Below are 56,877 nucleotides of genomic sequence, written 5' to 3'. Positions count from 1 at the left end.
GCTCGGTGAATCCGTCCATGGTGATGGTCCAGGCCCGCTCCGGGTCGGCGGCCCCGAGCCGGTACCCCGTCACGCTGGCGCGGGAGTCGGAGCCGCTGCCGAGCCGGTGGGCCACGACGAAGTAGTCGCCCCAGGCGTACAGGAGCGCCTCGCGGCGGCTGGTGCTCGTGCCGACCAGGACCGGGTCGTCCAGGCTCCAGGCCTCCTGCCAGGAGCCCGCGTACGCGGGCCGATCGGACGGGGTGGGCGACGGCGACGGCGTGCGCCGGGCCGCGATGGTGCGGGCCGGGAAGGTCGGGCCGACGGCGACCCGGGGGCGCGACAGGTCCTCGACGAGGTCGGGCAGCGCTGCGACCAGCACCGCGACGATCAGGACCAGGACGACCACGGCGACGCCCGAGCCGCGCGATCCGCGGGGCGTGCGGGGCGTGCGGGACGCGCGGGGGCGGCGCTGGCCGGGAGTTCTGCTGCGGTCGGAGCGCCGTACGCGCCCCGGCCGAGGCGGACTCGTGTAGGAGCCCTGCTTCGGCGGGCGGATGGAGGTCGACGTCGGCGGGCGGATGGAGGTCGGCGCGCCGGGGGGACGGATGCCGGGGAAGAGACGCTTCACACTCCTAGCCTCCGCCCGACCCGCCCGCCGCGTCCAGACCCGTTCCGGCGCCGACCCCGGATCATTCGCATCCGCAGCGCTTCCCGCCGGTCCCGCGCGACTTCTCCGCCGACCTCGGCGAGGGGAGGGCGGGGCGGGGCTGTGGGCGATCTCGCAGCGCCGCGGCGCCGCAGCGCCCCGTCAACGCTGGCGGGCCCGCACGGGGCTCTGGCACAATGACCGGCTGTACTCAGGCGGCGGCAGGCCCCTCTCCCTCCTCCGCCCGCGTCTCGGCTCACGCCGGAAACCGCTGCTTCGCCCCTCACCGGGGGCCGGCGCGCGCCAAACCATCCAGAACCAGGAGTTCAACCAAGTGGCAGTCAAGATTCGCCTCAAGCGCATGGGCAAGAAGTTCGCGCCCTTCTACCGCGTCGTCGTCGTCGACGGGCGCAAGAAGCGCGACGGCCGTGTCATCGAGGAGATCGGCGTGTACGACCCGATGCAGGAGCCCTCGCTCATCCGCATCGACTCCGAGCGCGCGCAGTACTGGCTCGGAGTCGGCGCCCAGCCCTCCAACACCGTGTTCAACCTGCTCAAGATCACCGGCGACTACCACGCCTTCAAGGGGCTGCCGATCCCGGAGGGCAAGCTGAAGGTCAAGGACGAGCAGGCCGCCGCGGCGCTCAAGGAGGCCGCCGTCAGGGCCGCCGCCGACGACGCCGAGAAGCACAAGGCCGCCGCCGCCAAGGCCGCGGCGGACAAGGAGGCCGCCGAGGCCGCCGAGGCCCCGGCCGCCGAGGGCGGCGAGGCCCCCGCCGAGGAGGCCTGACATGCTGGCCGACGCGCTCGAGCACCTCGTGCGGGGCATCGTCGACCACCCCGACGACGTCACCGTCACCTCCCGGTCGCTGCGCCGCGGCGACCTGCTGGAGGTGCGGGTCAACCCCGAGGACCTGGGCCGCGTCATCGGCCGCTCGGGCCGCACCGCCCGCGCCCTGCGCACGGTCGTCGGGGCCCTGGCCGACGCGCCGGTGCGCGTCGACGTCGTCGACACCGACCGGCGCTGACGCGCCCCGCCGACGAACCCGTACCGGACCGCGCCGCCCGGCCCCTCCCGGGGTCGGGCGGCGCCGCGTCCGAGGAGGACCGGCCCGGGTGGGGCAGCGCACGCGTCCCGGGCCCGGCGACGGCGCGACCACGCGGTAGGTTTGGGCCCGTGCTCCTGACCGTCGCCGTCATCGGCTCCGCCCGCGCCCTCAAGGGCGAGGTCCGCCTCGATATCCGCACCGACGACCCCGAGGGCCGTCTGGCCCCGGGCACCGCCCTGCCCACCGCTCCGGCCGACGCCGGGCCCCTGACCGTGACCCGCCTGCGCTTCGACGGCTCCCGCTGGTTCGCCGTCTTCGCCGAGGCCGGCGACCGCACCGCCGCCGAGGCCCTGCGCGGGGTTCGCCTGCTGGTGGAGACCGACGACGAGGACGCCGAGGACGACGCCTGGTACGCCCATGAGCTCATCGGCCTGCGGGCCGTGCGGCGGCTGCCCGACGGCGCCGCCGAGACCCTCGGCGAGGTGGTCGACCTGGAGCGGGGGGTCGCCCAGGACCGCATCGTCGTGCGCACCGGCTCCGGCCGGGACGTGGCCGTGCCCTTCGTCGCCGCCCTCGTCCCCGAGGTCGACGTCGAGGCCGGCACCGTCACCCTCGATCCGCCCGGCGGGCTCTTCCCGGGGCTCGGCGCGGCCGAGGGGGCCCTGCCGTGAGCGCCGCCGCCCCCGACGCCGTCGGCGCGCCCCTGCGGCTGGACGTGATCACCATCTTCCCCGACTACCTGCGGGCCCTGGACCTGTCCCTCATCGGCCGGGCGGCGGGGGAGGGGCTCATCGACCTGCGCGTGCACGACCTGCGCGGCTGGACCCGCGACCGCCACCGCACCGTCGACGACACCCCGCTGGGCGGGGGCGCCGGCATGGTGATGAAGCCGGACGTGTGGGGCGAGGCGCTCGACGAGGTTCTCTCCCTGCCCGCCGACGCGGCCGCCGCCCGCGAATCCGCCGCGGCCCGCGGACGCCGGGTCCTGGTCGTGCCCACGCCCTCCGGCGGGGTCTTCACCCAGCGCACCGCCGAGGACCTGGCCCGCGCCGACCACATCGTCTTCGCCTGCGGGCGCTACGAGGGCATCGACGCCCGGGTCGCCGAGCACTACCGGGCCGCCGGCGTGGAGGTGGCCGAGCTGTCCATAGGCGACTACGTCCTCAGCGGCGGCGAGGCCGCCGCCCTGGTCATGATCGAGGCGATCGCGCGCCTGCGCCCGGGCGTGCTGGGCAACCCCGACTCCGTCGTCGAGGAGTCCCACGGCGCGTCCGGCCTGCTGGAGCAGGAGGTCTACACGCGCCCCGTCGCCTGGCGCGGCCTGGACGTGTCCCGCGCCCGGCCGGAGCTGCTCAGCGGCGACCACGCCCGCATCGCCCGCCTGCGCCGCGACCGGGCCATCGCCCGCACCATCGCGCGCCGCCCCGACATGATCGCGCGCCTGCGCCCCGACGACCTCGACGCCGCCGACCGGGCCGCCCTGGCCCGGGGCGGGTGGGCCGTGCCCGCCGGCGCCGCGGGCCCCGTCGAGCTGGTGGTCCGCCCCGCCGCCGCGGCCGACCTGGCGGAGCTGGCGGACCTGGCCGCGCGCACCTTCCCGGACGCCTGCCCGCCCCTCCTCACGGCCGAGCAGATCGCCGAGCACGTGGCCGCCCACCTGACCCCCGCGCGCTTCGCCGACTGGCTGGCCGACCCCCGCGTCGTCCTGACGGTCGCCGCGCTCGGCCGGGACACCGCGACCCGGGGCGGACGGGTCGCATCCGGCGAGCTCATCGGCTACAGCGCCGTGCTCATCGAGCCCGGCGACGGCGGTGCGCCGCCCCCCGGCCTGGATCCCCGCCCCGACGGCGTGAGGGTCCCGGCCGCCCCCGACGGCGGGGCCGGACTGGCCGCCGAACTGTCCAAGGTCTACGTCGACGCGCGCCTGCGCGGCTCCGGCACGGCCGCCGCCCTGCTGGCCGAGGCCGTGCGCGACGCCGCCGCCCGGGGCGTGACCGCCCTGTGGCTGGGCACGAACGACGCCAACCGCCGCGCCCGGAGGGCCTACCGGCGCTCCGGCTTCGCCGGGGCGGGATCGCGCACCTACGACGTCGGCGGGCGCACCTGCCGCGATATCGTCATGGTCCTCAACCCCCAGGAGGCCGCCGGTGAGCACTGAGTCCCCCACGGACGCCCGCAGGAGCACCGCCGCGAGACACCGGGCGGACAACGGCGCCGTCCCGCCCCCCGAGCCCGCCGAGGGCGCGACCGGCGACGCCGCGGAGCCCGCTCGCCGCCGGCGCCTGCACCCGCTGATCGGCAACCTCGGCGCCTTCCTCCTGGTCCTGGTCATCGTCATCGTCATACGCAGCACGGTCGTCCAGACCTTCGTCATCCCGTCGAGCTCGATGGAGGACACCCTCGCCGAGGGCGACCGCGTGGCCGTGACCATGTACGACGTCGACGAGATCAGGCGCGGGGACATCGTCGTCTTCAACGACCCGGACAACTGGCTGACCGTCACCGAGCCGACCGGCCTGCACAAGATCATCCAGGACGCCCTGGTCGCCCTGAGGATCCTGCCCGCCAACCCCGGCCACCACCTCATCAAGCGGGTCATCGGCGTGGCCGGGGACCACATCGTCGCCGACGGCCGGGGCTCCCTCACCGTCAACGGGGTCCCCGTGAACGAGACGTATCTCAAACCGGGCCGCTCCGCCTCCGAGATGGCCTTCGACGTCGTCGTGCCCCGGGGCTTCGTCTGGGTCATGGGGGACAACCGCTCCAACTCCTCCGACTCGCGCTACCACCAGGACGACGCCCACGGCGGCTTCGTGCCCATCGATGACGTCATCGGGGTCGCCAAGCAGATCGTGTGGCCACTGTCCCGGTGGAGCGGACTGAGCGAGGGGCGCGAGGCCTTCGCGGCGGTTCCCGACCCGGCGTGAGGTCGCGCACGTCCCACATCGCCGTCTCGCAAGCCGGGCGGGGGCTGTGGCAGACTGGGCCCGCTCTCGGGCCTCGGGACGCCTCTGCCACTGGGGGGGCGCTCCACGCGCAGGACCCGCGGGCGACCGAACCCGGTGTCCCCGCGCGGGTCCAAATCCCGCCCGCGGCGCCGCCTACCCAGCGCCCCTGACCAGTGGCACGAGCGTGGAGACAACTCATGAGCAACCTGATCGACGAGATCAACGCCGCGTCGCTGCGCGACGACATCCCGGCCTTCCGCCCCGGCGACACCCTCAAGGTGCACGTCAAGGTCGTCGAGGGCACCCGCTCCCGCATCCAGGTCTTCCAGGGCGTCGTCATCGCCCGCCAGGGCGGCGGCGTCTCGGAGACCTTCACCGTCCGCAAGATCTCCTTCGGCATCGGCGTCGAGCGCACCTTCCCGGTCCACACGCCCTCCATCGACAGGATCGAGGTCGTCACCCGCGGCGACGTGCGCCGCGCCAAGCTGTACTACCTGCGCAACCTGCACGGCAAGGCCGCCAAGATCAAGGAGCTCCGCGAGGACTGAGCGTCCCCGCCGCCCGTTCCTTCCAGCTCATCGGCGTCGCCCGAGGCCCACTCCGGGCTCCGGGCGGCGTCTCATAACCACCGCCCCTCCGCCGGGGCGCCGCTTCCGGGATACCGCTGAGAGGTAGCAACCATGGAGCCCACCAGGGATGAGGCCGGGACCGACCGCGATCGCCTCGCCGCCGTCACCGAGAAGAAGGGCGGGCCCGGGGTCCCGGAGCCCGGGAGGGCCGACGAGGAGGCGCCCCCGGCCGTCGAGGAGGGGCCTTTAAAGGCCGGCGGGAGGACCGGGGAGGAACCGGAGCCGGACACGGCCGGGCAGGATCCCCCGCGATCCGCCGGCAGGACCGCGGTCTTCCCGGAGATCGCCGCCGGATGGGCCCGGACCCTGGGCGCCATCACCGAGGAGATCCCGATCGTGGTGATCGAGGATGACGGCGAGGAGCTGGCCCCGCGGGCCGACGACGAGCCCGCGGAGGATCCGGAGGCCGTCGAGGGCTCGGGGGCCGCTGAGGAGGGTCCGGAGGCTGCGGAGGACTCGGAGGCCGCTGAGGGCTCGGGGGCCGCTGAGGAGGATCCGCGCGACGCCGGCGGGGGCGCGGAGGATCCGGAGCCCGGCGGGGACGCCGTCGAGGGGCCGTTCGACGGTCCCCAGGAGGCCGTTCGGGAGGAGCCCGCGCAGGAGATGCCGGAGGCCGCCGACGAGACGCGGGTCGTCGAGGAGTCCGCGGAGATCCCGCAGGCCGCTGACGAGCCCGCGCAGGAGGCGCCGGAGGCCGGGGCGGTCGGGGTCGTTCCCGACAGGACCGAGGAGTTCCCGGTCGTCGAGGCGGCCTCCCCTCCGGAGGTCTCGGAGCCCGCGGAGCCGCCGGAGGGTCTCGAGGAGGCCGACGGCGAGGATGTCCCGCGGGCCGTCGAGGAGCCCGCGGAGGCGCCGGACGCCGAGGAGAACGCCGTCGAGGAGCCTGTGGAGGCGCCGGACGCCGCCGTGGAGGCGCCGGACGCCGCCGTGGAGGCGCCGGAGGCCGACGAGGGCTCGTCGGAGGGCCTCGAGGCCGACGAGGGGGAGCCGCACGATGCCGGGTCGGGGGACTCGCGGGGCGCCGTGTCCGCGCCGGAGGCCGGGGCGGTCGGGGTCGTTCCCGACAGGACCGAGGAGTTCCCGGTCGTCGTCGAGGCTGCCTCCCCTCCGGAGGCCCCGGAGGCCGAAGAGCGGCCGTCTGATGGTCTCGAGGAGTCCGTTGAAGAGGAGCCCGCGGCGGACCCGCGGGACGCCGCCGAGGATGCCGTTGAGGGCTCGCCGGAGGGTCTCGGGGAGTCCGGCGAGGAGGTCCCGCGGGCCGTCGAGGGGCCCTCGGCGGCCCCATGGGACACCGCCTCGCCCGCGGCGGCCCCGCGCGTCGCGGACGTGTCCGGGGCGTCGGAGGCCGATGGACGGGACTCGCGGGGCGCCGGACCCGCGCAGGAGATACCGGAGACCGGCGGGGAGGCCGGGGAGCCCGGGGATGTCGGGGAGGCCGAGGAGGCCGCCGAGGCCGGGCAGGCCCCGGACGTCACGACCCTGCGGGCGGCGGAGACGCCCGACGCCGCCCCGGTCGACCTGCCCGCCGCCAAGGCCGACCTCCCCCCCTCCTACCCGCCGCCGCGCCGCTCACGACGGGCGAGGGCGAGGTCCGGATCATCGCCCCGTCGTCGCCGCCGGTGGATCCCGCACCGCTCGACGATTCTCGTCGTCGTCATCGTCGTCGCGCTCACGGCCCTGTTCAAGACCTTCGTCATCCAGTGGTTCGAGATCCCCTCCGGCTCCATGGAGAACACCCTGGAGGTCGGCGACGAGGTGGCCGTGACCATGTACGACGCCCAGGACCTCGAACGCGGCGACGTCGTCGTCTTCACCGACCCCGACCACTGGCTCGACGTCGAGGACCCCACCGGCCTGCGCGGCGTCATCCGCGACACCCTCATCCTCATCCACCTCCTGCCCGAGAACACCGGCCACTACCTCATCAAGCGGGTCATCGGCGTGGCCGGGGACCACATCGTCGCCGACGGCCGGGGCTCCCTCACCGTCAACGGCGCGCCCCTGGACGAGACCTACCTCAAGAACGGGACCTCCCCCTCCGAAGTGGCCTTCGACGTCGTCGTGCCCGAGGGCTTCGTCTGGGTCATGGGGGACAACCGCTCCAACTCGGCCGACTCGCGCTACCACCAGGACGACGCCCACGGCGGCTTCGTGCCCATCGACGACGTCGCCGGCGTCGCCAAGGTCGTGGTGTGGCCCATCGGCCACTGGCGCGGCCTGGGCGACGGCCACGAGGCCTTCAAGGACGTCCCCGAGCCCGGCCGGGCCCCCGCGCCGGCCGCCCCCGCCCCGGAGGACGGCGCGTGAGCCCGGCCCGGCGCCCGCGCACGCGCCTCCGGCCCGACCGGCGGACCGAGGCCGAGCTCCTGGCCTCCCACGCCCTGGTCGGCGGCATGGACGAGGTGGGGCGCGGCGCCCTGGCCGGGCCCGTGAGCGTGGGCCTGGCCATCGTCGGCGCTGCCACCCCCGACGCCTTCCCCCGGGGGCTGGCCGACTCCAAGCAGCTGTCCCCCGCCCGCCGCGAGGCGCTCGTCGAACCCTGCCGCGCCTGGCTGGTCGACAGCGTCGTCGCCCACGCCCAGCCGGCGGAGATCGACGCCCTGGGCATCGTCGGCGCCCTGCGCCTGGCGGGCGCGCGGGCGCTGGCCCGGGTCGGCGAGCGCGGGCACGCCCCCGGGATCGTCATCCTCGACGGATCCGCCGACTGGCTCAGCCGCCCCGATGAGGATCTGCTCACGGCGCTCGGGCCGGCGGGCTCCGGGCCGAGCGCCCCGCGGCAGGCCCTGCCGGAGATCCCGCCGGTGCGCACGCAGGTTGGGGCGGACGCCCGCTGCGCCGTCGTCGCGGCGGCCTCCGTGCTGGCCAAGGTCGAGCGCGACGCCCTCATGGCGGGCCTGGAGGATCCCGGCTACGACTGGGCCTCCAACAAGGGGTACGCCACCCCCGCCCATGTGGCGGGGCTCAGACGCCTGGGCGCCGGCGACCAGCACCGCCGCTCCTGGCGCCTGCCCGGTCTCGGGGCCTTCGCCACGGGCTGAGGCGCCGACGCGCCCCGCGCACCTGGATGCGCGGCCCACCGGCGCCGGGGCATGATGTGCCGGTGAGTGCTGAAGACATTGAGGCCTACGAGAACGATCTGGAGCTCGACCTGTACCGCGAGTACCGCGACGTCGTCTCCCTCTTCTCCTACGTCGTCGAGACCGAACGGCGCTTCTACCTCGCCAACGCCGTCGACGTCCAGGTGCGCACCAACGGCGGCGAGGTCTTCTTCGAACTCACCCTTGAGGACGCCTGGGTCTGGGACATCTACCGCTCCTCCCGCTTCGTCAAATCCGTCCACGTGGTCACCTTCAAGGACGTCAACGTCGAGGAGCTGACCAAGCCCGAGATGGACATCCCCTCCTGAGCGCCCCTCCCGCGCCGCGGCGCCCGCCGGCGCGGGACCCCCGGCCGGCGCCGGGACGGCCGCCCGGCGGCCGGGGCGGGTCCACCAGGGTGGTTCCCCGGTCCCGCGCGCCCCGCCGGGCACCACAGGCCGCCCCCGTGAGGGGGTGATCCACAGCCCTCGACGGCGCCCCTTGGCCGCGAGCGCCCCGAGGCGCAGCCTGGTGGCGGAGGTGATCGCCATGAGCCCAGCACGCCCGGCGCGGGGGCGCTCGGCCGGGGCCGCGGCTCCCGCCGGCGCGGGGAGGCCGCCCGGCGGCCGGGGCGAGTCCGCCGCGCAGCACCGGCGGGAGACGGGGCGCCTGGGCGAGCGGATCGCCGCGCGCTACCTCGCCGACTGCGGCTGGCGGGTGCTCGAGCGCAACTGGAGGCCGGGCGCGGGACTGCGCGGCGAGCTCGACCTGGTCGCCCTCGACCCGACGACCGGCGCGCCCGGCCCCGCCCTCGTGTGCGTCGAGGTCAAGACCCGCGCGTCCCGGCCCGCCGCACCGCCCGCCGCCCCGCCCGCGGCGGCCGTCACCGCCGCCAAGCTCGCCCGGCTGCGCGCCCTGACCTGCGCCTGGGCCGCCTCGCACGAGGTCGCCCACTGCGGGCTGCGCATCGACGTCGTGTCCATCGTGCTGCGCCCCGGCCTGCCCGCCGTGCTGCGCCACCACCGGGGGGTGGGACTGTGAGCGGGCTGGCGCGCACCCTCGCCGTCACCCTCACCGGCCTGACGGGGCACATCGTCGAGGTCGAGGCCCACTGCGCCCCGGGCCTGCCGGCCTTCACGCTCGTTGGCCTGCCCGACGCCGCCGTGAGGGAGTCGCGCGAGCGGGTGCGGGCCGCCCTGTCGACCTGCGGCGTCACCTGGGGGGAGAGGCGCCTGACCGTCAACCTCTCCCCGGCGGACCTGCCCAAGACGGGCACCGGCTTCGACGTGAGTATGGCGCTCGCGGTCCTGGCCGCCCGCGGGGAGCTGCCGCGGCGCGCCCTGGCGTCCCTGGCGGGCACCGTCTTCATCGGCGAACTCGGCCTGGACGCCTCCGTCCGGCCGGTGCGCGGCGTCCTGCCCGCCGTCCACGCCGCGGCGCGCGCCGGCGTCGAGCGGGTCGTCGTCCCCGCCGACGCGCAGGCCGAGGCCCGGCTCGTGCCCGGCATGCGGATCCTGGCCGTCAGCCACCTGGGCGAGCTCATCGCCGCCCTGGGGGGCGAGGTCCCCGCCGCCGTCACCGGTCTCGTGGAGGGGGCCCGGGGCCGGCGCCGTCACGAGCCGGCCGGGTCGGCCGACCGCGCGCCGGCGCCCGACCTGGCCGACGTCGTCGGTCAGGCCGGGGCCCGACACGCCCTCGAGGTCGCCGCCGCCGGGGGCCACCACATCCTGCTCGTCGGCCCGCCCGGGGCCGGCAAGACCATGCTCGCCGAGCGCCTGCCCTCGATCCTGCCGCCGCTGGGCCCCGCCGACGCCGTGACGGTCACCTCCATCCACTCGGTGGCCGGCCTCCTCGACGCCGAGCGGGGCCTGGTGACCACTCCGCCGCTGCGCAGCCCCCACCACACGGCCACGCGGGCCGCCGTCATCGGCGGGGGCAGCGGAATGCCCCGCCCCGGCGACGTGTCCCTGGCCCACCGCGGCGTGCTCCTGCTCGACGAGGCCCCCGAGTTCCCCTCCGGCGTCCTGGACTGCCTGCGCCAGCCACTGGAGTCCGGCGAGGTGACCATCGACCGGGCCGGCGGGCGGGCGACCTACCCGGCTGCCTTCCAGCTCGTCCTGGCCGCCAACCCCTGCCCCTGCGGGAGGGCCACGGGGCACGGCAAGGGATGCACCTGCACCTCCCTGCAGCGGCGCCGCTACTTCTCCCGGCTGTCGGGCCCGCTCCTGGACCGGGTCGACATCCAGGTCGAGGTCGGGGCCGTCAGCGCCGTCGAGCTGTCCCGCGCCGTCCCGGGGGAGAGCAGCCGGACGGTCGCCGCCCGGGTGGCGTCCGCCCGCCGCCGCGCCGCCAGGCGCCTGGAGTCCACCCCGTGGAGTCTCATGAGCCAGGTGCCCGGCTCGTGGATCCGCTCCGAGGCCTCGGGCACCGACCCCGCCCTGGTGCGCCGCCTCATGGGGGCGCTCGACCGGGGCGATCTGAGCCTGCGCGGCGTGGACCGGGTCCTGCGCCTGGCGTGGACCCTGGCGGATCTGGCCGGAGCCGCCGCCCCCGACCCGACCCACCTGGGCACCGCCCTGGCCCTGCGCACGAGAGGAGCCCGCCCATGACCGCCACTGCCGCCACTGCCGACGCCGCCGGCCCGGCCGCCGACCCCATTGCGACCGCCGTCGACCCCGACCCCGCCTCGCGGCCCGGGGGAGCGGGCGGAGCGGACCCGCGCCCGGCGCCGGGCGCCCTCCCCTACGACCACCGCGACCCGGTCATGGCCCGCGTCACCTGGTCGCGGCTCGCCGAGCCCGCCGACAAGGCCGCCGCCGCCCTCGTGGCGGGACTCGGTCCGGTCGCCGCGCTCGACTGGGTCCTGGAGCAGGCGCGCAGGGCCGACGGCGCGCCCCCGGCCGCGCTCGACCCGCCCCTGCCCACCGGACACGACCCCGCCCGGGCCGCAGCGGCCTGGGCGGGCGCCGTCGCCCGGTGGACGCCGCGCCTGGAGGGCCTCGACCTGCGCCGCGAGCTCGAGACCCTCGAGCGCCTGGGCGGGAGCCTCGTCATCCCCGGGGACCCGTGGTGGCCCCCGGGCCTGGACGAGCTCGAGCAGCCGCCCTTCTGCCTGTGGGTGCGCGGCGACCCCGCGCTGCTGGCCCTCCGCGGCGAGCCGGAGCCCGGGGGAGGCCGGCCCCCGCCCGGCCGCCAGGACCGCGTCCCCGCCGGACCCGGCGCCGGCCTGGCGGTCGCGCTCGTGGGCTCGCGGGCCTCGACCGCCTACGGGGAGGGCGTCGCCCGGGACCTGGGGCGCGAGCTCGCCGCCCGCGGCGTCCTCATCGTGTCGGGGGGCGCCTACGGCATCGACGCCGCCGCCCACCGCGGCGCCCAGCAGGGCGGCAGGACCCTGTCGGTGTCCGCCGGGGGCGTCGACCGCCTCTACCCGGCGGGCAACGCCGGGGTCCTGGAGGAGATCGTGACCACCGGGGCCCTCGTCGCCGAGGTCCCCCCGGGCTGCCAGCCCGGGCGCCACCGCTTCCTGTCGCGCAACCGGCTCATCGCCGCCATGACCGGGGGGACCGTCGTCGTCGAGGCCGCCTGGCGCTCCGGGGCCCTGTCCACCGCCCGCCACGCCCGCGACCTGGGACGGGAGCTGGGCGCGGTGCCCGGCCCGGTGACCTCCATGGCCTCGGCCGGATGCCACCGGCTCCTGCGCGAGGGCGCCGTGTGCGTCACCGACGCCGACGAGGTCCTGGAGCTCATCGGGCCCCTGGGCGCCAGCGACCCCGACGCCCTCAAGGCCCGCCGGGCCGAGGAGCGCGGCGGCGGACTGCTCGACGGGCTGGACGAGCTGCCCGCGGCGGTCCTGGACGCCATGCCCGCGCGCGGCGCCACCGGCGCCGCCGCCCTGGCCCGGGTCGCCGGACTGAGCGAGCGGGAGGTCGTCTCCGCCCTCGGCCTGCTCGAGCTGGCCGGGCGGGTCGGGCGCGAGGGCGAGTCCTGGCGCCGCGCGCGGGCATCGGACCGCCGGGCGTCTAACCTGGATGCGTGAACCAGGACCGGCCCGAGACCCGAGGCGAGCTCCTCGACGCCTGGACGAGGCACCTGAGCCTCCGGCGGGGCCTGTCCGAGCACACGGTGCGCGCCTACGCCGGGGACCTGGAGGATCTGCTCGGCTTCCTGGGCGTCGACCCGGACGAGTCGGCGCCCGTGGGGCCCGTCCTGCGCGGCCTGACCCTGGCCGACCTGCGCGCCTGGCTCGCCGCCCTGGCCGCCTCCGGGCACGCCCGCGCCACCCTGGCCCGGCGCAGCGCCGCCATGCGCACCTTCTCCACATGGGCCTTCCGCTCCGGGCTGCTCAGGCGCGACGTCGCCCTGCGCCTGTACTCCCCGCGCGTGGACAACCGCCTGCCCGCCGTCCTGACCGTCGAGCAGGCCCGCGACCTGCTGGCCGCCGCCGCGCAGCGCGCCGAGCAGGCCGAGCGGGCCGACCGCGCGGCGCCGCCCCCGACCCGGCGCGCCGCGAGGCCCGGCGCGGCCGGCGCCCTCGCCCGCCGCGACCTGGCGATCCTGGAGATGCTCTACGCCACGGGCGCGCGCGTGGCGGAGCTGTGCGGCCTGGACCTGGGCGACGTCGACGCCTCCCAGCGCACGGTGCGCGTCATCGGCAAGGGCGACAAGGAACGCATGGTGCCCTACGGGGCGCCCGCGGCCCGGGCGCTGGACGGGTGGCTGGCCGTGCGCCCCCGCCTGACCTCGGGCGCCTCGGCGGACGCCCTCTTCCTCGGGGCTCGCGGCGGGCGCATCGACCCGCGCATCGTGAGGGGCGTCGTCCACCGGGCCGCGGCGGACGCGGGCGTGCCCGACCTCGGCCCGCACGGGCTGCGCCACTCGGCGGCCACCCACGTCCTGAGCGGCGGGGCGGACCTGCGCGTCATCCAGGAGCTGCTGGGCCACGCCTCGCTGGCCACCACCCAGCGCTACACCCACGTCTCCACCGACCGCCTGCGCGCCGTTTACGCCCGGGCCTTCCCCCGGGCCTGAGCGCCGAGCCCCGGCGGGCCCGTCCGCCCCGCCGTGGGCGCGGGCGGCCCGGCGGACGCCGTCGCGCGCGAGGTTGTCGTCACACCCGTCCCGTTCGCCCCATCCATCCCGCCGTGGGTGCGGGCCGGCCGGTGACGGGCGGCCCGGCGGTTCAAAAAGGTGGCCAGCGCATATCTTTCGCCCTCGGTCCCACACTCCTCCCGTCCCGAAGTGGCGCAATGACGCCATTGCTCGGACGCGCAGGAGCCGCCGCGCACCCGAAAGTCACGCGCCGGCCACCTTTTTCCGCCCCGCCGACGCCCCGGACCACGACGGCGAGGGTGCTGGAGGCCCCGACCGCGCTCGAACCTTCATCGACCGGGCCCGGACCGCGGCAGGGGCACCGGACGGTCGGGGCGGCGCCCCGCCCGGCCCTACTGAACCGGCTTGAGGCGGATGATCGGGGGATCGAGCAGCCGCAGGGGATTGATGTAGGTCTTCGGGCCCGTGCGCGCCCCCCAGTGCAGGGCGTCCACGCCGTCGGAGCGGTGCCCCGCCACCAGCGTGCCGATGACCTGGCCGCGCCCGACCGCCTCCCCGGCGCTCACGACCGCCTCGACCGGCTCGTAGGTGGTGCGGATCCCGCCGGCGTGGTCGATCGAGACCACGGGCCGACCCGCCACCATCCCGGCGAAGACCACCGTGCCGTCGCCGGCGGCCAGGACGGGCGAGCCCGCCGCCAGGGCCAGGTCGACGCCCCGGTGGCCGGAGCCCCACACCACGGCCGGCGGGTCGAAGCCCTCCAGGACCGCGGCGGGCCCGCCCGTGGGCCAGGTGTAGGCCGAGCGCGGCGCGCGCCGGTCGGCGGCGGGCGCCGCGGACGGGGCCTCGACCGCGCCCGGCGATCCCGCGGCGCCGAGGGCGCTCGCGGGGGCCGTCGCCGGGAGGCGGGCGCACAGCGCCAGGGCGGCCGCGACCGCGACGAGTCGGCGCGGGGCGCCCCGCGCCGTGCGCCGGGATGCGCGCGGGACGGGGGAGCGCGGTGCGCGCCGGGACCCGTTCGGGACGGGGGAGGGGGAGGCTGCGCTCATGACTCCAGGCTGGGGCGGGGCGGCGGGCCGCGCACCCCGGTCGCGCGAGCCCTGTGGACGGCCCCGTCGCCGCCGTCGGCTGTGGAGCCCGGGGCGCCGCCCCGCGCCGCGCGCCCGCCGCGCACGGGCCGGGACCGGGAAGGTTGTTCAGGGGTGGTTTTGAAGGCGTGGGGCGTGAGGGTCGGCCGTGACGGCCCGCTCGGGTCGCCTCCGGGCGCGTCGGGGGGTCGGGTAGGGCCGTCTGCGTGGCTGTGAGGGCGTCTGGTCACCCCCGGGCGCGTCGGGGGGTCGGGCGCGGCGGAATCGGCCGGTGCGGTCGTCGGGGACGGCCCAGGCGGGGGCGGCCCGAGCGTGGGCGGCCCGGGCGGCGGCGGGGCGATTCCGGCGCCCCGTCCCCGCTTCGCCCCGATAGTGCATCTCGCATGGTGGGACGGCGTCTCGCATGTCGTGACGCGGCCGGCCCGCGAGATCGTCACTTAACCCGCGAGCACGTCACTCTGGCAGACGTGCTCGCGGGTTAAGTGACGATCTCGGCGGTTACCCGACGTTCTCGCGGGTTACCCGACGATCTCGCGGACCGCGGCGCCCGCCGCCGCGCCCCGGACGCCGAGACGTGCACTTCGCACTCGAGCGGGCAGTTTCAACCGCACGCAAGTGGTCCAAGAAGAGCAACGCCATGAGCCCACTGAATAACCTTCCGGGGCCGGGGAGGCGGGGGGAGCGGCGGAGGGAGGCGGGGTGATGCGCGCGACACGGCCCCGGACCCCGGATTCCCCCGCCGGGACGCCGGAAGATCCGTCCCGTGTGATACCGTCGCGCACGCAGTCGCCTGTGGGTCGAGCCGGTTGTCCCGGGTCGGCGGTCGGCGGCTGACTTCGCGTGTCCGCACCCGCGGCCCGGGCGGGGCCCTCCGCCACGGGGCGCCGGGCCGTCCTTTCGGGCGCCACGGCCGAGGTCCCTCCCGCCCCAGCGGGCGGAGGGCGGTCGGGCGTCGCGGGCACCAGGCCCCACCCGCCTTCCGCGAGGCGGAGCCGCCGCCCGGCCGGGTCGGCGGCAGGGGAGGAACCACCCTTCGGGGCGGCGTCGGACCCGGCGCCCGCCCCCCGAGAGAAGCGCGCGTGAGGCGACCTCCGCACGCGCACGGAAGGACCGTCATGGCCACTGTCACCATGCGTCAGCTCCTGGAGTCCGGCGTTCACTTCGGCCACCAGACCCGCCGCTGGAACCCGAAGATGAAGCGATTCATCCTCACCGAGCGCAATGGCATCTACGTCATCGACCTCAACCAGACCGTCTCCGGCATCAACACCGCCTACGACTTCGTCAAGGAGACCGTCGCCCGCGGCGGCAACATCCTGTTCGTCGGCACCAAGAAGCAGGCCCAGGCCGCCGTGGCCGAGCAGGCCCAGCGCGTGGGCATGCCCTACGTCAGCCAGCGCTGGCTGGGCGGCATGCTCACCAACTTCTCCACCGTGCACGCCCGTCTGGACCGCATGAAGGAGCTCGAGCAGATCGACTTCGACGACGTGGCCGGCTCCGGGCGCACCAAGAAGGAGCTGCTCATGATGCGCCGCGAGAAGGACAAGCTGGTCAAGACCCTCGGCGGCATCCGCGACATGTCCAAGCTGCCCGCGGCCCTGTGGGTCGTGGACACGAAGAAGGAGCACCTGGCGGTCTCCGAGGCCCAGAAGCTGGGCATCCCGGTCATTGCGATCCTGGACACCAACTGCGACCCCGATGAGGTCACCTACGGCGTGCCCGGCAACGACGACGCCATCCGCGCCGTGACGCTGCTGACCCGCGTCGTGGCCGACGCCGTCGCCGACGGACTCGTGGCCCGCTCCGCTGGCCTGCGCCGCACGGGCGAGGAGGCCGAGGCGGGCACCGCCGACGCCGAGCCGCTGCCCGAGTGGGAGGCCGCCCTCCTCGCCGGCGCCGAGGAGGCCGCTTCGACCCAGGCCGCCCCGGCCGAGGCCGCCGAGCGGGCCTGAGCCGCCCGCCAACCGCACGCCCACGTTCAACACAGCTTTCAAGGGAGGACATCCATGGCGAACTACACCACCGCCGACATCAAGGCGCTGCGCGAGAAGACCGGCGCCGGCATGCTCGACGTCAAGAAGGCCCTCGACGAGGCCGACGGCGACGTCGAGAAGGCCACTGAGATCATCCGCGTCAAGGGCCTGAAGGGCATCGCCAAGCGCGAGGGGCGCAGCGCCTCCGCCGGCCTCGTCGCCGCCAGGGTCGTCGACGCCGCCGACGGCCAGGTCGGCGTCGTGGTCGAGATCAACGCCGAGACCGACTTCGTGGCCAAGAACGAGAAGTTCCTCGACTTCGCCGACCGGGTCCTGGCCGCCGCCGTCGCCTCCGGGGCCGAGACCGTCGAGGCCCTCGCCGAGGCCGACGTCGACGGCACCACCGTCAAGGACCTGACCGACTCCATGCAGGCCGTCATCGGCGAGAAGATCGTCGTGCGCCGCGTCGGCCGCCTGGCCGCCCCGAAGGTCGAGATCTACCTGCACCGCACCAGCCCTGACCTGCCGGCGCAGGTCGCGGTCCTCATCGGCACCGACGCCGCCGGCGCCGGGGTCGCCCACGACATCGCCATGCACACCGCGGCCTACTCCCCGCTCTACCTCAGCCGCGAGGACGTCCCCGCCGAGACGATCGCCAAGGAGCGCTCCATCGCCGAGGAGACCACGCGCGCCGAGGGCAAGCCCGAGAAGGCCATCCCCAGGATCGTCGAGGGCCGCCTGAACGGCTTCTTCAAGGAGAACTGCCTGGTCGACCAGCCCTACGCCAAGGACCCGAAGACCACCGTCGGCAAGGTCATCAAGGCCGCTGGCGGCACGATCACCGGCTTCCTGCGCTTCCGCGTCGGCGCCTGAGCCGCCGTCCGGGACCGCCGCCGGTCCGGCCCACGCGCCGGCCCCGGTCCGCGAGATCGCCGCTTGACCCGCGAGCACGTCACTTGACCCGCGAGCACGTCTGCTAGAGGTACGTTCTCGCGGGTCAAGTGACGTTCTCGCGCGTCGGGCCGCGTCCACGGGCGGTCCGTGCCGCGCGGACGGGGCCGGGCCGCCCCCCGGTCCCGTGCTGTACCCTCTGCCAAGGCGCGCGCCGGCGCGCCGGCAGCCGACGCGCGCCGACGAGCGAGGAGAGCCTTGTATGACCGCACAGCCGCAGGACACCGCCACCCCCTCGGGACGCCCCCGTCGCATTCTGCTCAAGCTCTCCGGCGAGGTGTTCGGCGGCGGCGCCGTCGGCCTGGCCCCCGACGTCGTGGCCGACGCCGCCCGCCAGATCGCCCGGGCCGTCCGCCAGGGCGTGCAGGTGGCGGTCGTCGTGGGCGGCGGCAACTTCTTCCGCGGCGCCGAGCTGTCCGAGCGCGGCCTGGACCGGGCCCGCGCCGACTACATGGGCATGCTCGGCACCGTCATGAACGCCCTGGCCCTGCAGGACTTCATCGAGAAGGCCGGGGTGCCCGCGCGCGTCCAGTCCGCCATCGCCATGACGCAGGTCGCCGAGCCCTACGTGCCGCTGCGCGCCATCCGGCACCTGGAGAAGGGCCGCGTGGTCATCTTCGGCGCCGGCGCGGGCCTGCCCTACTTCTCCACCGACACGGTCTCGGCCCAGCGGGCGCTGGAGACGCACTGCGACGAGCTCCTCGTGGGCAAGAACGGCGTCGACGGCGTCTACACCGCCGACCCGCGCACCGACCCCGAGGCCGAACGGCTGGACCACCTGACCTACGCCCGGGCCCTGGCCGAGGGGCTCAAGGTCGTCGACGCCTCCGCCTTCGCCCTGTGCCGCGACAACGGTCTGACAATGCGCGTGTTCGGCATGGGCGAGCCCGGTAACATCACCCGTGCCCTCCTCGGTGAGAAGATTGGCACTCTGGTCACCGCCGTCTGAGCGCATCCGCCACCACACCGCACCATCAAGGCAAGGAGCCGAACCACTATGATCGACGACGTCATGCTCGAGGCCGAGGAGAAGATGGAGCAGGCCCTGGAGGCCTCCAAGCGCGAGCTCGCCTCCATCCGCACCGGCCGCGCCAACCCCTCCATGTTCAACCCGATCCTTGTCGACTACTACGGCGCCCCCACGCCCCTCCAGCAGCTGGCGGGCATCACCATCCCCGAGGCCCGCACCGTCATCGTCAGCCCCTACGACCGCAGCGCCATGAAGGCCATCACCACCGCCATCCGCGAGTCCGACCTGGGCGTCAACCCCACCGACGACGGCACGATCATCCGGGTGACCCTGCCCGCCCTGACCGAGGAGCGCCGTCGCGACTACGTCAAGCTCGCCAGGTCGCGCGCCGAGGAGTCCCGCGTGCAGGTGCGCGGCATCCGCGGCAGGTCCAAGAAGGAGCTCGAGGCCATCAAGAGGGCGGGCGAGGCCGGCGAGGACGACGTCAAGCGCGCCGAGACCGAGCTCGACGCCCTCACCAGGCGCTTCGTCGAGGCCATCGACACCGCCCTGTCCGCCAAGGAGTCGGAGCTGATGGAGGTCTGAGGCCCTCCCGGCCCGCCCTCCGCCGCACCGCCGCCCGCCCACCCGCTGAAAGACCCGTGAGCCCGTTCACCGCGCTGCTGTCCCCGCCGCCCACCCGCAACCACGCCCCCCTGCCCGCCACCGGGCGCGCGGGGCGCAACCTGCCCGCCGCGATCGGGGTCGCCGTGATCCTCGTGGGGGCCATCCTGGCCTCCCTCATGTTCAACAAGGTCGCCTTCGTCGGCGTGGTGGTCGTGGCCGTGTGGGGGGCCCTGTGGGAGCTGGCCGGCGCCTTCGCCCGCAAGGGCATCCGCCTGCCGCTGGCGCCCCTGTGGCTGGGCGCGCTCGGCATCGCCGTGTCCGCCTGGACGGTGGGCGCGGAGTCCGCCTTCGGCGCCTACATCGCCACCGCGGGGGCCTGCGCGCTGTGGAGCTTCATGGACCAGGCCGAGGCGGAGACCGGCACCGCGCTGGAGTCCGCCGAGCACGACGACGTCCCGCGGACCAATATCCACGACGAGGTGCGCCGCTCCCGCTCCGTCACCGCCTCGGCGGCCGTCTTCGCCGCCACCTACCTGCCCTTCCTCGCCGGCTTCGCGGTGCTGCTCGTGGCGCAGGACCACGGGGTCGGCAAGGTCGTCATGCTCATCGCCCTGCCCGTGGCCAATGACACGGGCGGCTGGCTCGCGGGCATCATCTTCGGCAAGCACCCCATGGCGCCGAGCGTGTCCCCGAAGAAGTCCTGGGAGGGATTCGCCGGCTCCATGGTGGCGGCCATTCTCACCGGCGCGGGCTGCGTGTGGGCGCTCGGCGGGCGGACGGCGGCGTGCATACCGGCCGGGGCGCTGCTGGGAATCGTCGTCGTCATCGTGTCCACCCTGGGGGATCTGGGTGAATCGTTGCTCAAACGCGACCTCGGCCTGAAGGACATGGGCACGCTCCTGCCGGGCCACGGCGGCCTCATGGACCGCCTCGACTCCATTCTCGTGGCCGCGCCCGTCGTCTACGTTTTCAGCCTCATTATGCTGTAAAAGGGCGGTGGGGCCGGGGCCGCCCACTCGCGCGGGGCGCGGGCCGGCGTCCCGCATCCCGCCCGCGGGCGGAAGAACCCGCCAGGGCCGCCTGCTGCGGCGCCGATCCGCTCCGGGCGGTACTCTCGGTGAATGCGCATCGCCGCGCGTCCCGTGAGACCCGTGAGAGGAAGGAGACGCACCCACGTGAGCCCCGCACCCGAGCAGACCCGTCGCCGCCCGGCGCGAGCCGCGCCCGTGGCGATCCGGCGCCCCGCGCCCGGCCCCGCAGGTCCCGTCCCCGGTGAGGTCCAGGTGCTGCCCACCGACCAGCCGCCGGAGGGCGCCGCCAGTCCCGACGCGCGCCCCCGACTGTCCTTCGCGGCGCCGCCGGCCTGGGGCAGGGCGCCGCGTCACCTGGCCGACCTCGACCTGGCCGGGCGCAGGGCGGTCCTCGCCGAGGCCGGGCTGCCGGCCTTCCGGGCCGACCAGATCTCCCGCCACTACTTCACCCGCTTCACCCGCGACGCCGCCGATATGACCGACCTGCCCGCCGGCGGGCGCGACCGGCTCGTCGCCGAGCTCCTGCCCGAGCTCGCCGCCGTCGTGCGCACCCTGCGGGCCGACGGCGGACGGACCGTCAAGCACCTGTGGGAGCTGCACGACGGCGTGCGCGTGGAGTCCGTCCTCATGCGCTACCGGGACCGCACCACCCTGTGCGTGTCCTCCCAGGCCGGCTGCGGCATGGCCTGCCCCTTCTGCGCCACCGGCCAGATGGGTCTGACCCGGAACCTGTCCACCGGCGAGATCATCGAGCAGGTCCGCCGCGCCGCCCGGGCCTGCCGGGAGGGCGAGCTGGGCGGCGATCCGGTCCGCCTGAGCAATGTCGTGTTCATGGGCATGGGCGAGCCCATGATCAACTACAAGAACGTCGTCGCCGCCCTCCACCGCCTCATCGACCCCGCCCCGGAGGGGTTCGGCCTGTCCGCCCGCGCCATCACCGTCTCCACCGTGGGCCTGGTGCCGCTCATCCGCAAGCTGGCGGGGGAGGGGATGGCGGTCACGCTCGCCGTCTCCCTCCACGCCCCCGACGACGCTCTGCGCGACGAGCTCATTCCCATTAACTCCAGGTGGAAGGTCGGCGAGCTCCTCGACGCCGCCCACGACTACTTCCGCGTTACCGGCCGGCGCGTGTCCATCGAGTACGCTCTCATCAAGGATATGAACGATCACGCCTGGCGCGCCCAGCGCCTGGCCGACGAGCTCAACGCCCGCGGCCGCGGCTGGGCCCATGTCAACCCCATTCCGCTCAATCCCACGCCGGGCTCCATCTGGACCTGCTCGGAACCCGACGTGCAGGACCGCTTCGTGGATACACTGCGGCGCGCGGGCATCACCACCACCGTGCGCGATACGCGCGGCAGCGATATCGACGGCGCCTGCGGTCAGCTGGCCGCCGAGGTGCTCAATCAGGAAACGGCGAGGAGGATCCGATGAGCGAACTGTTCCCCAGAGTCGGAGCCCTGCAGCAGGGCTACCGCGTCGAGCAGGTCGACCGCTACTTCGAGATCGCCCACGAGATCTACGACGCCGGCGAGCTGGAGGAGATGGACTCCGAGGGCGTGCGCACCGTCGCCTTCGACGTCGTGCGCGGCGGCTACCAGCCCGACGCCGTCGACTCCGCGCTCGACCGCCTCGAGGCCGCCTTCCTCCAGCGCCGCCGGGCCGAGTTCGTGGCTGCCAACGGCCGCCAGGCCTGGATGGATCAGGTCGCCGAGCTCGCCACCAGCCTCTACCCGCGCCTGCTGCGCCCCGCGGGCGAGCGCTTCGCCCCGGCGCCCAAGGTCGGCTACTCCAAGCAGGACGTCGACGCCCTCATGGACCGCATCGCCGCCTACTTCGACTCCGACGGCGCCATCACCTCCGACGAGGTCCGCTCGGCGACCTTCGGGTCGGCCAAGCGGGACAGGGCCTACGAGGAGACCAGCGTCGACCGCTATCTGGCCCGCGTCGTCGAGGTCCTCCTGTCCGTCGAGTGAGCCCCGCCCCGCCGACCGCCCGCCCCCGCCTTCCGAATCCCGCCGCCGAGGAGACCAGGCGATCACAATGACGCAGTCGAATCCCCCCATCCCCGCCGTCCCGACCGACTCGGCCGCTCCCGCCGTTCCCGCTCCGAGCGATCCCCCCGCCCCGGCCGGTCCGATCCCCCCCGTCCCGCCCGACCCCGCCCCGGCCTCCGCGGACCCGCGCCTGGTCCTGCTCGGCTCCACCGGCTCCATCGGAGTTCAGACCCTCGACGTCGTCGAGCGCCTGGCCGCCGGCCGGCCCGAGGGCGTGAGCGCCCCGCGCGTCGCGGCCCTGGCCGCCGGCGGCTCCAGGCCCGCAGAGCTCGCCGAGCAGGCCGTGCGCCACGAGGTGCCGCTGCTGGCCGTCAGCGCCGGCGCCGACGCCGTCCCCCGCCTGCGCGCCCACCTGGCCGAGGCGGCCGAGCGCCTCGGGCGCCCCGACCCCGTCCGGCGGATCCTCACCGGACCCGACGCGGCCGCCGACGTCGTCGAGGCCGCCGCAGTGGGACCGGGCGACACGGTCCTCAACGGCATCACCGGCTCCGTGGGGCTGCGGCCCACCCTGGCCGCCCTCGCCGGCGGCGCCACCCTCGCCCTGGCCAACAAGGAGTCCCTCGTGGTGGGCGGGGCCCTGGTCAGGCGGGCCCTGGTGCGCCCCGGGCAGGTCGTGCCCGTGGACTCCGAGCACTCGGCCATCGCCCAGGCGCTGCGCTCGGGCGTCCACGAGAAGGGGCTGACCAGTCCCGTTCAGACCGGCCGCACCGAGGTGCGCCGCCTCATCCTCACCGCCTCGGGCGGGCCCTTCCGCGGCCGCAGCCGGGCCGAGCTGACCGGCGTGACCGCCGAGCAGGCCCTGGCCCACCCCACCTGGGCCATGGGCCCGGTCGTCACGGTCAACTCCTCGACCCTGATCAACAAGGGGCTGGAGCTCATCGAGGCGCACCTGCTGTTCGACATCGACCCGGCCGATATCGTCGTCGTCGTCCACCCGCAGTCCGTCATCCACTCCATGGTCGAGTTCATCGACGGCGCCACACTGGCCCAGGCCTCCCCGCCCGATATGCGCCTGCCCATCGCCCTGGGCCTGACCTGGCCCGCCCGGGCGGACCTGTCCGGGCTCGTGGCCCCCAACGCCTGGGAGGAGCCCGTCTCCTGGGACTTCGAGCCCCTGGACGCGCAGACCTTCCCCGCGGTCGACCTGGCCCGCTCGGCCGTGGCCGCCTCCGCCACCCACCCGGCCGTCCTCAACGCCGCCAACGAGCAGGCCGTCGGCGCCTTCCTGACCGGCCGCCTCGACTGGGCGGGCATCGTCGAGGTCGACGCCGCCGTCGTCGCCGAGCACACCGCGCGGGCCGACGATCCGCCCCCCGGTCTCGACGACGTTCTGGCCGCCGAGGCCTGGGCCCGCGCCCGCGCCGATGAGATCATCGCCGCTGCCTCCGGAGGCCCGCGGTAGGGCACACTGGTCCCCTGCGCCGATCCTCCGCGCCGACCGCCGGCGCGCACACAACCCCAGGGAGGCCGCTCCGTGAGTCAGACCGTCGCCTACGTCCTCGGCATCGTCGTTCTCATCATCGGGATCGGCCTGTCGGTCGCCCTCCACGAGCTGGGGCACATGATCCCGGCCAAGCGCTTCGGGGTGAAGGTCCCGGAGTACTTCATCGGCTTCGGGCCCAGGCTCTGGTCCTTCAAGCGCGGCGAGACCGAGTACGGCGTCAAGGCGATCTGGTTGGGCGGCTACGTCAAGCTCCTGGGCATGGTGCCCCCGGCCAAGCCCGGGCGCGCCGACAAGCCCGACTCCATGGTGGCCGACGCCCGGGCCGAGTCCCTGGCCGAGCTCGGTCCCGACGAGCAGCACCGCGCCTTCTACCGGCTGAGCGTGCCCAAGAAGCTGATCGTCATGGCCGGGGGGATCCTGACCAATCTGGCGCTGGGCGTCATCCTGCTCGCCCTCGCCCTGGGCGTCGTCGGGCAGAGCGCCTACACCTCCACGCTGGCCTCCGTGTCCGCCTGCGTGCCCGCCGACGTCGACGCCGCCGGCGCCTGCGCCGATGCCGACGCCCCCTCGCCGGCCGCCGCCGCGGGCCTGAGGGTCGGCGACGAGATCCGCTCCTGGAACGGGGCCCCCACCACCACGTGGGCGCAGGTCCAGCAGGCCATCCGCGCCTCGGGGACCGCCCCGGCCGCCGTCGTCGTCGAGCGCGACGGGCAGGAGCTGACCCTGACGGTCACCGCCGTCGAGGTGCCCCGCACCGTCTACGCCGCCGACGGCAGCGTCGTCACCGGCGCCGACGGCGAGCCGGTCACCGAGCAGCGCCCCTACGTCGGCATCGGGCCCGCCCTGGGCACCCAGCGCACTCCTCCGAGCCAGATCCCCGCGGTCGTGGGCACCGCCGTCGGGCAGACCCTCAGGGCCATCGTGACCCTGCCCGTCGGGCTCTACCACGCCGTCGCCGCCGGGCTGGGAGCGGAGAAGCGCAGCCCGGAGGGGCTCGTCAGCCTGGTCGGCGTGGGCAGGATCGCGGGCGAGGTCTCCAGCGCGGGCGCGGGGTCGGGCACCGTGCCCTTCGCGGTGCGCCTGTTCTCCATGCTCAGCCTCCTGGGCTCGCTCAACCTGGCGCTGTTCGCCTTCAACCTCATCCCCCTGCTGCCCCTGGACGGCGGGCACGTCGCCGGGGCCCTGTGGGAGGGGGCCCGACGGCGGATCGCGCGCCGGCGCGGGCGCCCCGACCCCGGTTACGTCGACACCGCGCGCATGCTGCCGGTGGGTCAGGCCGTCTTCGTCCTGCTCATCGTCATGACCCTGGTGCTCGTGTGGGTCGACGTCGTGGCGCCGCTGTGAGCGCCGGGGCGCCGCGCCGCGCGAGCGCGCACCCGGCGGTCCGGCGAGGCGCCGCCGTGAGCGCCGGACGGGAGCCCTCCCGGTCATGACCAAGGACATATAGTGCGCCCGGCGGGATTGGCATAGCATCACCGATCGTGCGCGATATTCCCGAATCCGATTCCGAGGGCACGGGGCGTCAGAATATCGAGGTCTGGAATGACCTCGTCTCGCCCCGGGACCTGGTGATCTGCCTGCTGGTATCGGTGGCCTGCGCCGCCGCGGCGGTCCTGATATCCCCGCGGTCCGGCGGGCAGACGCTTTTCTGGGGACTGGGGGCGTCGGTCGCCGGTTTCATTGTGAATTGTCTTCTCGTGACCCCCAAGCGGGAGGTCGTCATAGTCGATGACGCGGATGGCATCGACGTTGCCGATGGCGTCGACGGCGCGGATCTCGTCGGCGCCGGCGGAGGCGGTGACGACGAATGACCGCGGAACTCGTTCCCATGATGCTGGCGGCGGTGCTCGGCGCCGTCGTCCTCTACACCTTCATCGGCTTCATCCCCGGCACCGACGAGACGAGCGTGCTCGCGCCCGTCACCCTGGCCGTCGTGCTGGCCGGCGCCCCGCCGCAGGTGGTGCTCGCCTTCTTCGTCTCGGCGGTCGTCACCCTCAACCTCATGAACGGCATACCCACGGCGCTGGTGGGCCTGCCGGGCGGGGTGATGTCGGCCCCGCTCATGGACCACTCCGTGCTCCTGCGCCGCAGGGGACTCGCCTCGAGCACGATCCGGAAGATGGCGGTCGGCTCCGCCGTGGGAACCCTGGTCTCCATCCCCCTCAGCTTCGCCCTGGCGGGGCTGCTCGCCCCCTTCGCCGAGCCGATCAAGGCCCAGACCCCCGTCATCCTGGCGGCGGGGGCGGTGCTCCTGGCGCTGCTGGGCAAGAACCGGATCCTCTCGCTGGCGGCGATCATCCCCCTGGCGCTCATGTTCCAGGCACTGCCCGCGCTCTACCGCTCGACCGGCGTCATCTCCAAGGACGACAGCGTGAACATCTCCTTCTTCCTGGGGATCACGGTGGGTCCCATGCTCATCACCCTGCTGGAGCTGCTCAACGCCGGGCGCCGCGCGGCCCTCCCGCACGGCAGCCGCACGAGGGCGACGCTCCTGCGCTCCGGATTCGACTCGCAGGAGCTGGTGCCCGCCCGCCTGGTCTCCGGCTCCGAGGGTCTGTGGAGCGCCGCCATGGCGGCCGTCTCGACGCCCCTGTTCGTCCTGAGCCCCGTCGGTTTGACCTTCCTGCTGGGGGAGGCGTCCGCGGCCCGCCAGAAGAGGGATCCCGTGCTGCGAGCGCAGCGCGCCGTGACCGTGATGAGCGCGCTGACGCACTCGACGTACCTCGCCGGAGTCATCATCCCGCTCGTGGCGCTGGGCATTCCCGTCTCGGGGGTCTCCGCGGGGCCCGCGGGTCCGCTGTTCAAGGCGCCGCCCGTCTACGACCTGGACAATAATCTGCACCACCAGCTGCAGATGGTCGATTTCATTGGAGTCGTCACCCTGGGCGCGCTGATCTCCGTCGCCATCACCTACGTCATCGCCGTGCGCTGGTCGTCGCAGATCACCTACTTCGTCATGCGCCGCATTCCGCATGAGGCGGTGCTCGCCCTGTTCGTGGCGTTCATCCTGCTGCTCGCCTACATCGACGCGGGCGTCCCGAACATGTTCGGGGTGCTTCTCATCGGCGTGGTGTGCGGGGCGTTCAACCGACTCGGAGTCTCCTACGGCGTGCAATTCATGACGCTCTACGCCGCGCCCGGAATCGTCACGGCCCTGGCCGCCCTGGCCTGAAGCCGCCCCGGGCCGGCTCGGGACTGCCGTAGCCTGCCGGGATCGGCCAGGACCGGTCAGGGTCAACCGGGACCGTCCCGGGTCGGCCAGGGACCTGGCCGGAGCGCCCGGCGCCAACCGGATCGCCCGATCCCGGCCTCTCTGGCCCGACGTTGCCCCGGAACTCGGTCCTGGCCCCGTGGCTTTCCGGTTTATCGGGATAATTCTCGGGCGCGGGCGCGATCCTCATCCTTCCGCGGATTCAGGCCCTCCATCGCGCCCGGGATGATCCGATCCAAGTCGATGGCCCGGACGACGTCGTCCCCCAGATCCTCCCCGGCGATCAGGCGCACATCGACGACGGCGTCGTCGGGCAGATCGGCGGCCAGGATGATGGCGTCAATGATCGCGTGACGCAGCGCGACCAGAGTAGGGGCCCAAGTGCGGGCGGTGGGCTCCTGGTCGCACTGGGCGAGCCATGCGTCCGCTTCGCGGGTGACGGTGTAGGTGCTCATCTCAACCATCCTTTCCCGAGCACGGGGGCCAGGTCACGGGCGATCGCCGCGAGGGTCCCGTCCCGTCGATCGATCCGCATGGCGGGACGGCGTCTCGCATGTCGTGACGCCGCCGACCCGCTTGGACCAACCGAGCTCTTGGGGGACGCGCGTCAATAACGGTGGACCCAAGGAGGCGGCTGGTTCGTCGGTTCGGAATCAGCAGGTGAGATGACCTTATACCCTTCGTCGCGAAGAGCGTCCGCTACGATGTTCGGCATTGATTTTGCAATCGCCTGCACTTGCGTGATGCGCCAGCGGACACGCTGCTCTTCAAGTACTTTGAGTGCGTCATCGGCGTGGTCAACGCCAAGATCGTGTATAAGCATCTCAAGGAGGTCTTCGAGGGCCGGTCGCAGGCGCGGCCCACCGACCGGGATATGGATGTCGGAAAGCTGTGGGACTCGCTTCGTGCTTCCGCGTTGATAAACTTTTTTCCGACTACTGCCGACGCCGTCGCGGCACATAGTGAATGTCCAAGCGTCCCGATGTGCATGCATGTGCATGTGAAAACTGGGAACGCTCGATCTCGGATGCCGCATGTATTCCATTCGCATGAGAGGCTCATTCGCATCCTTCGGAAGGAGAATGAACCGTGATGTCTCGATGAGCATGTGCGAGTGGCGGGGGGATGAGGTGCACTCATAATTGACCAGCAGTTTGAGGATTTGTGCGCCGTTGATCGTCAAGGGTGCAGGTTTATTGTTAGGAGGTGCGATTGTCGCCCTCCAAACATTTCCTTTGGTGCTTTCATCGACTATGCAGTCGGGTGCCGACTCGCACACGGTGCGAATCGTCCGGGTCGTTTGATCTGCGAATTCACGAGCCTCTCGGACCTGCTGCGACAATGTGCTCATCATTTGAAGAGCAGGAAGGTGACGGCGTGGTATTCAGAGAAGAGCATGCTCTCCTCCTCGTCATAGTTCCAATCCTGCTCGCGTTCGAGCGCGCGCTCCAGGCTGCCGAAGCGGCGCTCCAACTTCTTGACGACCTCTGATCTCCGCTCCAGGAGTTCATCCTCGGTGAATGTGCGGACGAGGCCGTCCATCTGCGTCGTCGGCATGTCGTCCTCCCGTCGGACTGCATCTCAATGACATTTTACACTAGTGTGCGACCGACGGTTACGAGCGGGTGCGTGCATCATCGGTGCGGACGTGCGGTGCCGGGCCGGCGGCATCGGATGCACCGGTCGCGCCGAGCGGCATCGAAGCGCGGCGCGCCGAGCGGCGGGCCAGGAGCCCCGGGTCCACGCCGAGCAGACGCGCCTGCTCGGCGGTGCGCCCCGTCACCAGAACGTCCGTGCGGCGCAACTGCTCGACGTCGGCCGCGCCCAGCAGGGTCATGAGCGCGCGCACGTGATCGGTCCACGTGCGCAGCTCCCGCCGCAGCCCGTCGGCGCCGTCGTGGACCAGGGTGCGCAGGAAGTGGCCGGAGGCGCCGACGGCGCTCGCCCCCAGCGCGAGCGCGCGCACGACGTCGAGCGGGTTGCGCACGCCCCCGGAGGCGAGCACCGGCAGGCCGACGGGCTCCTCGCCGCCCAGCGCTTCCAGGAGGCACAGCGCCGTCGACTGGCCCCAGCCGGTCAGGTAGGAGTAGTCCCGGCGGGGGCGCCGCTCGTTCTCAATGGCGACGAAGTCCGTGCCGCCGGCGCCGGCCACGTCGACGGCCCCGACCCCGGTCCCCTCCAGCGCCGTGATCGTGCGGCGCGAGAGCCCGAACCCCACCTCCTTGACCACGACCGGCACGTCCACGGCCGCGGCGATGGCGGCGATCCGCCCGGCCCAGTCGCGGAAGTCCCGGTCCCCCTCGGGCATGACCAGTTCCTGGGCCGCGTTGAGATGGATCTGCAGGGCGTCGGCCTGGAGCATCTCGACGGCGCGCACCGCCTGCTCCGGGGCGAGCGTCGGGCCCACGTTGGCGAGCACGAAGGCGCGGGGGGCCTCGCGGCGGATGACGCGGAAGCCCTCGGCGCGCTCGGGGTCCCTCAGGGCGATGTGCTGGGAGCCGCAGGCGATCGCGACGCCCGCGTCGGCGGCGGCCCCGGCCAGATCGGCGTTGACCGCCGCCGTGGCCCGCGTGCCCCCGGTCATCGCATTGATGTAGAAGGGGACCTGCCAGCGCGCGCCGCACACGGTCGTGCTCGTGTCGACCGCCTCGGTGCCGATGCCCGGCAGGGCGTGGTGGACGAAGGCCAGGTCGTCGAAGGCGCTGGGCCGGTCCGCCCCGTGCAGGCGCACGGCCAGCTCCAGGTGCTCGTCCTTGCGGGCGGCGCGCTCCGACTCCGCGGGGCCGGCGGGTCGGGCCGGGGCGGCGGGGCCGGCGGGCCGGGCCGTCCCCGTGGATCCGGCGGGTCCGGCAGAGCCGGCGGGCCGGTTCATGAGGCGGCCCCGGGGCGCGAGTGGACTGACAGGTCCAGTGGCACGATGCCCGCCGCCTCCCAGGCCGCGCACATGGCGGCCGCGTCCGTGGCCGGCGGGCACAGGGCGATGCCGCAGTCCCCGCCCCCGGCGCCCGAGCTCTTGGCCGCCGCCCCGTGCTCTCGGGCGATGTCCACGAGCCGCTCCAGCAGAGGGGTCTCGATGACGACGCCGCTGGTGCGGCTCAGGCCCAGCAGGAGCCGTCGGCTCTGCTCGATCCGCCGCATGACCCCCCGGGAGTCGCCCTCCTCGAGCGCCCGCACCAGACGGGCCAGGCAGGCCTCGGAATCGCGCAGGAAGACGGCGTAGGCGCCGTCGTCCCCGCGCGCGCCGGCCCGGACGTCCGCCACCAGGCGCGGGGTGGAGGCGGGGTCGCCGGTCCAGCCCGCGCGCAGGCGCAGGTCCGGGGCGGGCAGGCGGCAGATGCTCAGGCGCGGCCAGCGCGCGCGCACCAGCTCGCCCGTGCTCATGCGGGTGCGCGCCCGGCGCAGCCAGGCGCGGTCGGGGGAGGCGTAGGCGACCCAGCCGGTGAAGGCGGCGGCGGCGATATCGCCCCCGGATCCGATGGGCTGGACGGCGTCGGTGGCCAGCAGCGCCAGTTTGTACACGGCCAGGTCGTCCAGGGGCAGGCCGTACAGGCCCGCCACGGCCCGCACCGCGGCCACGGTCACCGCCGCGGAGGAGCCCAGGCCGAGCTTGCGCCCGCCGGCGTCGTCCAGCTCGCTGGAGATGTCCAGGTCGAAGAGGCGCAGCCCGCCGCCCGTCTCGAGCACCATCCGCTCGACGGCGCGGATCGCCGAGATCACGTAGTCGCCCGCCCGGTCCGGGGCCTGCGCCATGGAGTCCCCGGCGCGCCGGCGCCAGGTCAGCGGGCCGTCCTCGTACAGGTCGGAGCTGATGCGGCCGGATCCCTCGGCGGCCGCGGCCCGCACGGTGATGAAGCGGTCGAGGGCGACCAGCACCGCCCGGTGACCGGGCTCGACGACGGCGTACTCGCCGGCGATGTAGAGCTTGCCGGGGGCGCTGCCGGTCGCGCCGCGGGGGACTGCGCTGAAGTCACCGCGGGGGGCGCCGGCCGTCACGGGGCGACCTCCTCGACGCGCACGCCGCCGCCGGGGCGGCGCACCGTCATCGCCGCACCGGGGAGGCGGTCGCGAAGGGCGGCGACGACGGCGCCGGCGTCGGCGCCGCGGGTCAGGACCTTCACGTTCGGGCCGGCGTCGATGGTCGCCCAGGCGGGCAGGCCCTCCTCGCGCACGGCGCGGACCGCGTGCAGCGCCTCGATCGTCCGCGGCAGCCAGTACATGATGGAGGGGCGCGAGGCGATCATGGCGGCGTGCATCCCCAGGGCGTTGGCCTCGACGACCTCACCCAGGCGCTGCAGGTCGCGCTCGCGCACCGCCGCCAGCGCCGCGCGCAGGTCCTCGCGGCCGGCCTCGACCCAGGCGGGGTAGAGCGGGGAGGTGCGAATGGTCGCCCGCATGGCCTCGGTACTGCTGATGGTCTTGCGCTCTTCGGAGAGCACGATCACGACCATGGCCGGGTCCAGGCCGGCACCGCCGGGCTCGTCGGCCCCGTCGACGACGACGGGCTCGGCGTAGGAGGTGGCGTCGTCGACGCCGGCGTTCCACAGCACCAGCCCGCCGAAGACGGAGCGCGCGGCCGAGCCCGAGCCGCGCCGGGCGAGCCGGGACAACGCGCGGTCGTCCAGGTCCATGCCCGCCGCGCGCGAGGCGGCCGCGGCGAGCGCGGCGAAGCCCGCCGCGGAGCTCGCCAGGCCGGCCGCCAGCGGCACCGCGGAGGAGGAGACGACGGTCGCCGCGGCCGTCAGGCCCGCCCGCGCGCGCACGAGGTCGAGGAAGCGGGTCACCCGGGCCCGCGCCGCCCCGCCGGGGGCCGCGCCGTTGATGGTCACGGCGTCGGCGCCGTCGGCGCCGCCGTCGAAGGAGACCGTGGTGGTGGTCCGGGTGGCGCCCAGGGTGAGGGACAGGCTCGAGGCGGTGGGGATCGTCAGCGACTCGTCCGCCTTGCCCCAGTACTTGATGAGGGCGATATTGGTGTTCGCGCTGGCCGTCGCGGCGGGGGTCATCCGTCCGCCTCGCTGACGCGCATGCGGTAGGTCCACGTCGCCGCCGCCCCGGCGCGCTCCAGTTCGGCGCGGATGCGGTCCGCCGTCCGCGGGCCGTCCGCCAGCGCGATCGTGCACCCGCCCAGCCCCCCGCCGGTGAGCTTGGCCCCCAGGGCCCCGGCCCGGCGGGCGGCCCCGGTGAGCCCGTCGAGGATCGGCAGGCTCAGGCCGAGCTCGGCGAGCACCGCGTGCGCCCGGTTCATGGCCGCCCCCAGGGCGGGGGCGTCGCCGTCGTTCAGCGCCGCGATCGCCGTGCGCGTGAGCGCGCCGAGGGAGCCGATGAGCGGGCCGACGGTCCCGGTGTCCTCCTTGTAGCGCCGGCGCAGCGCGCCGACGGCCTCGCGGGTGCTGCCGTGGACGCCCGAGTCGGCGATGACCAGGTGGGCGCGCTCGATGCGCTGGCTGAGGGGGCGCATCTGGCCGCCCTGGAACCGGATGGGGCAGGGGGAGCAGGTCGCGGCCGCGTCCAGCCCGGACGGCCTGCCGTGCGCGACCTTCTCGGCCGTCTGCGTGAGCGCGAACAGCTCGCTGGTGGAGGCGTCGCGCCGGCAGGCGTCCAGGACGGCGCGGATGATCGCGCCCGCGGCGGCGGCCGACGATCCCAGCCCGCGCTCGTGGGGGAAGTCGCTGCGGGTGGTGATCTCGAAGGACAGGTCCAGACGCCCGGAGAACTCGCGGGCCGCCTCGAAGGCCCGGGCGATGCAGGCGAACCGGGGCCCGGCGTGGTCGATGGGGCCGCAGTAGTCGAGGCTGCGCAGCCTCGAGGGGCCGTGGACGGGGGCGGCCGTCGCCCGCATCTGCAGATCGTGCAGCGGCAGGGCCACGGCGGGGTGCCCGTACACGACGGAGTGCTCGCCCAGGAGGATGGCCTTGGCCCAGGTGCGGCCGTGCCCCACGCGGGCGGGGGAGCGCCTTTCCATGTCTTTCCTTGCCTGTGGCCTGAGAGTGCGGGAGGGCCCGGGCCGGGTTGAGGGGTGTGCGATGTGCGCGCGAAGCCGTTGACGTCCCTCGACTTCTCGGGATCGGCGGCGAGCGGGGAAGAGCGTATCGACCCCGTCCGCTCAGCCGCAAGCCTCGTCAGATCGACGGCGCGGGACGGCGCCGCCCGGGCGGCCGCGTGTGTCCGTGGCGGCCGATCTCGGTGCGGACGAGGCCGCCCCGCCGCCCGGGCGCCCGCGGGTGTCGCCTTTCACGAGTGAGAGGGTTCTCGCCGGGCCGCGGCCCCGGATCCAGGTGCCATACTGGGCGTCGTGACTCAAGCGATCGCCCTTGGCATCCCTACCATTCGCGAGGAGCGTCCCGTTCTGGCGCCGCGCAGGCCCACCCGCAGGATCAGGGTGGGGGACCGGTACGTGGGCGGCGATGCACCGATCACGGTCCAGTCCATGACGACCACCAAGACCCACGACATCGGCGCCACCCTCCAGCAGATCGCCGAATTGACGGCAGCCGGCTGCGACATCGTGCGCGTGGCCTGCCCCACGGACAAGGACGCCGCCGCCCTGCCCGTCATCGCCAAGCAGTCCCGCATCCCGGTCATCGCCGACATCCACTTCAATCCCAAGTACGTCTTCGCGGCCATCGAGGCCGGCTGCGGGGCGGTGCGCGTCAATCCGGGCAATATCCGCAAATTCGACGATCAGGTCGCCGAGATCTGCAAGGCGGCCTCCGACCACAACGTCTCCCTGCGCATCGGCGTCAACGCCGGCAGCCTCGACAAGCGCCTGCTCAAGAAGTACGGCCGGGCCACGCCCGAGGCGCTGGTCGAGTCGGCCGTGTGGGAGGCGGGCCTGTTCGAGGAGTGCGGCTTCCACGACTTCAAGATCTCCGTCAAGCACCACGACGTGGTCACCATGGTCCAGGCCTACCAGCTGCTGTCCGAGAGGGGCGACTGGCCCCTGCACCTGGGGGTGACCGAGGCCGGCCCCGCCTTCCAGGGCACCATCAAGTCCTGCGCCGCCTTCGGCACGCTGCTCGCCCAGGGCATCGGCGACACGATCCGGGTCTCCCTGTCCGCCCCGCCGGTGGAGGAGGTCAAGGTCGGCACCAAGCTGCTGGAGTTCATGGGCCTGCGCGAGCGCAAGCTCGAGATCGTCTCCTGTCCGTCGTGCGGGCGCGCCCAGGTGGACGTGTGGACCCTGGCCGAGGAGGTCGAGGCGGGGCTCAAGGACGTCAAGGCGCCCCTGCGCGTGGCCGTCATGGGGTGCGTCGTCAACGGGCCCGGCGAGGCGCGCGAGGCCGACCTGGGCTGCGCCTCGGGCAACGGCAAGGGCCAGATCTTCGTGCACGGCAGGGTCGTCGAGACCGTCCCCGAGGCCCGGGTGGTCGAGACCCTTCTGCGCCACGCCCAGGACATGGCCGACACCCTCACGGCCGAGCTCGGCGAGGAGGCCCTGGCCGGCACCCGCCCCGCCGTCGTCGCGGGCGTGTAGGCCCGGTGCGCCAGTGAGGGCCGCGCGTCCCGACCGTCCCGCGTCACCATGAGGATCCCGGCCCGGCACCTGACCTGCGTCGCCCCCGCGCGCACCGAGGGTCTGCTGGCGCTGTGCGCCCTCGACCCGGTCGGCGGCGTGTGCCTGGCCCAGCAGGTGGGGCGCTGGCGATCCTGGAACGACGGCGACGTCGTCGCGCTGGGCCGGTCCGCGCGCCCGGCCGGCGCCGCCTGGGCCACCGGCTCGCTCCTGCCCTTCGGCCTGGCGCCCCGGCCCGGGCTCGGTCACGACGGCGCCACCCGCCGGCAGGTGCGGGCTCTGGCCGAGCACGCCGGGGCGCGCCTGACCCGCAACGGATCGGTCTACGGGCCCGCCGCGGACGTGGCCGCGGTGTGGCCGCACCTGGCCGACTGCGGTCTGCGCTCGCGCGAGGAGCGCTGGGTCCAGCCGCTCCTGGTGGCCCCGCGGGAGACCGTGGGGCTGACCCGGGACGCCGTGCGGCGCCACCCGGACATGGGCTGGGCGGCCGAGGGCCTTCACGCCGCGACCCTGGGCGAGGAGGAACTCGTCCTGCCGGCCTCCGTCGCCATGTTCGCCGAAGAGGTCGGCTACGACCCCACCTCCGCGGGGGGCGCCTACGCCCGCCACGTGAACTGGCTCGTGGCCGCGCGGCGCAGCTACGTCGTCGTCGACGACGGCGAGGGGCGCCCGCCGCTGCCCGGTGGCCGCCGTCGGGTGGCCTTCAAGGCCGACGTCGGGGCCCTGTGGAACCCGGTGCCCGGGCGTGTGGACGGCGTCGCCCAGCTGACGGGGGTGTGGACGAGGCAGGACCTGCGCGGCAGGGGGCTGGCCTCGGTGGCCCTGGCGGCCGTGATCGGGGCGGTGCGGGCCCGGCACGTCGGGGCCCGGGGGACCGTGAGCCTGTACGTCAACGACTTCAACACGGCGGCCCTGGGCCTGTACGGGCGCCTGGGGTTCGAGCGCGCGGGCACCTTCGCCACCGTGCTCCTGTGAGGGGCGCCCCGCACCCTTCGCCGCAACCGGCGGAAAAGACACGCGAAACCGGCGGAAAATGCGCATCGGCCTCTTCTCGCGGACCGGGTCCTCCTCGTCGCCCCCGGCGTCCCGGGTGCGGCTCTTGGCGTGGCGGCAATTCCCGCGGGACTCCCGCTCGGCGGCTCGCAGGACCGCGCGGCCCACGCGGAGAAGGCGCAGGTGTCGGGTGACGACCACGAGGGCTGGCGAGGACCGCGCGGAAGGCGGCTTCCGCGGAGCCCGCTCGGGGCGGGAAGCGGCGCCCTGGGAGGATCGTTCGCGCCGGCACCCCAGCACGTTGGCGCCACAACCGCGGAATCATGCGGAAATCGCCGAGCGCATCCGAGGTGCCCGCCCGAACGATCCTCCCAGGGCGCCAGAATCAGGATCCGATGGAGCCCGCCGATCGACCCCGCGCGCCCACGAGGACCGACCCCGCCGACCGCCCCGTCGACCACAGGAGCGCGGACCCGCGACTTCGTCACCAAGGCCGGGGCCAAAGGCGCCGCCGTCAACCACAGGAGCGCGGACCCGCGTCTGCTACGCCCCTTTCCATCTGCTACGCCCCTTCACCCTTCACTGTACGAGAAAAAGGAGCGCAGCAGAGGGCGAAGTGAGCGCAGCCGAGGGTGAAGCGGGCGCGGCGGCGGGCAACCGATACATCGAATCGTATGTCGCTTCCGCCGGTCTCGCGCGTCGTTTCCGCCGGTTTCGGCGAATTCAGGCGGTGAGCAGCTCAACCAGGGCGGGGGCGAGGGCGCGGAAGGCCCGACCGCGGTGGGAGATCGCGTTCTTCTCCCGCGCGCTCATCTGCGCCGTCGTCCGCCCGGCGCCGCCCGGCGCGTCCTCCGCCGCGGGCACGAAGACGGGGTCGTAGCCGAAGCCGCCCCCGCCTCGCGGCGAGCGCAGGATCCGGCCCTCCATCGAGCGCTCGACGACGAGGTCGTCGGCGGCGCCGGGGCGCACGAGCACCGCCGCGCAGGTGAAGCGCGCCCCGCGGTGCTCGTCGTCGACGTCGGCGATCTGGGCGAGCAGGAGCCGCAGGTTGGCGTCGTCGTCGCCGTGGCGGCCGCACCAGCGCGCCGAGAAGACCCCCGGCGCTCCGCCGAGCACGTCCACGCACAGCCCCGAGTCGTCGGCGACGGCGGGCAGCCCGCTCGCCTCCGCCAGGGCCCGGGCCTTGATCCGCGCATTGGCCGCGAAGGTGAGCCCGCTCTCGACCGGCGCGGGCGCGTCCAGCGCGGCCGCCGAGATGATCGCCTCCGGGGCCAGGCCGGGCACGAGCGGGGCGAGAATGGCCCGCAGCTCGGCGAGCTTGCCGGGGTTGCGGGTGGCCAGGACCAGGCGGGCGCCCGGGGGCGGCGCGACCGGTGACAGTACGGCCGACGGCGCAGACGGCGGCGCGACCGGCGGCGTCGGTGCCTCCGACGGCGGCGCCGACTGCGCGGGCGCCGTCGTCCGCTCCTCCTCCATCCGGTTCACCTCTCAGCCCCGCTCGCCGGAGCGGACGGTGAAGGCCTCGCCGGTCGGACCGGCCAGGGCGCGGGCCTGCAGCCCTGCCAGCTCGGCATTGCCCTTGGCGGCCAGGTCGAGCAGGGCGCACAGCTCGTCGCGGTTGAAGGGGGCGTGCTCAGCAGTGCCCTGCACCTCGATGAACTTGCCCGCCCCGGTCTGGACGACGTTCATGTCCGTGTGCGCCCGCACGTCCTCCTCGTAGGGCAGGTCCAGGCAGGGGGCGCCGTCGACAATGCCGACGCTGATCGCCGACAGCGAGTCGGACAGGACGGGCCCGCCGGCGCGGGGTTTGATGAGGCCCCGTCCGCCGGCCCAGGCGACGGCGTCGGCCAGGGCGATGTAGGCGCCCGTGATGGCGGCGGTGCGGGTACCGCCGTCGGCCTGCAGAACGTCGCAGTCCAGGGCGATCGTGTTCTCCCCCAGGGCGGCCACGTCGATAATGCCGCGCAGGGAGCGGCCGATGAGGCGGGAGATCTCGTGGGTGCGGCCGCCGACCCGCCCGCGCACGGACTCGCGGCCGGAGCGCTCGGAGCCCGCGCGAGGGAGCATGGCGTACTCTGCGGTCACCCAGCCCTCGCCGCCGCCCTTGCGCCAGCGCGGCACGCCCTCGGTGAAGGAGGCCACGCACAGGACGCGGGTGAGCCCGAACTCGATGAGGACATTGCCCTCGCCGTGCTCCTGCCAGTGGCGGGTGATGGTGACGGGGCGCAGCTCATCGGCCGCGCGCCCGTCCTTGCGGGTCCTGGTTCCAGTCACGGCGTCAGGCTACCCGCCGGGCGGGTGCGCGCACGTCCGGGCGCCGCTCGGTTCCGGTGCGCGGGCCGGGCCGTCCGTCGGGCGGGGCGGGGGTGCGCGTCGGCGCCGACGGCGTTCCGTGCGGCTCCGGGGCCGCGGTGTCTTCGTCGGGGCGCAGGACGGCATCCTGCGCTCGACGGCGGTGGTGTCGTCGTCGGGGGCTCCCGCCGGGTGCGGGGCGGTAGGTCACCGTATGGTTGCAAAGGCGGCCGGAGGCTTGCTCCCGTGGTGCGCGCGCGTATACCTGAGGAGGCTCTGCACACTCCCCACCCCTTTAAGGATCCCATCGTGCCGATCATGTCCCGTTGCGCCTGTCCCCGCCCTGCTGCGCCGCAGTCCGGCCCTTCGCCGCAGTCCGCCCCGTTGCGCCCGCGCCGCAGGGCGCTGTCCGCCGGCGGCTGTCTCGTCGCCCTGGTCCTCGCCCTGACCCCGGCCCTCGCCGGGTGCGGTGAGGCCACCGCGCAGGGCACTTCGCCCACGAGGGCCGCCACGGTCCAGCAGCAGGTCCTCGTCGCGGTTCCCGATGTCGTCGGCATGAAGGGTGACGCCGCGGCCGAGGCCCTCAAGACGGCCGGGCTCACTCAGGCGCCGAGTTATACGGACGTCGACGGCAAGGAGTCCGTGTGGGAACCGGGCAACTGGTCCGTCACCGCCCAGGAGCCGGCGGCCGGCGCCCAGGTTCCGGCGGGTCAGGCGATCACCCTGACCGTCAACCACGACTCCGCCAAGGCGGCGGCCTCGGCCAGGGCATCGGCCTCCGCCGCGGCCGCCGCCGAGGCGTCGGCGTCCGCGGCCGCGGCGGAGCAGGCCCGGCAGGAAGCGGCCCGCGCCGCGGAGCAGACCCAGCAACAGACGCAGCAGCCGGTCCAGACCGAGCCGGATCAGACTCAGGAGCAGTCGGACGGGTCGAGCGGGACGTACTACGCGAACTGCGCGGATGCGTGGGCCGCGGGGGCGGCCCCGCTGCATCGGGGCGACCCCGGCTACCGCGCCGGGCTGGACCGCGATGACGACGGGATCGCCTGCGAGTGGAAGCAGGGGCAGCCCGAGCAGGACTCGTCCCAGGAGCAGTCGGGCGGGTCGAGCGGAACGTTCTACAAGAACTGCTCCGAGGCGCGGGCCGCGGGGGCGGCCCCGATCTACCGGGGCGAGCCCGGCTACCGCGAGAAGCTGGACCGCGACAACGACGGGATCGCCTGCGAGTGGAAGTGAGCCGTCGCCGTCGTGCGCGCCTGGTGCGGAATGACGCGTCGGGCGCGCACGACGTTTCGGACGCGGGGCGCCGACCCGCGTTCAACGGCGTACTGAGCGACCCCGGGGCCGCGGTGTCTTCGCCGCCGGGTGCGAGGCGGTAGGTCACCGTATGGTTGCAAAGGCGGTCGAGGGGCTTGTACCCGTGGTGGGCGCGCGTATACCTGAGGAGGTTCTGCACACTCCCCACCCCTTTAAGGATCCCATCGTGCCGATCATGTCCCGTTGCGCCTGTTCTCGCCCCGTTCCGCCGCAGTCCGGCCCTTCGCCGCAGTCCGCCCCGTTGCGCCCGCGCCGCAGGGCGCTGTCCGCCGGCGGCTGCCTCGTCGCCCTGGTCCTCGCCCTGACCCCGGCCCTCGCCGGGTGCGATGACTCTCTCGCTGAAGACACCCCGACCACGGACTCGGCCTCCGCCACGGCCGCCGCGGAGGAGGCGGGGGAGGAACAGGATCAGCAGCAGGCTCAGGACCAGCCCGAGTCGGACCAGATCGAGTCGGATCAGACCGAGTCGGATCAGACTCAGGAGCAGTCGGGCGGCGGGTCGAGCGGCGTGTACTACGCGAACTGCAAGGAGGCCCGCGCCGCGGGCGCGGCCCCGCTGTACCTGGGCGAATCCGGCTACCGCGCCGAACTGGACCGCGACCACGACGGGATCGCCTGCGAGAAGTGAGCCGTCGCCGTCGTGCGCGCCCGGTGCGTCATTCCGCGCCGGGCGCGCACGACGTCTCGGACGCGGGGCGCCGCTCCGCACCACGGCTGACCGACCGTCGGTTCTATACAAGAAATTGTACTTCCGAGAGCGTCGGGGCGACGGGACAATACTTGCATCCCCTGTGTCTGACCTGTGCAAGAACGAGGAGTGGTGATGACGCCCCCCGCTATGTCCCGAACCGTCATGATCATCGACGATCATCAGGTCGTCAGTCTTGGCGTTCGAAGCGCTCTGCTCGACGCCGGCGTGGCCGATGATGCCCTGTGGCTCCCCGCGGTGGATCCGGCCCGGATCCCGACCGGCGCCGTCGTCGTGCTCGACCTGCGTCTGAACGACGACTCCAGCCCCCGCGACAACATCACGGCGCTGTCCGGGGCAGGCCACCCCGTCGTCGTGTACACCTCCGCGGAGAACCCGTGCCTCGTCCGTGAGGCCATTGCGGCCGGGGCCCTGGCGATCGTGCGCAAGTCCGCCCCCGTGGACGAACTCGTGGACGCCGTGCGCGCCGCGGCGGACGGCGAGGCGGTGCCCGGCCCGGACTGGGCGTCGGCCCTGGACGCCGACGAGGACTTCGTCGCCAGGCACCTGACGAGCACGGAGGCGGGGGTGCTCACGTACTACGCCTCGGGGGCGACCTCGGGAGTCGTGGCCCGCGAGATGGACCTGTCGCTGGCCACCGTCAACACCTACGTCACCCGCATCCGCAACAAGTACCGCGCGGCCGGCAGACCGGTGCACTCGCGCGTCGACCTGTTCCGCCGTGCGGTTGAGGACGGACTTTTGCCCTGCGTGTGCTGTTCATGATAACTGTGCGCCCATGACGGTTGTGGAGCCGGAGGGACCCCGCAGCCGTCAGACCCGTCGCATGGCGGTCGCCTGCTCGGGTCCGGCGATGCTCGCCGCAATCGGGTCGACGGGGGGCGCGCTGCTGTCCTGGCTCATCGGCGCCCCCCTCCCCGTTCTGGCGGCCTCCGCCGTCGGGCTCGCCCTGCCCCTGCCGACCTCCGCCCTCGCCCTCGCCTCGATCCTCCTGGCCCGCCGTCGGCCCGAGCGCCCCGGCGGGCGCCTCGTCGAGCGCGCGTGGGAGCGCCTCGCCCTGGCCCAGGTCCTGTGGTACACGGCCTTCTGCATCGGCTGGGGACTCGCCCGCGCCCTCCTGAACCCGGCGGGAGCGGGCGGCGTCACGACGACGGCGCCCCTGACCTCCCTGTTCACCCCGGTCGTGCTCCTGGCGGTCGGCTCCCTGCCGGTCCGTTGGGCGTTCGTCTGGGTGCTCCTCCTCGGGCCCCTGCAGATCCTCCTCAATGCGACGCCGGGGGCGCTCCCGGACTATCGCGTGTGGCTGACCGCCGGTTACTACACCTGCCTGGCGTTGAGCGTCGTCGGCATCTTCGGGTGGACCCTGGGGAGGGTCGAGGCCCTCGACGAGGCGGAGGCGGCGGGGTCGCGGCAGGAGGATGCGCTGGCCGCGCGCCGCGCCGTCGTCCTCGCCCGGCGGAGCGCGAACGCCTTCGTCCATGACGACATCCTGTCCGCCCTCATCCCCGCGGCGACCGGTCGCGTGGACGGCGAACGGGCGGCGCGCGCCGCGGTCGAGGCGATCGCGGCCCTGTCCGACGCCGGTGCGGCGGCGTGGACGGCGCCGCCGGCCACCGCCCGGGAGATGTCCGCCGCTCTGGAGCGGATGGCGGCCTCGTTCCCGGTGCGCATCGACGTCCGCACGCGGATCGACGGTGAGGCGGACCTGCCGCCCGCCGTCGCCCGGGCGCTGCTCCTGGCCGCCAGGCAGGCCGTGGCCAACTCCGTGCGGCACGCCGACCCGACCGGCCGCGGGGTGCGCCGCAGCATCGCCCTCGACTGCCGCGACGGCGCGCTGAGCATCCGGGTCGAGGACGACGGCGTGGGCTTCGCCGCGTCCGCCCGCTCGGACCGCCTGGGGATCACGGACTCGATCGAGCGGCGGGGTGCGGACGCGGGGGTGGGGGTCGAGATCCGCTCCGCGCCGGGGGAGGGGGCCGCCGTCGTCCTGCGCTGGGAGCCGGCGGAGCCGGTGGGAGGGGGCGAAGAGCCGGCGGAGAGGACGGGGTGCGGTGCGGGCGGCGCGACCGGAGCGGGCGGACCGCGCGGGCCCGTGGACGCCACCGCGTCCGAGGCGGTCTTCCTCCCGGTCATGGAGACGCCGTCGGCGCGGACGATCGTCCTGATCATCGTGGCCTTCCACCTGGGCAGCGTCCTGCTCCACTGGTCGGAATACCGGATCGCCTGGGTCTCCCCGGCGTGCTTCCTCCTTCTGGCCGCCTGCACCTGGCTCCTGGTCAGACGCTGGTCGGGCGCCATGCCGATGTCGGCCGCCTGGGCGGTGGCCGTCGCCGTCGGGGCGGCCAACGGCGCCCAGTTCGCCGTGATCGTGTCCCGCCCCTCGCCGGGGTGGGACCACTGGACGGCCGGGGCGGGGACCTTCCTCGCCTGCGGCCTCGTCCTGCGGGGTCGGGGGCGGCAGGCCTGGGCGGCGATGGCCCTCATGGTGGCGGGGACGACGGCGTGGACGCTCGCCACGGGCGGGTCGCTGCTCGTCGTCGGCGCCTACAACGGCGGCCACGCCCTGACCCTGGCCCTATGGAGCCTGACCGCGATGTGGTCGGATCGGGCGTACCGGGCGATCGGCTTCCAGCAGCGCCGCCTGCAGTCCCTGCGGGCGCAGCGCCGGGCCGAGGAGGAGACCGAGCGGGTGCTCATGGAGGCGCGGGCGTCGGTGGCGCGCCGGGCCCTGCCGGTGCTCCGGGAGATCGCCTCCGGGGTCATCGACGAGGGGATCCGCACGCGGGCCCGGCTGCTGGAGGCCGAGCTGCGCGATGAGATCCGCGCGGCCTGCTTCACCGGGACCGCGGTGGTGGGGGCGGCGCGGCGGGCGCGAGCGCGCGGCGTGGACGTCGTCCTGCTCGACGACGCCGGTTCGACGGCGGAGGGGATGATGGAGGCGCCCCCGACGGAGGGTTCTGAGCGCAGTCGGCTCGTGAAGGTCGTGGCGCGGTTCCTGGAGGGGGTGGACCGTGGGCGGGTCGTTGTGCGGGTGCCGCCGCGCTCCCGCGGACTGCTCGTCGTCGCCACCCGCGACGGCGAGATCGCCCTCAGCCTGCGGCGCGGGTGAGGGGTTCTTCGATTCGCCCGAACCCGCCCCGGGCGAGTCCCTCGGCGCGGTGGCGCGGGAGAACGCGGGACTGTGGAACCGCCCCCGCCGGACGCGGTCGGCCCCTTTCCCGCTGAGACGTTCGCCCCGCTCTCGAGAGCAGCGGTCAGAGTCGCCCTTTTGAGAGCGAAGTGCAATTCCGACGCCGGGAAACGCCTCGGTCCGACGTCTCCCGGTCCGCGAGCACGTCACTTAACCCGCGAGATCGCCGCTTGACCCGCGAGCACGTCACTTGACCCGCGAGCACGTACCTCTAGCAGACGTTCTCGCGGGTTAAGTGGCGATCTCGGCACCCACCCGACGATCTCGCGGGTTACCCGGCGATCTCGGCGCCGGCCCTGCCCCGACGAGACTCCCCGTCCCCGCGGCACCGCTCCCGGCGAGAAAGGTCCATGGCTGCTCGAACTGATATTGCGCCTTTCTCGCCGGGAACGGTAGTCCATGGGCCAGGATCGGCGTGGTGACGGGGGTGGGCGGGCATGGGATGATACTGGTGGGGCTCCTGGGACGGACCGGGACGGGGGCGTGTCCAGATCTGTTGCAAAGGCGTCTCGCGGCGGGATCGGCGTTGAGCAGAAGCGCGGAATATCAACGATTCTCTCCGTGCACTCCGGCGCGATCGGGGCCTTTGCAACAGATTTGGACAACTTGCGCCGCCGCGGTCGCCGCCGAGGATCCCCCGGAGGGGCGCCGCGGGCCGGGCGGCGGCCGCGGCGGGCGCTCCCTGACGTCGAGACGCGCACTTCGCACTCGAAAGTGCAGTTCCAACCGTTGTTCTCGAGTGCAAAATGCACATCTCGGCGAGGAAGTGGCCGGCGTCGCGATCCTCGCTGACCGCGGCGCAGATCCCGCCCCGGAGCATCTCCGGCGACCCGGCGAGAAAGGCGCTTCATATTTCATGCTTCGCATCAATCCGGGTGCTTCAGTGCCCGTCGACTGCGAAGAGGGTCGCCTCCCCGGTCTTCTGATGGGAGAAAGGGGCACCGCCCGCTCCATGCGTTCAGAGGACGGTTCGGACCCGTCGAAGATCCCCGCCCTCGCGTCGATCCCCGGGCCTCGCGAGGGCTCCGCGGCCCGCGATGCGGGCCCCGTCCGCGCACGTGCTCCGCCCCCGATCGGCCGGTCGACTGAAATTATTCGACCGGGTCGGCCGATAGGTCTAACCAATGGAATGAGCGGGTCGGATGGTTGGCGGGTTTTGTCTCAATTCTGAGACTTGCGGGGAGGGCGGTCCCCTCCAAGAATGGATTCGCACGGAGGGTGCGCCGTCTTGGGCGGCGCCGGACTCGTTCCAAGGAGGGACATCATGCCGGCTTGGCTCGGGGGGATACTGCTGGTGGCCGCATTCTTCGGAGTGTCCTGGCTGTATGAGACGTGGAAGGAGAAGGCGCAGGAGAAGGGCGGAACCGGGGCGAAGGTCGCTCGGGTGTCCGATACCATCGGCAGGGGGATCGGGGCCGGTCTCAGTGGTCTGCAGTGGATCTTCGTCAAGGTGTTCGGCGTCGTGAGCGTGCTCGTCGCCGTCCTGCTCCTGTATCTTCTCTCCATCACCGGATTCGATTTCAAGATCCTGCTCGGGGCCGTTGTGCTCGGCGGATACGGGGTCTATCTGCTCGTGCCCGGGGAGAGGAAATGGCTCTTCTTCTGGTGGTGATACGGGCCCCTCGACCGGTGAGTACGACTCCTCCGCGGCCGGATGAGGCGCCTGGCGAGGGGAGGACCGGATAGAATTGAAAGGACCGACAGGAGGATCATCATGAGTATCAAGAAATGCGCCGTCGCCGCCACTGCCGTCGTCCTCGCGTGCAGCACGATGCTGAGCGCCTGCTCCCTGGGGAGCGCGGCCAGCAAGGGCGGGGATACGACCTGCGCCGAGTACCTGAAGATGTCGAACGACGAGAAGACGGAGGCGATCAAGCTCCTTCTCAAGGAGAAGAACGACGATCCCTCGAACGGCGCGATCTCGACGGCGAAGATGTCCGCGACCCTGTTCTGCAAGACGGCCGGATCCGATAACTCGCGCATCCGCGAGATCAACGGCTGAGCCACTGCCCGCCGCCGCGGGTCCGACCGCGACCGCCCCCGCTTCTCCCGCCGCCGATGCCGCCGAGTGATCCGCCCTCAGCGGGGCCCGACCGCGTCCGCCCCGCGCTCCGGGCGTGATGCGCCGGGCGCGACGAAGGCCGCCACCCACCGGGTGGCGGCCTTCACGTGCTCGGCGGCGAGGTGCGCTCAGATATTCAGATGTTGCGCGTCACCTTGCCGGCCTTGAGGCAGGACGTGCACACGTTGAGGCGCTTGGGGGTGCCGTTCACGAGGGCGCGCACGCGCTGGATGTTCGGGTTCCACCGGCGGCTGGTCCGCACGTGGGAGTGCGAGACGCTCTTGCCGAAGATGGGGCCCTTGCCGCAGACGTCGCACACAGCAGCCATGGTTTCACTCCTGAATCTTCTTGCCGGGACGTCAGGGCGAGCGCCCGACGCGAGGTCCACCGCCCGGGAGAAGTCCCACGGGCAACCCGGACACTGTATCCGACCGCGGCCCTCGGCCCCAAGCACCCGGGGCGTGGGCTCAGGCACACGGCGTCCCTCCTGACGGCCCCCGCCGGGAGGGGCGCGGGCGGCTCCGACGGGAGTGACAGGTGGCGGGTCGGGGCGGCCCTTCGCCGGGAGGGGCGCGGGGCCGGGAGGACGATTGCCGCGTGCGGGCACGACCGGCCGCCCTCGCCGGAAGGGGTCGGAGGCCCGGGACGGCCGCGCCGGGCGGGCCGTCCCCGTTCGCGCTGCCGCAACACGGCGCGCCGGGTAGCCTTGAGGCACGGCCGGGCCCCATCAGCGCCGGTGCCCGGCCCACGACAACAGGAGGACGAGGTGCTCCACGGCTACGGACCCGGCCCCCGGCGCGCAGGAACCGAGCAGCGGACTCGCCTGCTGGACGCCGGGGCGGTCCGCGACTGGTTCGCCCTGGCGGTGACCTCCGCGGAGGAGACGCGCGAGCTCGTCGACTCCCTCAACGTCTTCCCCGTTCCGGACTCCGACACCGGCACCAACGTGCTGCTCACCCTGCGCTCGGCCGCCGACGCCCTGGCGCTCCTGCCGGAGGGCGCCGACGTGGCCCAGGCCACCCGCGCCACGGCCGACGGCGCCGTGCGGGGCGCCCGCGGCAACTCCGGGCTCCTGATCTCCCAGGCCCTGGCGGCGCTGGCGGACGTGAGCGCCGAGGCCCCCGACCCGGCCGGTTTGCAGCCCGTCGAACTGGTCCGCGTCTACGAGCAGATCGCCTCCAGCACCTGGGCCGCCGTCTCCCGCCCCGTGGCCGGGACCCTGCTCACCGTCGCCCGCGACGCGGCCGCCGCCGCCCGCTCGGCCCTGACGGGCTGCGAGCTGGACGCTCCGGCCACGATCGCGGACCTCGCCGCCGCCGCCGCCCTGGGGGCCCAGGAGTCCGTGGTGGAGACCGCGGGCCTGGGGCACGGGCCCGTCGACGCCGGGGGAGCGGCCCTCATGCTGCTGTTCACCGCCCTGTCCGACGCCCTGGCGCCCCCGGAGGACGACGGCGCGCCCTCCGCCTACACCGAGGTCGCCCGGCAGATGCTCACCGACCTGGCCGCCGGCGGCGTCTCCCACACCGCCGAGGCCGACGGCGCGGGCGCCCCCGACTTCTCCACGGGCGAGTTCGAGGTCATGTACCTGCTGGAGGCCACCGCCCCCCAGGCCGCCGAGCTGCGCGGCCAGCTGGAGGAGATCGGCGACTGCGTGGGCGTCGTCGGCACCCCCGACGCCCTCGGCGTGGGCCTCTACCAGGTCCACGTCCACACCGACACCCCCCGGGCCGCCCTGCCCCGCAGGGGGCGCGCCCGCCAGGTGTGCGTCCACCACCTCCACCCCACGACGCTGGCCCTGGCGGCCCCCTGGGACGCGGGGGATCCGCCCCTGCCCTACGCGAGCCACTCCCAGGCAGGCGTCGGGCACGTCGTCTCCTTCGAGAGACTCGCCGCCCGCCGGGGCCGCCGCGTGGCCTCCGAGCGCGACAAGTCCATGCGCATGCACCCCTCCCAGCAGCGCTTCCGCTCCGGCGCCTCCCCCGGCCGGCGCCCCTCCCGGGAGGATCCCGGGGCCGACCGCATCGGCGTCATCGTGTGCACCCGCGCCCCCGGGCTCGTCGAGCAGCTCGCCCGCACCGGCGCCGTCGTCGTCCTGGACCCCGAGCGCGAGGGGATCGTGCGCGCCGCCGGCGACCTGGGCCTGAGCCGGGTCCTCGTCCTGCCCTGCGACGCCGATTCGGCCGCCCGCGCCCACGAGGCCGCCCGGTACCTGGCGGCGCGCGCCCTGCCCGCGATCATCTCGGGCCCCGCCGGCACCCGCTCGGCGGTCTACAGCACCCGCTCGACGGCCTCGGGCACCGCCTCGGACCCGTTCCCCCGGGGCACCCAGCTCCTCGTGTGCGACACCGACGACGAGGCCCGCGTCCTGGCGGCCGCCGTCGCCGTCGCCGGGCAGACCGGCGGGGAGTCCCTGTCCGAGCTCGCCCTGCGGGCCGGGCGGGCCGGGGCGGACATGCGCACCCTGGCCCTGAGCGGCCCCGACGCCGAGCCCGACGCCGTCGCCGACGCCATCTCCTCCCTCCTGCGGCCCGACGACGAGCTCCTGACCGTCATCCTCGGCCGCGACGCCCTGCCCGACGTCGGCGACCTCGCCGCCGCCGCCACCCAGCGGGCCGGGGCGCTCGTCGGCGACCCCGGCGCCGTCGAGGTCGTCATCCACGCCGGCGGGCAGGCCCGCCCCGACGTCCTGCTGGCCGTGGAGTAGGGCCGCCCGCAGTGACCGACGACGCGCCCCGCACCGGCCCCGCCCGCGCCCGCCGGGGCTCGGTCCCCCTCATCGACGCCCCCCTGGCCCGGCTGGTGGGCAAGCGCACCGCCGACCGGCTCGCCAAGCAGGGCGTGACCACCGTCGGCAGGCTGCTGCGCCTCCTGCCGCGACGCTACGACACCTGGGGCGATCTGACCGACCTGAGCGCGCTGGCCGACGGCGAGCAGGCCACCGTGCAGGTGCAGGTGGTGCGGGCCTTCGCCAGGCGCACGCGCGCCGGCCGCCCGCCCGCCCTCATGGAGGCCATCGTCACCGACGGCGCGGCCAACATGGAGGTGGTCTTCTTCGGCGGCGTGGGACTCATGAATCACTACGCCGAGCAATTCGCCCCCGGCACCACCGTGCTGCTGTCCGGGCGGGTCGGCCTCCACCACGGGCGCAAGCAGCTGGCCTCCCCGCGCCTGGAGATCCTCGAGGACATGGACGAGGCCGAGCGGGAGGCCTTCCTGGCCCGCCCCATCCCCATCTACCCCGCCACCGAGTCCCTGCCCGGCCTGAAGGTGGCCAGGATCGTGCGCACCGTCCTGGACCGCCTCGCCCCCGGCGACGTGCCCGAGCCCCTGCCCGAGGCGGTGCGCGCCGCCCACCGCCTCGTCGACGCCCTCACCGCCTACCGCTGGGTCCACCGGCCCGAGGACGCCGGGCAGTGGCGGGCCGCGCGCCGCCGCCTGCGCCACGAGGAGGCCTTCGTCCTCCAGGCGGCCCTGGCCCGGCGCCGCGCCGAGCACGAGGCGACCCGCACCGCCGTCGCCTGGCCCGTGCCCGGGCCCGACTCCCTGCGCTCCGACCTCGACGCCGCCCTGCCCTTCGCACTGACCGCCGGGCAGGAGCGGGTCGGCTCCGAGCTCGCCGCCGCGCTCGACTCGACCGTGCCCATGCAGCGCCTCCTCCAGGGCGACGTCGGCTCCGGCAAGACGCTCGTGGCCCTGCGCGCCATGCTGCAGGTCGTCGGGGGCGGCGGCCAGGCGGCCCTGCTCGCCCCCACCGAGGTCCTCGCCGCCCAGCACCACGCCTCGCTCGGCTCGCTTCTGGGCCCCCTGGCGGGCGCCGGCATGCTCGGCGGGGCCGAGCGCGCCACCCGCGTCCACCTGCTGACCGGCTCCACGCCCGCCTCCGCCCGCCGCCGGATCCTCGCCGAGCTCGCCGCCGGGGAGCCGGTCATCGTCGTGGGCACGCACGCCCTGCTGTCCGAGACCGTCCAGATGCCCCTCCTGGGGCTCGTCGTCGTCGACGAGCAGCACCGCTTCGGCGTGGCCCAGCGCGACGCCCTGCGCGAGCGCGCGCTCGCCGTCGACCCCGCCACCGGCAGACGGCTGACCCCCCACCTGCTGGTCATGACCGCCACCCCCATCCCGCGCACGGTCGCCATGACCATCTTTGGCGACCTGGAGATGACCGTCCTGGACGAGCTGCCCGCCGGGCGCCGCCCGGTGACCACGCACCTGGTGCCCTGGGAGCGCGAGACGTGGGTGGCCGGCATCTGGCGGCGCGCCGCCCGGGAGGTCGCCGCGGGAGGGCGCGTCTACGTCGTGTGCCCCCGCATCGACGCCACCGGGGAGCCCGGGTCGGGGCCCGCCGATGAGGACGTCGTCGGGACCGACGACGACCTCCTGGACGGGCTCGCCGACGCCCCGGCCCGGCCCCCGGCCGCCGTGGCCGAGTGGGCCGAGCGCCTGGGGGCCGAGCCCGCGCTGGAGGGCGTGCGCATCGGGACCCTGACCGGCCGCATGAGCCAGGCGGACAAGGACGCCGCCATGGAGGACTTCGCCTCCGGGCGCGCCCCCGTGCTCGTGGCGACCACCGTCGTCGAGGTCGGGGTGGACGTGCCCGAGGCCAGCCTCATGGTCATCCTCGACGCCGACCGCTTCGGCCTGTCCCAGCTCCACCAGCTGCGCGGGCGCGTGGGGCGCGGGGGGCGCGAATCGGTGTGCATCGCGGTCACGGGCGCCGAGGTCGGCTCCCCGGCCTACCACCGGCTGCGGGCCTTCGCCCGGATCGGCGACGGCTTCGCCCTGGCCGAGGCGGACCTGGCCCTGCGCAGCGAGGGCAATGTGCTCGGCGCCGCCCAGTCGGGCCGGGCCAGCGACCTGGACCTGCTCAAGGTCACCCGCGACGGGGACGTCATCGCCCAGGCGCGCGTCGAGGCGGAGGCCGTCATCGCCGTCGACCCGGAGCTGAGGGACCACCGGGCGCTGGCGGCAGCCATCGCGGACCGCCTCGACGCCGAGTCCGAGGCCTTCCTGGACCGGGCCTGAGCGGGGCGCCGCCGCGCACGGGCGGCGAGCGCCCGGCCGCCCGCCGCCCCGGCCGCGCGCCGGCGGGACGGCGCCCGCGGGCCACGGCCGTCCGCGGCGGGGCCGATGGCTCTGCTAAGATCCCGCCGCGCGTCGATCTGCGAAGGAGCCCGCCCCGGTGAGTGCGAAGCTGGTGCTGCAAACGGATTTCGGGCTGGTCGACGGCGCCGTCGCGGCCATGTACGGGGTCGCCCTCAGCGTGGACGAGACGCTGTCGATCCACGACCTGACCCACGAGATCCCGCCCTTCGACATCTTCGCGGCCTCCTACCGGCTCTACCAGACGACGAGCCACTGGCCCGCCGGCACGGTCTTCGTCTCCGTCGTGGATCCGGGCGTGGGCTCGGACCGCCGCAGCGTCGCCGTGCGGACCGACGGCGGGCACATCGTCATCACCCCGGACAACGGCACGCTCACCCACCTCGCCCGCTACATCGGGATCCGTCAGGCGCGCGAGATCGACGAGGACGCCCACGCCCTGGCCGGCAGCCGGGAGAGCCACACCTTCCACGGCCGCGACATCTACGCCTACGCCGGGGCGCGCCTGGCCGGCGGGCGGATCTCCTTCGAGCAGCTCGGCGGGCCCCTGCCCCCGGCCGAGCTCGTGCGACTGCCCCTGGGCGAGGTCGTCGTCGGCGACGGGGAGATCACCGGGACCATCGATATCCTGGACATCCGCTTCGGGTCGCTGTGGACCAATATCCCGGCCGACTCCTTCAGGGCGCTGGGGGTGGACTCGGGCGACTTCGTCCGGGTCTCCATCCGCGAGAACGGCAAGCTCCGGTACCAGAACCAGATGCCGTTCACGCGCACCTTCGCCGGCGTCTCAGTCGGGGAGCCGCTGGTGTACGTCAACTCCCTGCTCAACATCGGCGTCGCCGTCAACCAGGACTCGTTCTCGGAACTGTACCACATCGGCACCGGGATCGCGTGGAAGATCAGTCTCGGCAAGCTGTAGGGCGCCGCCCCGCCCCGGGCGCGCCGACGGCGGGGCGGCCGGTTCACCCGGGCGCGCCGGTTCACCCGGGCGCGCCGGTCCCGCCGGGCTCGGCGGGCGCGTCGGGCTCGGCAAGCACGTCGGCCCCATCGGGCGCGCCGGTCCCGCCGGGCTCGGCGAACCACACGCGCGTCTCGCCGTACCTCTTCTCGCCGAATCGTCTCAGCCCCGCGGGCCAGACCGGTTCGGGGGAGCGGGCCGAGCGCTCCAGGACGACGACGGCGCCCGGCGCCAGCCACGGATCCCGGCGCCGGACCAGGGGCGCGAGCATGGCGGCGACGCCCGCCTCGTCGAGGTCGTAGGGCGGGTCGATGAGCACCAGGTCCATCGGGGCGAAGGCGGGCCCGGCCAGGAAGCTCGTCGCCTTCGCGCAGGCCGCCCGCACGCCGCGCAGGCCCAGGGCGCGGATATTGGCCCGGCACACCGCGACGGCGGTGCGCGAGGAGTCCACCAGCACCACCTCGCCGGCGCCGCGGCTGGCCGCCTCCAGACCCAGCGCCCCCGAGCCCGCGCACAGGTCGAGCACGCGGGTGCCGTCGAGTGCCCCGTAGTGCTCGAGCCTGCCGAAGAGGGACTCCCGGACGCGCTCGGAGGTCGGGCGCGTGCCGCGGCGGGGCACCTCGATCCGGCGTCCCCCGACCGACCCGGCCACGATCCTCGTCATGGCCCAGACCCTACGCCGGACCCGCGCCCCGTCGTCGGCCCGTCAGCTCTGCACGGACCAGAACTCGACCCGCTCGCTCCCCGCGCCGCGCTCGACGAAGTCCTGCGCCACGGTGCGCCCCGCGCCGCGGTGGGCGGGCTCGATGAATACCTCCACGTCGTCGGGGAGGGTGGCCGGACCCGCGGCCAGGGCCCCCTGCGGTCCCGGCGCCCCCCAGGCCGTGGATTGCTCCACGCAGATGCAGGCGGTCAGCAGCGCCAGGCTCACGGAGGTCAGGATGGCGATCGTCTGGGCGACGCGGCGGGCGGTGCGCAGCGAGGGGGAGTTCACCTGGTCGGCGCGTCGACGGCGAAAGAATTGAAGACGTTGAGAGGTCATGAGATACTCCGGAAAAGCTGATTCGAAGACTTTGTGGAAATGTGCGAGAATACGAGGGCGCGAGTCAGGAATGCCGTGGAAGAGGGTCGCGCGAAGACGAGGGGGCGCTGACGGGCGCGTCCCGGTGCGCGACGGCGGTGCGGACCGGGACGGCATGGAGTGCGACTGCACGACCGCGAGGGCGCAGCCCGGCCAGGGTCGGGGCGCGCGCGGTCGTCAACATCACTGACAACGGCGATACGAGGTCGTGCGGCAGAAGTCGCCGGTCGCGGCGGGGGACGTCGAGGAAGCTGCCTGGATCCTGGACTGAGCCATGTCTACTCCGTGTCGACCGGGCTCCGGCGCGCGGCGCCGGGACCGGTCGGTCAATATGTCGGGTTGCGATGGATGAGCCCACTGTAAGGAGGGGCGCGCCCAGGATGCAAGCAAAACGGGGAGCCGTGTTGCGGGCCGGGGGCGGCGGGGTCGGCGTCGTCACACGGGCGGAGCGGGCCGGTCCTCGGCGCGCGTCCCGCCTCCGCGCGGCCCGCCCGCTAGCGTGCTGCCATGACGCTCGCCGTGTACCCCGGAACCTTCGACCCGATCACCCTCGGGCACGTCGACGTCGTCACCCGCGCCCGCACCGTCTTCGACCGGGTCGTCGTCGGCGTCGCCCACAACGCCGCCAAGCGCGGCCGCCACCTGTTCGGCCTCGACGAGCGCCTGGAGCTGGCCCGCGCCTCCCTGGCCCATCTGAGCGGGGTGGAGGTCGACGTCGTCCCCGGGCTCCTGGCCGACTACTGCCGCGAGCGCGGGGCGGGGGCGATCGTCAAGGGTCTGCGCGGCGGCACGGATCTGGACGCCGAGGTCCCCATGGCGCTGCTCAACCGCGACCTGGGCGGGCCGGAGACGGTCTTCCTGGCCGCGGCCGGCGCCCACGCCCGCGTCTCCTCCTCCCTGGTCAAGGACGTGGCCGGGCACGGCGGCGACGTGTCCGGGCTCGTGCCCGCCGCCGTGCTGGCGGCCCTCGAGCGCGAGCTCGCCCCCGCCGCGGCCCGCCCGCCGGCCGGGCGACCCTGACCACCTCAACGCCATCTGGAAGGATGAGACCGTGACGACCAGCCGTGACGCGGGAGAGGACCTCCTGCGCATCCTCGATGAGCTCGACACCCTCATCGCCTCGGCGCGCTCCATGCCCATGAGCGCCTCCGCGATCGTCCACCGCCAGGACGCCCTCGAGCTCATTGAGAAGGCCCGCGAGTCCGTCCCGAGGGCGGTGCGCCGCGCCGAGCAGATCGTGGCCGACGCCGACGCGGTCCTCGCCCAGGGGAAGGCGGAGGCCGAGAGGATCGTCCTGCGCGCCCAGGAGGAGGCCGAGCGCCTGGCCGCCAGCGAGAACGTGGTGCGCATGGCCAATGACCGCGCCGACGCGATCGTCAGCACCGCCGAGGAGCGCGCCGGGGCGCTGCGCCGGGGCGCCGACGAGTACTCCGACCGGTCCCTGGCCTTCCTGGAGGCGGAGATCAGCCGGCTCGCCGAGCAGGTCAGGGCGGGGCGCGAGGTGCTCGCGGGCAGGCTCGGCGGCGCCCAGAACGGCGAGGGGCGCGAGCGCTCCCAGGAGTCCTCGCGCCGCTTCGCCGGGTGGTCGGTGGACCCGACCGCCTCGCGCTGACCCCCCGGCCGCCCCCGGCTCCCGCTCGGGCGCCCGACGCCGGTAGATTCACCCCGCGAAGGCCCCGCCCCGGCGGCGGCCCCGGACCAGGAGGAAGATGTGACCGGACTCGTCGTCGATATCGTGGACCTGCCCCGCTCCAGCGGCGCCGCGAAGACCGTGCACCGCCGGGCGCCCGCCCCCGCGGGCCTGGGCACGCCGGTCATCGGCGTGCCGGAGGGCTCGCCGATCCTTCTCGACGCCACCCTGATCTCCATGGACAACGGGGTCCTCGTGCGCGCCGGCGCGCGGGTGCGCGTGCACGGCGAGTGCGTGCGCTGCCTGCGCGACCTGGACGAGGAGCGCACGGTGGACTTCGACGAGCTCTACCTCCTGCCCGGGGCGGCGGCCGCCCGGCTCGAGGAGGGGGACGAGGAGGCCGCGGACCTCTTCCTCGTGGGCGAGACCGACCTCGACCTCGAGCCCGCCCTGCGCGACGCCCTGATCCTGGGCCTGCCCCAGCGGCCCTTGTGCCGCCCCGACTGCCCGGGGCTGTGCCCCGGCTGCGGCGAGAGGATGGAGGACCTGCCCGAGGGCCACGCCCACGAGGTGGTCGACCCGCGCTGGTCCGCGCTGGCGGGGCTGTTCGACGGCGATGCCGGGGGCGGGGACGGGGCCCCGGGCGGCGCCGTCGGCGGTGATGGGAGCGGCGGGAATGACGGTGCCGGTGACGGCGGGGGCGCCGTCGGCGACGGGGAGGTGCGGGCCTGATGCCGGGGTCCCGCAAGTCCCGGCGCACGCCGCCCCCCGCGCGCGCGGACGTCGAGTCCCTCGTCTTCCGGTGGGGGGCGCAGATCGACCCGGCGCTGCTGGACCTGGCCCTGACCCACCGCTCCTGGGCCCATGAGAACGGCGGCCTGCCCACCAACGAGCGCCTGGAGTTCCTGGGGGACTCGGTCCTGTCCATCGTGGTGACGGAGAACCTCTACCGCACCCACCCCGACGCCCCCGAGGGCCAGCTCGCCAAGATGCGGGCGGCCACCGTCTCCGAGCCCGCGCTGGCCGCCGTCGCCCGCGACCTGGGGGTGGGGGAGTTCATCAAGCTCGGCAAGGGCGAGGCCCTGTCCGGCGGCAGGCGGAAGGACTCGATCCTGGCGGACACGGTCGAGGCGCTCATCGGGGCTGCCTACCTCACCCACGGGCTGGAGCCGACCCGCGAGGTCGTCACCCGCCTGGTCTCCCGCTTCCTGTCCGCCGCGCCCACGCGCGGCGCGGGGCTGGACTGGAAGACGAGCCTGCAGGAGCTGACCGCCGCCCACCACCTGGGCAGCCCCTCCTACGAGGTCGTCGGCGAGGGCCCGGACCACAGGCGGGTCTTCACGGCCACGGCGCTGGTCGACGGGCGGGCCCTGGGCCGGGGGACCGGCTCGTCGAAGAAGACGGCCGAGCACGACGCCGCCGAGGCCGCCTACGCGGAGCTCCTGGCGCGCCACGGCGACGGCGGACTCGACCTGCCCGGCGTCAACGAGGCCCTGCGCGCCGACCTGGGCCTGCCCGGCGCCCCCGGCGCCGACCCGGGCCTGCCCGACCCCGGCGCCGGCCCGCGCACCGGTCCGGGTCGCCCCGGCGCCGGTAACGTCCTCCACGCCGCCTCGGACCGATCCGGCGCCGACCCGGATCCGCGGCCGTGAGCCGGTCGCGGCCCGCGGGGGTGCGCCGTGCCTGAGCTGCCGGAGGTCGAGGCGGTGCGGGCCGGACTGGCCCGTCACGTCCTGGGGCGGCGCGTCGAGCGGGTGGAGGTCTTCGACGCCCGGCCGCTGCGCCGGCAGGCCGGGGGACCCGGGGCCTTCGTCCGGGGCCTGGAGGGCCGGGTGCTCATGGCGGCGGTGCGGCGCGGCAAGTTCCTGTGGCTGCCGCTCGACGACGGCGCGGCGCTGGTCGCGCACCTGGGCATGAGCGGCCAGCTGCTCGTGCGCACCGCCGCCCCGGCCGGCGCTGTCACTGGTCTGCCCGGCGCTGACCCGTCCGGCATTGACCCGGCTGGCGCCGCCCCGCCCGGCGCCGGCGCCCGGGGCGATGGCGAGGGCTCCCCGAATGCCGATCTCCCGGCGCCCGACGGCGCACAGCCCCCGGACCTGACGGCCACGCGCGCCCCGACCCTGGTGCGGGACCTGTCGCTGCGCCCCCGGCACCTGCGAGTGCGCCTGCACCTGGGCCCCCGCCCGGGCGACCCTGCGACCGGCGCGGACGGGCCGGTCGCCGCCCTCGACCTGGTCGATCAGCGCATGCTGGGCGGCCTGCACCTGGCGCCCCTCGTGCCCACGGCCGACGGCGCCCCCGGGGGCCGGGGCGACGACGCGCCCCTCCTGCCCGCCGGCGCCACCCACATCGCCCGGGATCTGCTCGACCCCCATCTGGACGAGGCCGGCGTCATCGGCCGCATGCGCTCCTCCCGCCGGGCCGTCAAGACCCTGCTGCTCGATCAGGGGATCGTCTCGGGGATCGGCAACATCTACGCCGACGAGGGCCTGTGGGCCGCCCGCGTCCACGGGCTGCGGCGCGGCGAGGAGCTCGGCCCGCGCGTGACCGCCCGGATCCTGCGCGAGACCGCGGGGGTGATGCGCCGCGCCCTCGAAGTCGGCGGGACGAGCTTCGACGCCCTCTACGTCGACGTCGAGGGGGCGGCCGGCTTCTTCGCCCGCCGGCTCGCCGTGTACGGGCGCGCGGGCCTGCCCTGCCGGCGCTGCGGGACGCCGCTGCGCTCGGAGGTGATCGGCGGGCGCAGCCACGCCTTCTGCCCGCGCTGCCAGACCCGTCCCCGCTCGCGCCCGTGACCGATCGCCGCCGGTTCCGGTCCGAGGTCGTCTGCTACGTCTCTTTCCCTCTGCTACGCCCCTTGACCCTTCACTGTACGGGAAGAAGAAGCGTAGTGGAGGGCGGAGGAGCGTAGCAGAGGGAAAAAGGCGTAGTGAACAGCCCGACGTCGTCCTTGGGGCCCCGCGGGCGCGGACCTGCCGGGGCGCGGTGAATCTGGCCGCCCTGCTCGCCACTTGGGGCCCCGCGGGCGCGGACCGGCCGGTGGCGGGTGGCCCGAGGAGGCGAAAAGGTGGCTGGCGCATAACTTTCGGGTGCGCGGCGGCTCTTGCGCTCACGGGGAATGGCGTCATTGCGCCACTTCGGGACGGGGTGCGCCTGGGATGGGGGGTGAAAGATATGCGGCGGCCACCTTTTTGGGTCCCGCATTAACCTCGATCTTTCATCGTCTGGTTGGGTGGGGTTGGGCGGCGTCGTTGCCGGTGCTGCGGGGTTGATTGTGGCATGGGGGTGCGGTGGTTCGCCGCGCGTGGTGGGGCGCGGTGGTCGGTG

General features: G+C 74.6%; 54 protein-coding genes (1 of these 54 only partly in view). 40 read left to right on the top strand and 14 right to left on the bottom strand.

Annotated features, from left to right (window positions below):
- Positions 1–610 carry the beginning of a hypothetical protein gene (locus G446_RS0105500; RefSeq protein WP_156916529.1) on the bottom strand. The gene continues 944 nt to the left of window position 1, outside the view, so only the first 610 of its 1,554 coding nucleotides appear in the window; it begins with the start codon at positions 608–610; the stop codon falls past the left edge of the window.
- 352 nt (positions 611–962) lie between these two features.
- On the opposite strand from G446_RS0105500, the gene rpsP reads away from it, so the two are divergent.
- From rpsP to G446_RS0105430, 13 genes are all read left to right on the top strand, one after another.
- Complete coding sequence (gene rpsP, locus G446_RS0105495) at positions 963–1,418, top strand: 30S ribosomal protein S16 (RefSeq protein WP_026409397.1); 456 nt, start codon at positions 963–965, stop codon at positions 1,416–1,418.
- A gap of 1 nt (position 1,419) precedes the next feature.
- On the top strand, positions 1,420–1,656 hold the full coding sequence (locus G446_RS0105490; RefSeq protein ID WP_026409396.1) for an RNA-binding protein: 237 nt from the start codon (positions 1,420–1,422) through the stop codon (positions 1,654–1,656).
- Between the two features lie 149 nt (positions 1,657–1,805).
- The gene (gene rimM, locus G446_RS0105485; protein WP_026409395.1) at positions 1,806–2,348 is read left to right on the top strand and encodes a ribosome maturation factor RimM; all 543 of its coding nucleotides are present in this window, start codon (positions 1,806–1,808) and stop codon (positions 2,346–2,348) included.
- A 32-nt stretch (positions 2,349–2,380) separates the two neighbouring features.
- A complete protein-coding gene (gene trmD, locus G446_RS0105480; protein WP_034469306.1) occupies positions 2,381–3,835 on the top strand; it encodes a tRNA (guanosine(37)-N1)-methyltransferase TrmD in 1,455 nt (484 codons plus the stop codon).
- On the top strand, positions 3,825–4,604 hold the full coding sequence (lepB, locus tag G446_RS16155; protein WP_051285680.1) for a signal peptidase I: 780 nt from the start codon (positions 3,825–3,827) through the stop codon (positions 4,602–4,604). The genes trmD and lepB (G446_RS16155) overlap by 11 nt, the downstream gene beginning before the upstream one ends.
- A gap of 218 nt (positions 4,605–4,822) precedes the next feature.
- The gene (gene rplS, locus G446_RS0105470) at positions 4,823–5,173 is read left to right on the top strand and encodes a 50S ribosomal protein L19 (RefSeq protein WP_026409393.1); all 351 of its coding nucleotides are present in this window, start codon (positions 4,823–4,825) and stop codon (positions 5,171–5,173) included.
- Positions 5,174–5,305: 132 nt separating this feature from the next.
- A complete protein-coding gene (gene lepB, locus G446_RS20570; protein ID WP_051285679.1) occupies positions 5,306–7,561 on the top strand; it encodes a signal peptidase I in 2,256 nt (751 codons plus the stop codon).
- On the top strand, positions 7,558–8,292 hold the full coding sequence (locus tag G446_RS0105460; RefSeq protein WP_026409392.1) for a ribonuclease HII: 735 nt from the start codon (positions 7,558–7,560) through the stop codon (positions 8,290–8,292). The genes lepB (G446_RS20570) and G446_RS0105460 overlap by 4 nt, the downstream gene beginning before the upstream one ends.
- Positions 8,293–8,354: 62 nt before the next feature.
- Positions 8,355–8,660 (top strand): DUF2469 domain-containing protein, encoded by a 306-nt coding sequence (locus tag G446_RS0105455; RefSeq protein ID WP_026409391.1) that lies wholly within the window; start codon positions 8,355–8,357, stop codon positions 8,658–8,660.
- A 220-nt stretch (positions 8,661–8,880) separates the two neighbouring features.
- Positions 8,881–9,372 (top strand): YraN family protein, encoded by a 492-nt coding sequence (locus G446_RS0105450; protein ID WP_084779020.1) that lies wholly within the window; start codon positions 8,881–8,883, stop codon positions 9,370–9,372.
- Complete coding sequence (locus tag G446_RS0105445; RefSeq protein ID WP_026409389.1) at positions 9,369–10,940, top strand: YifB family Mg chelatase-like AAA ATPase; 1,572 nt, start codon at positions 9,369–9,371, stop codon at positions 10,938–10,940. The genes G446_RS0105450 and G446_RS0105445 overlap by 4 nt, the downstream gene beginning before the upstream one ends.
- 155 nt (positions 10,941–11,095) lie before the next feature.
- On the top strand, positions 11,096–12,367 hold the full coding sequence (locus G446_RS16145) for a DNA-processing protein DprA (protein ID WP_051285684.1): 1,272 nt from the start codon (positions 11,096–11,098) through the stop codon (positions 12,365–12,367).
- The gene (locus tag G446_RS0105430) at positions 12,364–13,359 is read left to right on the top strand and encodes a tyrosine recombinase XerC (RefSeq protein WP_026409388.1); all 996 of its coding nucleotides are present in this window, start codon (positions 12,364–12,366) and stop codon (positions 13,357–13,359) included. Before G446_RS16145 ends, G446_RS0105430 begins: the two co-directional genes overlap by 4 nt.
- A 413-nt stretch (positions 13,360–13,772) precedes the next feature.
- Here G446_RS0105430 and G446_RS20565 read toward each other — a convergent pair whose 3' ends face one another.
- Positions 13,773–14,429 (bottom strand): M23 family metallopeptidase, encoded by a 657-nt coding sequence (locus G446_RS20565; RefSeq protein WP_211228250.1) that lies wholly within the window; start codon positions 14,427–14,429, stop codon positions 13,773–13,775.
- A 1,154-nt stretch (positions 14,430–15,583) separates the two neighbouring features.
- Here G446_RS20565 and rpsB point away from each other — a divergent pair.
- From rpsB to G446_RS0105370, 11 genes are all read left to right on the top strand, one after another.
- Positions 15,584–16,420, top strand: coding sequence for a 30S ribosomal protein S2 (gene rpsB / locus G446_RS0105420; protein WP_026409386.1), 837 nt, complete (start codon positions 15,584–15,586; stop codon positions 16,418–16,420).
- A 54-nt stretch (positions 16,421–16,474) separates the two neighbouring features.
- Positions 16,475–17,314, top strand: a complete 840-nt coding sequence (gene tsf, locus G446_RS0105415) for a translation elongation factor Ts (RefSeq protein ID WP_026409385.1) — start codon at positions 16,475–16,477, stop codon at positions 17,312–17,314.
- Between the two features lie 280 nt (positions 17,315–17,594).
- A complete protein-coding gene (pyrH, locus tag G446_RS0105410; RefSeq protein WP_026409384.1) occupies positions 17,595–18,341 on the top strand; it encodes a UMP kinase in 747 nt (248 codons plus the stop codon).
- A gap of 48 nt (positions 18,342–18,389) precedes the next feature.
- On the top strand, positions 18,390–18,947 hold the full coding sequence (gene frr, locus G446_RS0105405) for a ribosome recycling factor (RefSeq protein WP_026409383.1): 558 nt from the start codon (positions 18,390–18,392) through the stop codon (positions 18,945–18,947).
- 56 nt (positions 18,948–19,003) lie between these two features.
- Positions 19,004–19,957, top strand: a complete 954-nt coding sequence (locus tag G446_RS0105400) for a phosphatidate cytidylyltransferase (protein ID WP_026409382.1) — start codon at positions 19,004–19,006, stop codon at positions 19,955–19,957.
- A gap of 237 nt (positions 19,958–20,194) precedes the next feature.
- A complete protein-coding gene (gene rlmN / locus G446_RS0105395; protein WP_051285678.1) occupies positions 20,195–21,433 on the top strand; it encodes a dual-specificity RNA methyltransferase RlmN in 1,239 nt (412 codons plus the stop codon).
- Complete coding sequence (locus tag G446_RS0105390) at positions 21,430–21,975, top strand: DivIVA domain-containing protein (protein ID WP_026409380.1); 546 nt, start codon at positions 21,430–21,432, stop codon at positions 21,973–21,975. Before rlmN ends, G446_RS0105390 begins: the two co-directional genes overlap by 4 nt.
- 67 nt (positions 21,976–22,042) lie before the next feature.
- Positions 22,043–23,458: a 1-deoxy-D-xylulose-5-phosphate reductoisomerase gene (locus G446_RS0105385; protein ID WP_084779014.1), complete on the top strand. Its 1,416-nt coding sequence runs from the start codon at positions 22,043–22,045 to the stop codon at positions 23,456–23,458.
- A 72-nt stretch (positions 23,459–23,530) separates the two neighbouring features.
- Positions 23,531–24,844, top strand: coding sequence for a M50 family metallopeptidase (locus tag G446_RS0105380; protein WP_026409378.1), 1,314 nt, complete (start codon positions 23,531–23,533; stop codon positions 24,842–24,844).
- Between the two features lie 137 nt (positions 24,845–24,981).
- Complete coding sequence (locus G446_RS16135) at positions 24,982–25,311, top strand: hypothetical protein (protein ID WP_051285677.1); 330 nt, start codon at positions 24,982–24,984, stop codon at positions 25,309–25,311.
- The gene (locus G446_RS0105370; RefSeq protein ID WP_026409377.1) at positions 25,308–26,672 is read left to right on the top strand and encodes a tripartite tricarboxylate transporter permease; all 1,365 of its coding nucleotides are present in this window, start codon (positions 25,308–25,310) and stop codon (positions 26,670–26,672) included. Before G446_RS16135 ends, G446_RS0105370 begins: the two co-directional genes overlap by 4 nt.
- Positions 26,673–26,863: 191 nt before the next feature.
- Here the strand turns inward: G446_RS0105370 and G446_RS20875 are convergent, their stop codons facing one another.
- The 7 genes from G446_RS20875 to mvk all read right to left on the bottom strand — a co-directional run bounded on the left by G446_RS20875 (position 26,864) and on the right by mvk (position 32,670).
- Positions 26,864–27,166 (bottom strand): hypothetical protein, encoded by a 303-nt coding sequence (locus G446_RS20875; RefSeq protein WP_051285676.1) that lies wholly within the window; start codon positions 27,164–27,166, stop codon positions 26,864–26,866.
- Positions 27,167–27,318: 152 nt separating this feature from the next.
- Positions 27,319–27,894 (bottom strand): hypothetical protein, encoded by a 576-nt coding sequence (locus G446_RS19170; RefSeq protein WP_245574595.1) that lies wholly within the window; start codon positions 27,892–27,894, stop codon positions 27,319–27,321.
- 167 nt (positions 27,895–28,061) lie between these two features.
- Complete coding sequence (locus G446_RS0105355; protein WP_026409376.1) at positions 28,062–28,268, bottom strand: hypothetical protein; 207 nt, start codon at positions 28,266–28,268, stop codon at positions 28,062–28,064.
- Between the two features lie 58 nt (positions 28,269–28,326).
- A complete protein-coding gene (fni, locus tag G446_RS16120) occupies positions 28,327–29,583 on the bottom strand; it encodes a type 2 isopentenyl-diphosphate Delta-isomerase (protein ID WP_084779013.1) in 1,257 nt (418 codons plus the stop codon).
- On the bottom strand, positions 29,580–30,704 hold the full coding sequence (locus G446_RS0105345) for a phosphomevalonate kinase (protein ID WP_051285675.1): 1,125 nt from the start codon (positions 30,702–30,704) through the stop codon (positions 29,580–29,582). The genes fni and G446_RS0105345 overlap by 4 nt, the downstream gene beginning before the upstream one ends.
- Complete coding sequence (gene mvaD / locus G446_RS0105340; RefSeq protein ID WP_026409374.1) at positions 30,701–31,711, bottom strand: diphosphomevalonate decarboxylase; 1,011 nt, start codon at positions 31,709–31,711, stop codon at positions 30,701–30,703. The genes G446_RS0105345 and mvaD overlap by 4 nt, the downstream gene beginning before the upstream one ends.
- Entirely contained in the window at positions 31,708–32,670 is a 963-nt protein-coding gene (mvk, locus tag G446_RS0105335) for a mevalonate kinase (RefSeq protein ID WP_026409373.1), read from the bottom strand. The genes mvaD and mvk overlap by 4 nt, the downstream gene beginning before the upstream one ends.
- Before the next feature lie 330 nt (positions 32,671–33,000).
- On the opposite strand from mvk, the gene ispG reads away from it, so the two are divergent.
- Both ispG and G446_RS0105325 read left to right on the top strand, forming a co-directional pair.
- Positions 33,001–34,182, top strand: a complete 1,182-nt coding sequence (gene ispG, locus G446_RS0105330; RefSeq protein WP_026409372.1) for a flavodoxin-dependent (E)-4-hydroxy-3-methylbut-2-enyl-diphosphate synthase — start codon at positions 33,001–33,003, stop codon at positions 34,180–34,182.
- Between the two features lie 48 nt (positions 34,183–34,230).
- A complete protein-coding gene (locus tag G446_RS0105325) occupies positions 34,231–35,196 on the top strand; it encodes a GNAT family N-acetyltransferase (protein WP_026409371.1) in 966 nt (321 codons plus the stop codon).
- Positions 35,197–35,937: 741 nt separating this feature from the next.
- Here G446_RS0105325 and rdgB read toward each other — a convergent pair.
- Entirely contained in the window at positions 35,938–36,690 is a 753-nt protein-coding gene (gene rdgB, locus G446_RS0105320) for an RdgB/HAM1 family non-canonical purine NTP pyrophosphatase (protein ID WP_084779012.1), read from the bottom strand.
- Between the two features lie 12 nt (positions 36,691–36,702).
- Positions 36,703–37,488, bottom strand: coding sequence for a ribonuclease PH (gene rph / locus G446_RS0105315; RefSeq protein WP_026409369.1), 786 nt, complete (start codon positions 37,486–37,488; stop codon positions 36,703–36,705).
- A gap of 336 nt (positions 37,489–37,824) precedes the next feature.
- On the opposite strand from rph, the gene G446_RS20560 reads away from it, so the two are divergent.
- The 6 genes from G446_RS20560 (at position 37,825) to G446_RS0105280 (ending at position 44,721) form a co-directional block, all read left to right on the top strand.
- A complete protein-coding gene (locus G446_RS20560; protein ID WP_245574598.1) occupies positions 37,825–38,739 on the top strand; it encodes an excalibur calcium-binding domain-containing protein in 915 nt (304 codons plus the stop codon).
- A gap of 256 nt (positions 38,740–38,995) precedes the next feature.
- Complete coding sequence (locus tag G446_RS18640; RefSeq protein ID WP_156916530.1) at positions 38,996–39,448, top strand: excalibur calcium-binding domain-containing protein; 453 nt, start codon at positions 38,996–38,998, stop codon at positions 39,446–39,448.
- Positions 39,449–39,643: 195 nt separating this feature from the next.
- Positions 39,644–40,294: a response regulator transcription factor gene (locus G446_RS0105295; RefSeq protein ID WP_245574594.1), complete on the top strand. Its 651-nt coding sequence runs from the start codon at positions 39,644–39,646 to the stop codon at positions 40,292–40,294.
- A gap of 88 nt (positions 40,295–40,382) precedes the next feature.
- Positions 40,383–42,638 carry a DUF8320 family protein gene (locus tag G446_RS0105290; RefSeq protein ID WP_211228249.1) on the top strand — a complete coding sequence of 752 codons (2,256 nt, stop codon included), beginning with the start codon at positions 40,383–40,385 and terminating at the stop codon, positions 42,636–42,638.
- Between the two features lie 1,345 nt (positions 42,639–43,983).
- Positions 43,984–44,331, top strand: a complete 348-nt coding sequence (locus tag G446_RS0105285; protein ID WP_026409366.1) for a hypothetical protein — start codon at positions 43,984–43,986, stop codon at positions 44,329–44,331.
- A gap of 102 nt (positions 44,332–44,433) precedes the next feature.
- A complete protein-coding gene (locus G446_RS0105280) occupies positions 44,434–44,721 on the top strand; it encodes a hypothetical protein (protein WP_026409365.1) in 288 nt (95 codons plus the stop codon).
- 196 nt (positions 44,722–44,917) lie between these two features.
- Here G446_RS0105280 and rpmB read toward each other — a convergent pair whose 3' ends face one another.
- The gene (gene rpmB / locus G446_RS0105275) at positions 44,918–45,109 is read right to left on the bottom strand and encodes a 50S ribosomal protein L28 (protein ID WP_026409364.1); all 192 of its coding nucleotides are present in this window, start codon (positions 45,107–45,109) and stop codon (positions 44,918–44,920) included.
- Between the two features lie 438 nt (positions 45,110–45,547).
- Here rpmB and G446_RS0105270 point away from each other — a divergent pair, with 438 nt between their 5' ends.
- From G446_RS0105270 to G446_RS0105260, 3 genes are all read left to right on the top strand, one after another.
- Positions 45,548–47,485 carry a DAK2 domain-containing protein gene (locus G446_RS0105270; RefSeq protein WP_245574593.1) on the top strand — a complete coding sequence of 646 codons (1,938 nt, stop codon included), beginning with the start codon at positions 45,548–45,550 and terminating at the stop codon, positions 47,483–47,485.
- Positions 47,486–47,568: 83 nt separating this feature from the next.
- Complete coding sequence (locus G446_RS0105265; protein ID WP_026409362.1) at positions 47,569–49,803, top strand: ATP-dependent DNA helicase RecG; 2,235 nt, start codon at positions 47,569–47,571, stop codon at positions 49,801–49,803.
- Positions 49,804–49,960: 157 nt separating this feature from the next.
- On the top strand, positions 49,961–50,800 hold the full coding sequence (locus tag G446_RS0105260) for an SAM hydrolase/SAM-dependent halogenase family protein (RefSeq protein WP_026409361.1): 840 nt from the start codon (positions 49,961–49,963) through the stop codon (positions 50,798–50,800).
- A 61-nt stretch (positions 50,801–50,861) separates the two neighbouring features.
- Here G446_RS0105260 and rsmD read toward each other — a convergent pair whose 3' ends face one another.
- Together rsmD and G446_RS0105250 are read right to left on the bottom strand one after the other, a co-directional pair.
- Positions 50,862–51,503 (bottom strand): 16S rRNA (guanine(966)-N(2))-methyltransferase RsmD, encoded by a 642-nt coding sequence (gene rsmD, locus G446_RS16105; protein ID WP_051285672.1) that lies wholly within the window; start codon positions 51,501–51,503, stop codon positions 50,862–50,864.
- 42 nt (positions 51,504–51,545) lie between these two features.
- Entirely contained in the window at positions 51,546–51,881 is a 336-nt protein-coding gene (locus G446_RS0105250) for a hypothetical protein (protein WP_156916527.1), read from the bottom strand.
- 546 nt (positions 51,882–52,427) lie between these two features.
- On the opposite strand from G446_RS0105250, the gene coaD reads away from it, so the two are divergent.
- The 5 genes from coaD (at position 52,428) to G446_RS0105225 (ending at position 56,345) form a co-directional block, all read left to right on the top strand.
- A complete protein-coding gene (coaD, locus tag G446_RS0105245) occupies positions 52,428–52,940 on the top strand; it encodes a pantetheine-phosphate adenylyltransferase (protein ID WP_026409359.1) in 513 nt (170 codons plus the stop codon).
- A gap of 31 nt (positions 52,941–52,971) precedes the next feature.
- On the top strand, positions 52,972–53,532 hold the full coding sequence (locus G446_RS0105240; RefSeq protein WP_026409358.1) for an ATP synthase subunit B family protein: 561 nt from the start codon (positions 52,972–52,974) through the stop codon (positions 53,530–53,532).
- A gap of 99 nt (positions 53,533–53,631) precedes the next feature.
- Entirely contained in the window at positions 53,632–54,282 is a 651-nt protein-coding gene (locus G446_RS16100; RefSeq protein ID WP_084779011.1) for a YceD family protein, read from the top strand.
- A complete protein-coding gene (gene rnc, locus G446_RS16095; RefSeq protein WP_084779010.1) occupies positions 54,282–55,202 on the top strand; it encodes a ribonuclease III in 921 nt (306 codons plus the stop codon). The genes G446_RS16100 and rnc overlap by 1 nt, the downstream gene beginning before the upstream one ends.
- A gap of 27 nt (positions 55,203–55,229) precedes the next feature.
- Entirely contained in the window at positions 55,230–56,345 is a 1,116-nt protein-coding gene (locus tag G446_RS0105225) for a DNA-formamidopyrimidine glycosylase family protein (RefSeq protein WP_026409357.1), read from the top strand.
- Positions 56,346–56,877: the final 532 nt, after the last annotated feature.

The sequence above is a fragment of the Actinomyces dentalis DSM 19115 genome (assembly GCF_000429225.1).
Taxonomy (GTDB): domain Bacteria; phylum Actinomycetota; class Actinomycetes; order Actinomycetales; family Actinomycetaceae; genus Actinomyces; species Actinomyces dentalis.
This window is presented reverse-complemented; position numbering and strand designations above follow the sequence as displayed.

Bases quoted from the DNA above. Each gene is read 5' to 3' on its own strand.
- G446_RS0105490 (WP_026409396.1), top strand. From the start codon at position 1,420: ATGCTGGCCGACGCGCTCGAGCACCTCGTGCGGGGCATCGTCGACCAC.
- rplS (WP_026409393.1), top strand. From the start codon at position 4,823: ATGAGCAACCTGATCGACGAGATCAACGCCGCGTCGCTGCGCGACGAC.
- lepB (WP_051285679.1), top strand. From the start codon at position 5,306: ATGGAGCCCACCAGGGATGAGGCCGGGACCGACCGCGATCGCCTCGCC.
- G446_RS0105450 (WP_084779020.1), top strand. From the start codon at position 8,881: ATGAGCCCAGCACGCCCGGCGCGGGGGCGCTCGGCCGGGGCCGCGGCT.
- G446_RS16145 (WP_051285684.1), top strand. From the start codon at position 11,096: ATGGCCCGCGTCACCTGGTCGCGGCTCGCCGAGCCCGCCGACAAGGCC.
- G446_RS20565 (WP_211228250.1), bottom strand. From the start codon at position 14,429: ATGAGCGCAGCCTCCCCCTCCCCCGTCCCGAACGGGTCCCGGCGCGCA.
- rpsB (WP_026409386.1), top strand. From the start codon at position 15,584: ATGGCCACTGTCACCATGCGTCAGCTCCTGGAGTCCGGCGTTCACTTC.
- tsf (WP_026409385.1), top strand. From the start codon at position 16,475: ATGGCGAACTACACCACCGCCGACATCAAGGCGCTGCGCGAGAAGACC.
- pyrH (WP_026409384.1), top strand. From the start codon at position 17,595: ATGACCGCACAGCCGCAGGACACCGCCACCCCCTCGGGACGCCCCCGT.
- frr (WP_026409383.1), top strand. From the start codon at position 18,390: ATGATCGACGACGTCATGCTCGAGGCCGAGGAGAAGATGGAGCAGGCC.
- G446_RS0105390 (WP_026409380.1), top strand. From the start codon at position 21,430: ATGAGCGAACTGTTCCCCAGAGTCGGAGCCCTGCAGCAGGGCTACCGC.
- G446_RS0105385 (WP_084779014.1), top strand. From the start codon at position 22,043: ATGACGCAGTCGAATCCCCCCATCCCCGCCGTCCCGACCGACTCGGCC.
- G446_RS0105370 (WP_026409377.1), top strand. From the start codon at position 25,308: ATGACCGCGGAACTCGTTCCCATGATGCTGGCGGCGGTGCTCGGCGCC.
- G446_RS20875 (WP_051285676.1), bottom strand. From the start codon at position 27,166: ATGAGCACCTACACCGTCACCCGCGAAGCGGACGCATGGCTCGCCCAG.
- G446_RS0105355 (WP_026409376.1), bottom strand. From the start codon at position 28,268: ATGCCGACGACGCAGATGGACGGCCTCGTCCGCACATTCACCGAGGAT.
- fni (WP_084779013.1), bottom strand. From the start codon at position 29,583: ATGAACCGGCCCGCCGGCTCTGCCGGACCCGCCGGATCCACGGGGACG.
- mvaD (WP_026409374.1), bottom strand. From the start codon at position 31,711: ATGACCCCCGCCGCGACGGCCAGCGCGAACACCAATATCGCCCTCATC.
- mvk (WP_026409373.1), bottom strand. From the start codon at position 32,670: ATGGAAAGGCGCTCCCCCGCCCGCGTGGGGCACGGCCGCACCTGGGCC.
- G446_RS0105325 (WP_026409371.1), top strand. From the start codon at position 34,231: ATGAGGATCCCGGCCCGGCACCTGACCTGCGTCGCCCCCGCGCGCACC.
- rdgB (WP_084779012.1), bottom strand. From the start codon at position 36,690: ATGGAGGAGGAGCGGACGACGGCGCCCGCGCAGTCGGCGCCGCCGTCG.
- G446_RS20560 (WP_245574598.1), top strand. From the start codon at position 37,825: ATGTCCCGTTGCGCCTGTCCCCGCCCTGCTGCGCCGCAGTCCGGCCCT.
- G446_RS18640 (WP_156916530.1), top strand. From the start codon at position 38,996: ATGTCCCGTTGCGCCTGTTCTCGCCCCGTTCCGCCGCAGTCCGGCCCT.
- G446_RS0105295 (WP_245574594.1), top strand. From the start codon at position 39,644: ATGACGCCCCCCGCTATGTCCCGAACCGTCATGATCATCGACGATCAT.
- G446_RS0105290 (WP_211228249.1), top strand. From the start codon at position 40,383: ATGCTCGCCGCAATCGGGTCGACGGGGGGCGCGCTGCTGTCCTGGCTC.
- G446_RS0105285 (WP_026409366.1), top strand. From the start codon at position 43,984: ATGCCGGCTTGGCTCGGGGGGATACTGCTGGTGGCCGCATTCTTCGGA.
- G446_RS0105280 (WP_026409365.1), top strand. From the start codon at position 44,434: ATGAGTATCAAGAAATGCGCCGTCGCCGCCACTGCCGTCGTCCTCGCG.
- rpmB (WP_026409364.1), bottom strand. From the start codon at position 45,109: ATGGCTGCTGTGTGCGACGTCTGCGGCAAGGGCCCCATCTTCGGCAAG.
- rsmD (WP_051285672.1), bottom strand. From the start codon at position 51,503: ATGACGAGGATCGTGGCCGGGTCGGTCGGGGGACGCCGGATCGAGGTG.
- G446_RS0105250 (WP_156916527.1), bottom strand. From the start codon at position 51,881: ATGACCTCTCAACGTCTTCAATTCTTTCGCCGTCGACGCGCCGACCAG.
- coaD (WP_026409359.1), top strand. From the start codon at position 52,428: ATGACGCTCGCCGTGTACCCCGGAACCTTCGACCCGATCACCCTCGGG.
- rnc (WP_084779010.1), top strand. From the start codon at position 54,282: ATGCCGGGGTCCCGCAAGTCCCGGCGCACGCCGCCCCCCGCGCGCGCG.